Annotated in this window: 45 protein-coding genes and 2 tRNA genes (1 of these 47 running past the window's edge); 24 read left to right on the forward strand and 23 right to left on the reverse strand. The window is 59.1% G+C overall.

Annotated features, from left to right (window positions below; genetic code table 11):
• Both JAB6_RS13885 and gluQRS read left to right on the forward strand, forming a co-directional pair.
• On the forward strand, positions 1–481 hold the 3' portion of the coding sequence (locus tag JAB6_RS13885; RefSeq protein WP_092716215.1) for an outer envelope protein. The gene continues 332 nt to the left of window position 1, outside the view; the window shows 481 of its 813 coding nt (coding positions 333–813); its start codon lies beyond the left edge, outside the window; it ends in the stop codon at positions 479–481.
• A gap of 220 nt (positions 482–701) precedes the next feature.
• Positions 702–1,628: a tRNA glutamyl-Q(34) synthetase GluQRS gene (gene gluQRS / locus JAB6_RS13890; protein WP_070303298.1), complete on the forward strand. Its 927-nt coding sequence runs from the start codon at positions 702–704 to the stop codon at positions 1,626–1,628.
• Between the two features lie 78 nt (positions 1,629–1,706).
• Here the strand turns inward: gluQRS and JAB6_RS13895 are convergent, their stop codons facing one another.
• A complete protein-coding gene (locus JAB6_RS13895; protein WP_070303299.1) occupies positions 1,707–3,938 on the reverse strand; it encodes a TonB-dependent receptor in 2,232 nt (743 codons plus the stop codon).
• Positions 3,939–4,448: 510 nt separating this feature from the next.
• Here JAB6_RS13895 and JAB6_RS13900 point away from each other — a divergent pair.
• Together JAB6_RS13900 and bla are read left to right on the forward strand one after the other, a co-directional pair.
• Positions 4,449–7,124, forward strand: coding sequence for a PAS domain-containing protein (locus JAB6_RS13900; protein WP_139143385.1), 2,676 nt, complete (start codon positions 4,449–4,451; stop codon positions 7,122–7,124).
• Positions 7,117–8,010 carry a class A beta-lactamase gene (bla, locus tag JAB6_RS13905; protein WP_070303301.1) on the forward strand — a complete coding sequence of 298 codons (894 nt, stop codon included), beginning with the start codon at positions 7,117–7,119 and terminating at the stop codon, positions 8,008–8,010. The genes JAB6_RS13900 and bla overlap by 8 nt, the downstream gene beginning before the upstream one ends.
• Here the strand turns inward: bla and JAB6_RS13910 are convergent, their stop codons facing one another.
• From JAB6_RS13910 to JAB6_RS13945, 8 genes are all read right to left on the reverse strand, one after another.
• Positions 8,011–8,445, reverse strand: coding sequence for a DUF695 domain-containing protein (locus tag JAB6_RS13910; RefSeq protein WP_052755885.1), 435 nt, complete (start codon positions 8,443–8,445; stop codon positions 8,011–8,013).
• 39 nt (positions 8,446–8,484) lie between these two features.
• Complete coding sequence (locus JAB6_RS13915; RefSeq protein ID WP_070303302.1) at positions 8,485–9,147, reverse strand: hypothetical protein; 663 nt, start codon at positions 9,145–9,147, stop codon at positions 8,485–8,487.
• Positions 9,148–9,360: 213 nt separating this feature from the next.
• Positions 9,361–10,356 (reverse strand): PHB depolymerase family esterase, encoded by a 996-nt coding sequence (locus tag JAB6_RS13920; protein WP_070303303.1) that lies wholly within the window; start codon positions 10,354–10,356, stop codon positions 9,361–9,363.
• 84 nt (positions 10,357–10,440) lie between these two features.
• Positions 10,441–12,645 (reverse strand): TonB-dependent receptor, encoded by a 2,205-nt coding sequence (locus JAB6_RS13925; RefSeq protein WP_139143386.1) that lies wholly within the window; start codon positions 12,643–12,645, stop codon positions 10,441–10,443.
• A 148-nt stretch (positions 12,646–12,793) separates the two neighbouring features.
• Positions 12,794–13,609 (reverse strand): alpha/beta fold hydrolase, encoded by an 816-nt coding sequence (locus JAB6_RS13930; RefSeq protein WP_083292718.1) that lies wholly within the window; start codon positions 13,607–13,609, stop codon positions 12,794–12,796.
• Positions 13,610–13,725: 116 nt separating this feature from the next.
• Complete coding sequence (locus JAB6_RS13935; protein ID WP_070303305.1) at positions 13,726–14,364, reverse strand: TetR/AcrR family transcriptional regulator; 639 nt, start codon at positions 14,362–14,364, stop codon at positions 13,726–13,728.
• A gap of 85 nt (positions 14,365–14,449) precedes the next feature.
• Positions 14,450–15,415, reverse strand: a complete 966-nt coding sequence (locus tag JAB6_RS13940) for a bifunctional helix-turn-helix transcriptional regulator/GNAT family N-acetyltransferase (RefSeq protein ID WP_070303306.1) — start codon at positions 15,413–15,415, stop codon at positions 14,450–14,452.
• A gap of 70 nt (positions 15,416–15,485) precedes the next feature.
• Positions 15,486–15,908: a hypothetical protein gene (locus tag JAB6_RS13945; RefSeq protein ID WP_070303307.1), complete on the reverse strand. Its 423-nt coding sequence runs from the start codon at positions 15,906–15,908 to the stop codon at positions 15,486–15,488.
• A gap of 133 nt (positions 15,909–16,041) precedes the next feature.
• On the opposite strand from JAB6_RS13945, the gene JAB6_RS13950 reads away from it, so the two are divergent.
• The gene (locus JAB6_RS13950) at positions 16,042–16,320 is read left to right on the forward strand and encodes a DUF1993 family protein (RefSeq protein WP_070303308.1); all 279 of its coding nucleotides are present in this window, start codon (positions 16,042–16,044) and stop codon (positions 16,318–16,320) included.
• A gap of 3 nt (positions 16,321–16,323) precedes the next feature.
• Here the strand turns inward: JAB6_RS13950 and JAB6_RS13955 are convergent, their stop codons facing one another.
• The gene (locus tag JAB6_RS13955; RefSeq protein ID WP_070303309.1) at positions 16,324–17,040 is read right to left on the reverse strand and encodes an SDR family oxidoreductase; all 717 of its coding nucleotides are present in this window, start codon (positions 17,038–17,040) and stop codon (positions 16,324–16,326) included.
• A 152-nt stretch (positions 17,041–17,192) separates the two neighbouring features.
• On the opposite strand from JAB6_RS13955, the gene JAB6_RS13960 reads away from it, so the two are divergent.
• From JAB6_RS13960 to JAB6_RS29700, 12 genes are all read left to right on the forward strand, one after another.
• Positions 17,193–18,497, forward strand: coding sequence for an MFS transporter (locus JAB6_RS13960; RefSeq protein ID WP_034760055.1), 1,305 nt, complete (start codon positions 17,193–17,195; stop codon positions 18,495–18,497).
• An 83-nt stretch (positions 18,498–18,580) separates the two neighbouring features.
• Positions 18,581–19,144, forward strand: coding sequence for a cysteine hydrolase family protein (locus JAB6_RS13965; RefSeq protein ID WP_070303310.1), 564 nt, complete (start codon positions 18,581–18,583; stop codon positions 19,142–19,144).
• Positions 19,145–19,569: 425 nt separating this feature from the next.
• Positions 19,570–21,150, forward strand: coding sequence for an isocitrate lyase (locus JAB6_RS13970; protein ID WP_070303311.1), 1,581 nt, complete (start codon positions 19,570–19,572; stop codon positions 21,148–21,150).
• 710 nt (positions 21,151–21,860) lie between these two features.
• Positions 21,861–22,598, forward strand: a complete 738-nt coding sequence (locus JAB6_RS13975) for a LemA family protein (RefSeq protein ID WP_046685382.1) — start codon at positions 21,861–21,863, stop codon at positions 22,596–22,598.
• Positions 22,595–24,328: an MAG1210 family protein gene (locus tag JAB6_RS13980; RefSeq protein WP_070303312.1), complete on the forward strand. Its 1,734-nt coding sequence runs from the start codon at positions 22,595–22,597 to the stop codon at positions 24,326–24,328. Before JAB6_RS13975 ends, JAB6_RS13980 begins: the two co-directional genes overlap by 4 nt.
• A gap of 950 nt (positions 24,329–25,278) precedes the next feature.
• Entirely contained in the window at positions 25,279–26,721 is a 1,443-nt protein-coding gene (locus tag JAB6_RS28445) for a restriction endonuclease (RefSeq protein ID WP_083292719.1), read from the forward strand.
• 553 nt (positions 26,722–27,274) lie between these two features.
• A complete protein-coding gene (locus JAB6_RS13985; protein ID WP_070303313.1) occupies positions 27,275–28,054 on the forward strand; it encodes an RNA polymerase sigma factor in 780 nt (259 codons plus the stop codon).
• The gene (locus JAB6_RS13990) at positions 28,051–28,617 is read left to right on the forward strand and encodes a hypothetical protein (protein ID WP_070303314.1); all 567 of its coding nucleotides are present in this window, start codon (positions 28,051–28,053) and stop codon (positions 28,615–28,617) included. Before JAB6_RS13985 ends, JAB6_RS13990 begins: the two co-directional genes overlap by 4 nt.
• A gap of 2 nt (positions 28,618–28,619) precedes the next feature.
• The gene (locus tag JAB6_RS13995) at positions 28,620–32,006 is read left to right on the forward strand and encodes a UvrD-helicase domain-containing protein (protein ID WP_070303315.1); all 3,387 of its coding nucleotides are present in this window, start codon (positions 28,620–28,622) and stop codon (positions 32,004–32,006) included.
• 84 nt (positions 32,007–32,090) lie between these two features.
• Positions 32,091–32,840: a multiubiquitin domain-containing protein gene (locus JAB6_RS14000; RefSeq protein WP_070303316.1), complete on the forward strand. Its 750-nt coding sequence runs from the start codon at positions 32,091–32,093 to the stop codon at positions 32,838–32,840.
• Entirely contained in the window at positions 32,815–33,996 is a 1,182-nt protein-coding gene (locus JAB6_RS14005; protein WP_070303317.1) for a ThiF family adenylyltransferase, read from the forward strand. Before JAB6_RS14000 ends, JAB6_RS14005 begins: the two co-directional genes overlap by 26 nt.
• 77 nt (positions 33,997–34,073) lie before the next feature.
• Positions 34,074–34,463 (forward strand): DUF6527 family protein, encoded by a 390-nt coding sequence (locus JAB6_RS29700; RefSeq protein WP_254671630.1) that lies wholly within the window; start codon positions 34,074–34,076, stop codon positions 34,461–34,463.
• Between the two features lie 490 nt (positions 34,464–34,953).
• Here JAB6_RS29700 and JAB6_RS14015 read toward each other — a convergent pair whose 3' ends face one another.
• The 5 genes from JAB6_RS14015 to acs all read right to left on the reverse strand — a co-directional run bounded on the left by JAB6_RS14015 (position 34,954) and on the right by acs (position 41,115).
• A complete protein-coding gene (locus JAB6_RS14015) occupies positions 34,954–35,154 on the reverse strand; it encodes an AlpA family transcriptional regulator (RefSeq protein WP_070291173.1) in 201 nt (66 codons plus the stop codon).
• Positions 35,155–35,290: 136 nt separating this feature from the next.
• Entirely contained in the window at positions 35,291–36,157 is an 867-nt protein-coding gene (locus JAB6_RS14020; RefSeq protein WP_070303319.1) for a phage integrase N-terminal domain-containing protein, read from the reverse strand.
• 1,115 nt (positions 36,158–37,272) lie between these two features.
• Positions 37,273–38,583: an integrase arm-type DNA-binding domain-containing protein gene (locus tag JAB6_RS14025; protein ID WP_070303320.1), complete on the reverse strand. Its 1,311-nt coding sequence runs from the start codon at positions 38,581–38,583 to the stop codon at positions 37,273–37,275.
• A gap of 231 nt (positions 38,584–38,814) precedes the next feature.
• Positions 38,815–38,905: transfer RNA gene (locus JAB6_RS14030), tRNA-Ser, on the reverse strand.
• Between the two features lie 203 nt (positions 38,906–39,108).
• Positions 39,109–41,115 (reverse strand): acetate--CoA ligase, encoded by a 2,007-nt coding sequence (acs, locus tag JAB6_RS14035; protein ID WP_070303321.1) that lies wholly within the window; start codon positions 41,113–41,115, stop codon positions 39,109–39,111.
• 307 nt (positions 41,116–41,422) lie between these two features.
• On the opposite strand from acs, the gene JAB6_RS14040 reads away from it, so the two are divergent.
• The 5 genes from JAB6_RS14040 (at position 41,423) to JAB6_RS14060 (ending at position 46,313) form a co-directional block, all read left to right on the forward strand.
• Entirely contained in the window at positions 41,423–42,040 is a 618-nt protein-coding gene (locus tag JAB6_RS14040) for a YqhA family protein (protein WP_070303322.1), read from the forward strand.
• A 71-nt stretch (positions 42,041–42,111) separates the two neighbouring features.
• Positions 42,112–43,653 (forward strand): fumarate hydratase, encoded by a 1,542-nt coding sequence (locus JAB6_RS14045; protein WP_070303323.1) that lies wholly within the window; start codon positions 42,112–42,114, stop codon positions 43,651–43,653.
• 65 nt (positions 43,654–43,718) lie between these two features.
• A complete protein-coding gene (gene murI / locus JAB6_RS14050; RefSeq protein ID WP_070303324.1) occupies positions 43,719–44,564 on the forward strand; it encodes a glutamate racemase in 846 nt (281 codons plus the stop codon).
• Positions 44,565–44,697: 133 nt separating this feature from the next.
• A tRNA-His gene (locus JAB6_RS14055) sits at positions 44,698–44,773 on the forward strand.
• Between the two features lie 181 nt (positions 44,774–44,954).
• Positions 44,955–46,313 carry a family 43 glycosylhydrolase gene (locus tag JAB6_RS14060; protein ID WP_070303325.1) on the forward strand — a complete coding sequence of 453 codons (1,359 nt, stop codon included), beginning with the start codon at positions 44,955–44,957 and terminating at the stop codon, positions 46,311–46,313.
• A 9-nt stretch (positions 46,314–46,322) separates the two neighbouring features.
• Here the strand turns inward: JAB6_RS14060 and JAB6_RS14065 are convergent, their stop codons facing one another.
• Positions 46,323–46,769 carry a response regulator gene (locus JAB6_RS14065; RefSeq protein ID WP_081368151.1) on the reverse strand — a complete coding sequence of 149 codons (447 nt, stop codon included), beginning with the start codon at positions 46,767–46,769 and terminating at the stop codon, positions 46,323–46,325.
• 288 nt (positions 46,770–47,057) lie between these two features.
• Here JAB6_RS14065 and JAB6_RS14070 point away from each other — a divergent pair, with 288 nt between their 5' ends.
• Together JAB6_RS14070 and JAB6_RS14075 are read left to right on the forward strand one after the other, a co-directional pair.
• A complete protein-coding gene (locus JAB6_RS14070; RefSeq protein ID WP_070303326.1) occupies positions 47,058–49,169 on the forward strand; it encodes a TonB-dependent siderophore receptor in 2,112 nt (703 codons plus the stop codon).
• Positions 49,170–49,451: 282 nt separating this feature from the next.
• Positions 49,452–49,901, forward strand: a complete 450-nt coding sequence (locus JAB6_RS14075) for a hypothetical protein (RefSeq protein WP_034760117.1) — start codon at positions 49,452–49,454, stop codon at positions 49,899–49,901.
• A gap of 319 nt (positions 49,902–50,220) precedes the next feature.
• On the opposite strand, the gene JAB6_RS14080 is transcribed toward JAB6_RS14075, so the two are convergent.
• From JAB6_RS14080 to typA, 7 genes are all read right to left on the reverse strand, one after another.
• On the reverse strand, positions 50,221–50,604 hold the full coding sequence (locus JAB6_RS14080) for a hypothetical protein (protein WP_034782540.1): 384 nt from the start codon (positions 50,602–50,604) through the stop codon (positions 50,221–50,223).
• A 149-nt stretch (positions 50,605–50,753) separates the two neighbouring features.
• Complete coding sequence (locus JAB6_RS14085; protein WP_070303327.1) at positions 50,754–51,326, reverse strand: hypothetical protein; 573 nt, start codon at positions 51,324–51,326, stop codon at positions 50,754–50,756.
• Positions 51,327–51,494: 168 nt separating this feature from the next.
• Complete coding sequence (locus JAB6_RS14090) at positions 51,495–51,842, reverse strand: energy transducer TonB (protein WP_034760455.1); 348 nt, start codon at positions 51,840–51,842, stop codon at positions 51,495–51,497.
• A gap of 63 nt (positions 51,843–51,905) precedes the next feature.
• Positions 51,906–53,657: a methyl-accepting chemotaxis protein gene (locus JAB6_RS14095; RefSeq protein ID WP_254671619.1), complete on the reverse strand. Its 1,752-nt coding sequence runs from the start codon at positions 53,655–53,657 to the stop codon at positions 51,906–51,908.
• A gap of 520 nt (positions 53,658–54,177) precedes the next feature.
• On the reverse strand, positions 54,178–54,639 hold the full coding sequence (locus JAB6_RS14100; protein WP_070303329.1) for a hypothetical protein: 462 nt from the start codon (positions 54,637–54,639) through the stop codon (positions 54,178–54,180).
• On the reverse strand, positions 54,639–55,634 hold the full coding sequence (gene dusA, locus JAB6_RS14105) for a tRNA dihydrouridine(20/20a) synthase DusA (RefSeq protein ID WP_070303330.1): 996 nt from the start codon (positions 55,632–55,634) through the stop codon (positions 54,639–54,641). The genes JAB6_RS14100 and dusA overlap by 1 nt, the downstream gene beginning before the upstream one ends.
• 119 nt (positions 55,635–55,753) lie before the next feature.
• Positions 55,754–57,586, reverse strand: coding sequence for a translational GTPase TypA (typA, locus tag JAB6_RS14110; protein WP_034760139.1), 1,833 nt, complete (start codon positions 57,584–57,586; stop codon positions 55,754–55,756).
• Positions 57,587–57,671: the final 85 nt, after the last annotated feature.

Below are 57,671 nucleotides of genomic sequence, written 5' to 3' on the forward strand. Positions count from 1 at the left end.
CACCAAGAACGACGTCGGCTACAACTCGCGCAAGCGCATGCTGGTGGCCGGCCCCACCCTGATGTGGGACGTGCCCGGCTTCTTCAACACCAGCCTGCTGTTGCTGCGCGAAAGCAACGCCCCCAGCGGCGCCTTCCCGCCCATCTCACAAGTGACGGGCCGCTACACGTATAAAACGCACGCCATGCTGACGGGCGCCTGGGGCATCCCCCTGTCGCCGCTGTTCTCGTTCGAAGGCTTCTTTAACCTCATCGATTCGAAAGGCAAGGATGAAGTAGGCCGTGATACGGCGGTGGAAACGAACATCGACATGCAGGTGATGTTCGACGTGGGCGCGGCCCTGGGCAGCGCCAAGAACACCTTCCGCGTGGGCCTGGAATACCAGTACTGGAAGAACAAGTTCGGCAACTCGCCCGCCACCACGGGCAACGTGGGACAGACGGCGAAGACGCCGATGATACGCGCGGAGTATCATTTCTAATTGCAGCAATCAATACCCACGAACGTAGCGAATGCCGGCATGGAAACTTTGTGCTGGAGAGACTACGTTCGTGGACAGCCACTACAGTATGACAAAGGCAAACGGAGCTGATTGCACACGCCCGTGCGCTTTCCGCATTTGACACGTCTGATTCCCTCCACGATACTTGACGCTTGCTCCACTCCGGTTAACAAGCGCCGTCGCCGCTTTGCCAGCACGCATGAACAGTCTTCTCTCCTCCTCCCCCTACATCGGCCGCTTCGCCCCCTCCCCCTCCGGTCCCTTGCACATGGGCTCGCTCGTCGCCGCCATGGCCAGTTATCTTGATGCGAAGGCGCATCGGGGTACATGGCTGTTGCGTATCGAGGACCTGGACTATGACCGCAATGTCGAGGGCGCCGACGCCGGCATTCTGGCCAGCCTGCAGCGCTGCGGCATGCATTGGGATGGCGAGGCGACGTGGCAGAGCCGGCGGCTGCCGCTGTACGAGGCGGCGCTGAAGCAGTTGCAGGACGATGCGCTCGTGTATGCGTGCGGCTGTTCGCGCAAGGAAATCCAGGATTCGAATTTGCAGGCCGGCGCGCCGAAAAATGGGGCCGCCGTGTATCCGGGCACGTGCCGCCACGGTTTGGCGCCGGGCAAGGCGGCGCGGGCCTTGCGGCTGCGGGTGCCGCAGGGAGCCGATGCGGTGTACGCGTTTGCCGACCGCTGGGCGGGTCCGCAGCGGCAGGACCTGGCCAGCGAGGTGGGCGACTTCATCGTGCTGCGCGGCGATGGCTACTGGGCGTATCAGCTGGCCGTCGTGGTCGACGATGGCGCGCAGGGCATCACGCAGGTGGTGCGTGGCGCGGACTTGCTCGACTCCACGCCGCGCCAGCTGTATCTGCAGGACGTGCTGGGCTTGCCCCATCCCGGCTTCCTGCACGTGCCTGTCGTCACGAACGACAGCGGTGAAAAGCTGTCCAAGCAGACGGGTGCCCTCGCCTTCGATACAGGAACACAAGCCAGCGAACTGCTGACGTCGGCGCTGCTGCCGGCCGCCCGCTTCCTCGGTCTCGACGTGCGCACAGGCAACGTGGAAGATTTCTGGCGGCAAGCCATTCCCGCCTGGGCGCAGCGGCTGGCGCAACTTCCCGAGCGCACATAAAAAAACCCGCCGCAGCGCGAACCGGGCGGGTAGCAATGCAGGCGCCAGCCGCTAGGGCCGGCGCCTGGTATTGGGCAATTAGAAGTTGCCCTTGAACTGCACCCCAAACTGACGTGGCTCATTGATGAAGCCCGTGCGGTTGTTGAAGTCGATGGCGCCCGTGATGCGCTGGGTGTCCGTGATGTTGCGGCCAAAAACGGCCATTTCATACTTGCCAGCATCCCAGGTGTAGCCCACGCGCAAGCCGCCTTCGACCATTGCCTTGCCGGTGAACTCGGTCGCTTCATACAGGAAGAAGTTGATCTTGCTGCGGTAAGCCCAGTCCGTGAAGACGAAGAATTCGCCGTTTTCCATCGGGATCGAATAACGGCCCGTGGCAGTGATCGTCCACTTCGGCGCTTGCGGCAATGGATTGCCGTCGATGATGGCACGGTTGCCGGTGGTCAGCGAATCGGTCACGGTACAACGCGTTTGGGCGCAGGTAGCGATCGACAGGCTTGGATCCTTGATTTCCGTGAAGTTGTAGCTGCCGCCCAGGGACATCTTCAGGCTCGGCGTGACAAAACCTTCCAGTTCCAATTCCGCGCCACGGCCGTTCGTCTTAGCTGCATTGATCAAACGCGTCACGTTCGAGGTGCCGCCCACGACCGTCAATTGCTGGTTCTTCACCTGATAGTTGTACAGGCTGAAGGCCACGCGGGCGCGGCGCTCGAACAGGTCGGCCTTGATACCGGCTTCGAACGAGGTGATCGTTTCCGCATCGGCCACGGTGACAGGCACGCTGGTGCTGGCCGGGGCGATACTTGGCGCGCGGAAACCGGTGGCGACACGGCCGTAGAAGTTCACGTCCTTGTTGTATTTATAGGTACCGCTCAAGTCCCAGTTGACCTTGGCTTTGCTGACATCGGCGCTGGTCGGGCTGACCTGCACGATGTTGGTCGCTTCCACCGTGTTGAAATCCTTCTTGTCCTTGGTGTAGCGCAAGCCGGCGCGCAGCATGAAGTCATCGTTGACGGCGTAGTTGACGGAACCAAACGTTGCCCAGGCCGAGTTCTTCTGGCGGCTGGCCAGGTGCGTGGTCAGCGCATGCGTGTTGCTATCGAAGTTGTCGGTGAAACCGTTGGCATCTTCGTTGAAGTAGTACACGCCAGCCTGCCAGTTGAGCGGACCGGCATTCTTCGATTCGGCGCGGAATTCTTGCGAGTATTGCTTCACGCTGGTGATGCCGCCGGCCGTTTCAACTTGGAAAGGAATGAAGCCAGGACCCGTTGGCGTGCCGCCATCGATGTCGCCATGCGACACGTAATTGCCGACCTGTTCAAAGCCGGTGACCGAGTACAGTTTAATACCGTCCAGGTCCCAGCTCAGGCGGGCGCTGGCGCCGTTGGTGCGCAAGCGTTGGAAATTCGGTGCATTCGTGAACGACTTGTTCGGGTCGAAACCGTCAACGATATCGTTCGTGCCCTGCTTGATCATGTTGGCGTAGAAGATGCGCGCGCTACCCGTGGTGCTGCGCTGGTGCACATTGAACAGGGCGTTGAACATGGTGTTCGGCGCGTACAGCAGTTGCACGCGTTCGGCGTGTTCGTCGTAGCCGTCCAGTGCGTTTTTCTGGCCCGTAAACGTGTTGTCGACGTAATCGTCGCGGTGCTGGCGCAGGGTCGAGAAGCGCAGCGCCCATTCTTTGCTCAGCGGCACGTTGACGGCGCCGTCGAAGTTGGTCGTGTTGTGCGTGGCGGCGGAAACGTTGTAATAGCCTTCAACCTTGTCCAGGTTCGGCTTGACGGATTCGAACTTGACCACGCCGGCAGGCGTATTGCGGCCGAACAATGTACCTTGCGGGCCGCGCAATACTTCCACGCCAGCCACGTCGAAAATCGGATAGCCCTTGAGGATAGGATTTTCTTGCACGACATCGTCGTAAATCAGGGAAACAGGTTGCGATGCAAAGATGTTGAAGTCGGTGTTGCCGTAGCCGCGGATGTAGAAGCGGGGGAAGGTGCGGCCGTTCGACGATTCCACGTTCAGGCTCGGCACTTTGCCAGCCAGCACGCGGATATCCTGACCGCCGGAGACCAGCACGTCGAGCTTTTCATCGCGCAGCAGCGACACGGAGACGGGCACGTCGCGGATATTTTCCTTGCGGCGCTGCGCCGTCACGGTCACGGTTTCCAGCTGGCTGGCGGCGGGCGCCGTATCAGCAGCGACTTCATCTGCATAAGCCGAGCCGATAGGCAGGGCAGCGGACAGTGCCAGCATGGCGGCGCTTTTGGCGCACAACCGCTTGTGCATCTTGGACATCTTGATCATGTTGTTTCCCAGAAGTTTAAAAAAAGAATTGCGAAACCTGTCTCCGGCTTATGTACGGCGCTGGATGATCGTGTGCACCATCACGGTGCAGCAGCGCGAGCGGATGTCTCTCCGCTCCTGGTGTCACTGGCTCTGCCCTGGCTGTCGTGCTAGCTGACAGCGGTAGCGGCCGCATCTCCGGGATGTCTGATGAACACCAACTTTTGAGTAAGGCGCCAATTTAATTCAAGCGCCTTATGCGCTGCAAGAATATTGTTATGTAAAATATTCATTCATCAACATAAAGGGCCGACTAGTGGTTATTCAGCCACAATAACGCCCTTGCCTTGCTATTTGGCCTGATGACTTGCCGTATGGCATGCCTTTTTCGCCAGGCCAGACGAAAGCGAAATTGGCATCCTGCAAGACAGCCCCGACGGTAAAAATAGTTGTAATATCGCCAGACTTGCGCTGCCATGCCGCCCCATTCCAGTGCGGCCGCGGCCCCCTGCACCATCGTTGATCGCCGCCATGCCAGAACCCAGCCTGCCTAGCAATGCCGTCCCGTCCTCCACCGTCGCCGCCCAGGCGGCGCATTTACTGCTGAGCGCCCATTGCGACATCGTCTGGAGCACGAAAACCTTCGGCCAGTTCGATGCCGACCAGCCCACCTGGCGCGCCTTCACGGGTCAGACCGAGGCCGAACTGCTGGGCCGCGGCTGGGTCAATGCCCTGCATCCGGACGACCGCAACTTGCCTTACGTCGTGCCGTCGCATCTGACCAGCGTGTTCGAAGCGGAATACCGGCTGCGCCACGTCAGCGGCGCCTACCGCAATATGCTCGTGCGCATGCTGCCGGTATTGGCGCCCGATGGCAGCATCGTTGAATGGCTCGGTTCGCATTGCGACGTGACGCAGCAACGCCAGACGGAACAGCGGCTGCGCCTGGCCATGCAAGGTGGCCGCATGGGTACGTGGGAGATCGACCTGGGCAGCGGCAGCATGGCCGGCTCCGACGCCTTCAAGGCCAATCTGGGCTTGCCGCCTGACAGCCACATCGATTACGCGCAGCTGACGGGCGCCATGCTCGACGGCGACCTGCAGCACTGGCAAGCGGTCGTGCACGCGGCCATCGCCAGCGCCGGCGATTTCGAAATCGACATCCGCGTGCGCTGGCCCGATGGTTCGTTGCACTGGGCGCACATGCGTGGCACCTGCGCCAGCGACGGCGCCGGCAACGTGATCGCCCTGTCCGGTATCTCGCTCGACCTGACTGCCAGCAAGCAGAACGAGGAAACCCTGCGCCTGACCCTGGCGGCGGGCGAAGTGGCCACCTGGAACTGGGACATCGTTGCCGACCGGGTCACAGCCGACAGCAATATGGCGCGTTTGTTCCCCGTCAATGCCGATACGGCCACGGCGGCGCCACTGGCGCGCTACATGGACATCATCCATCCCGATGACCGAGAACAAGTCAGCGCGCAGATTACCGAGGCGCTGCACGCACACACGCCGTTCGAGGCCAGCTACCGCGTCGGCGCCGGCGATGGCCAGTACCGCTCGGTCATCGCGCGGGGCCGCGCGGAATACGCGCCCGATGGAACGCCCCTGCAATTGCCCGGCGTCCTGCTCGACATCACGCGCCAGAAGCAGGTGGAAGATGCGCTGCGCCGCAGCGAGGAACGCTACCGCACCCTGATCGAACTGATGGACCAAGCCTTTTGCGTCATCGAAATGCTGTACGACGAGCAAGGCCGTCCCGTCGATTTCCGCTACCTCGAAGGCAATCCCACATTCGCCAAGCAGTCGGGACTGGAAAACGCCATCGGCAAGACCATCCGCAGCTTCGTGCCCGACCACGACCAGCACTGGTTCGACCTGTACGACCAGGTCGTCAAGACGGGCGAGCCCGTGCGCTATGAAAACGAAGCCGTGGCCATGGAGCGCTGGTTCGAAGTCTTCGCCGCGCGCCTGGGCGGCCCCGGCAGCCGCCTGCTGACGGTGCTGTTCAGCGACATCAGCGAGCGCAAGCGCTCGGAGCAGCAATTGCGCCAGCTGGCCGACAACCTGTCCGAAATGGACCGGCGCAAGACGGAATTCCTCGCTACCCTGGCGCACGAACTGCGCAACCCGCTCGCGCCCATCCGCAACGGCTTGCAGATCATGCGCCTGGCCGCCGACAAGCCCGCCACCGTGGCGCGCGTGCGCGACGTGATGGAGCGGCAGGTCAATCAAATGGTGCATCTGGTCAATGATTTACTCGACGTGGCCCGCATCACGCGGGGCCAGATCGAACTCAAGCTCGAACGCACGGACTTGAAAGCCATCATCGCTTGCGCCGTGGAGACGAGCATGCCACTGATCGAAGCGGGCCGCCACCAGTTGCGTGTAGAACTCGACGAGCAGGCGCTGCCGCTCGAGGCCGACCCCACGCGCCTGGCGCAAGTGCTGGGCAATTTGCTCAACAATGCCGCCAAGTACACGCCGGCCGGCGGCCACATCGCCTTGCGCGCGCGGCGCGACGGCAACGCGGCGCTGATCGAGGTGGAAGACAGCGGCGTGGGCATACCCGCTGAATCGATTACGACCGTGTTTGACATGTTCACGCAAGTGGGGCAAAACATGGGAAGGGCTCAGGGCGGCCTGGGCATCGGCCTGTCGCTCGTGCGTCGCCTGGCCGAGTTGCATGGCGGCAGCGCCGCGGTGGCCAGTCCCGGCGCCGGTCTGGGCAGTACCTTCAGCGTACGCTTGCCGCTGCTGGCGGCGGCGCCAGCAACACCCGCATCGCCCGCCGCGCCCGCCATTACCGCCAGCGGACCGCAGTTCCGCGTGCTGGTGGTCGACGACAATGTCGACGCGGCCGTTACCCTCGCCGCCGTGCTCGACATGATGGGCCATGCCACGCAAGTGGCCCATGATGGCGCGCAAGCCCTGGCCGTGGCGCCGCAGTTCTTACCGGACGTCATCTTCCTCGACATCGGCCTGCCCGGGATGAACGGCTACGAAGTGGCGCGCGCGCTGCGCCGGATACCGGCCGGCACCAACGTCGTGCTCGTTGCATTGACGGGCTGGGGCGCAGAAAACGACCGTAGCCAATCGAGCGCGGCCGGCTTCGACCACCATCTGACCAAACCGGCCAACCTGCTCGCCATCGGCGAACTGCTGGCAACTCTTTCCACTCCAAAAACACTGACAGACCATGACTGAATCCCTGAACCACGTCCGCCGCAACCTCCTGCTGGCCGGCGGCGCTACCCTGCTGTGCCCGGCACCGCTGCTGTTTGCCGCGCCCGCCACCAGCATCGCCACGGCCCAGACGCAACTGGCCGCGCTGGAACAAGCCGCAGGCGGACGCCTCGGCGTTGCTGCCTGGCGCCAGGGCAGCGAGCTGCGCGTTGCCTATCGCGCCGACGAACGCTTTCCCCTAGCCAGCACTTTCAAGGCCATGCTGGCGGGTGCCGTACTGGCCCGCAGCGTCAGCCAGCCGGGCTTGCTGGACCAGCATGTGCGTTACGAGAAAAAAGAACTGGTCACCTACTCGCCCATCACGGAAAAGCATCTGGCCGACGGCATGAGCGTGGCCGATCTGTGCGCCGCCACCTTGCAATACAGCGACAATAGCGCAGCCAATTTCTTGATGACATTATTAGGCGGGCCGCAAGCCGTGACGGCGTTTGCGCGCAGCATCGGCAATACGGTGTTCCAGCTGGAACGCTGGGAAACGGAATTGAATAGCGCCATCCCCGGCGAAGTGCGCGACACGGCCAGCCCCGCGTCGATGGCGCACAGCTTGCAGCAATTATTATTGGGAAATAGCTTGCCGGCACCGCAGCGCCAGCAACTCGATACCTGGATGCGCGGCAACACGACGGGAGACAAACGCATCCGCGCCGGCGTGCCTGCCGGCTGGCAAGTGGCCGATAAAACGGGCTCGGGCGCCTATGGCAGCGTCAACGACATCGGCGTCGCCTACCCGGCCAGCGGCGCACCGCTGGTCATCGCCGTGTATTACACGCGCGAACAGAAAAAAGCGGACACGAATCAGGACATCATCACGGCCGCCACACGCATCGTGACGGCCGCATTGGTGTAATTACTTCGGTAACGCCGCCATAAACCCCGCATACGTGGACCATGCGGGGTCGGCGGCGCTGCGGATTTCGATCGGGAACTTTGGACGCGGCGCCAGCGCCGTGTTCAGGCGATTGAAAAACTCTTCGCCCGACTGCGTGTAATAAATCCATTCGCGCAAGTTTTCGCCCGTGGACACCAGCGCCAGGGTGGCGAAGCCGTCTTCTTCCACCACGGGCGCCAGCGCCGCTTCCAGTTCCTCCATGTGCTCGCGCTCGTTCGGCGCGGGCATGCCCGTTTCGTCCTCATAACGCCAGGCAATGATGATGCGGTCCGGCTGCGACGACAAGTCCCAGTCATCATGGAAAGTATCTACATAGCGATAGATGATGGCCATCTCGTCGCTATGCGTGACGATGGTGCCCCAGCTGCGGGCGGAAGTGGAATTTTCGTTCATGGTTGCAACAGTCAAAAAAATAAATCGAGGGTGCGCAGCTTACAGCACTGGCGGGCAAGTCACATTCCATGCGTCATACTGGGCACCGCTCTTGCGCAGCCAGACACGGGCGTAGCTGTCGCGGTCGCTCTTGAACACGAGCGCATAGCGCTCTTCCGCACGCGGTGCGGCGGCGCCCACGTCGACGGCCGCCAGCGAAAACTTCAGCGCCCGCAACGGGGCGCAAGCCGTATTGCCAGCCATCAGCAAGCGCGCCCGTTCCAGCAGCGACTTTTGATAAAGCAACACACCTTCCAGTTCCCCATCAGGGACACGCTGCAGCATGCGCACGGGTTCGGCCACCGCGCGGCAGGTGCCACGGTCGAGCCAGGCGTAATACTCCATCCCCGCCTCCTGCCAGCGCGCCTGCTTGCCCTCGCCGTGCAGCACGAACTTGGTGCGCTGCGTCCGGCACAGCGCACCATGGCCACGATACGGCGACGTTTCCACGCTGCCCACCACTTCGCTGCCGCGTCCGCCCACCACGGGAACGCTCTCGAACACGGTGCGCGCTGCGGGCTCGCCCGGATATTGCTGCGCATAAAATTCCAGCAAAGACGCGCGCTGCTGCGCATCGACCGCCACCGCCTCGGCGGCACTGGCAGAGAGGCACAGAGCCGACACGACACACAGCGCCAAGGGGCGCACGAAATAAGCTGGCATGTATCCTGGCATGGCATTCCTTCAATCGACGTTCAAGGGCGGGTATCGCCCAAGCGCAGATTATATAGTTAGCAGGAAATACCGGGAGAAGCGCGCGTCAGGACGTGTGCAAGCTGACGTCCTCGGGCGCGACGGGGCACAGCGTACGTTCCAGTATAAAAATGGGGCGCAATCGCTGCGCCCCACTATCCAAGCTGCAACTTCCTCACGCCATCAGCGCTGGTAATTCTTGAAGAAATTCCAGCTGATCACGGTGGCGTCCGGGCCCAGTTCATCGCTGAAGGGCCAGCCGGGAGGGCCGCCGCTCCACGCGTGATTCATGCCCTCGACCGTGTATTTTTGCGCGATGACGGCGCCGTTGCGCAGATAGGTGTCGATGGAGTAGCTGCGGCCGTACGGCACGGTCTGGCGCAAGATGCTGTCGGCACGGTAGCGCACGCTGTCATTGTCGAGGCCATCGTCGCCGTAGTCGCTGGTCTGCAGGAATTGCTCGATGGTTTGCTCGCCGTTGACGGGATTGACGACGATGTCGGACGTGCCGTGGAATACCATCGTCGGCATCAACCGGCGCGGCGAGCCGGAGCAGCGCCACGCATCCTTGCCCCGTACTTTCGGATCGAACGAGCTGCCGTTGAACAGCGAGTCGGCGGCCGTGACCAGGCCGATGGCGCCCTTGTACATACCGCCCGAATGCACCATCACGGCGGCGAACACGTCCGAGTAACAGGCGGCCATGATGGACGCCATGGCGCCGCCCGCCGAGATACCCGTCACATACACGCGGCTATCCTGCACCGCATATTGGTTCTTGACCTTGTTCAAGATGCCCATCAGCACGGCCGGCTCGCCCGTGCCCCGCTCCTGGTTCAGCGGCAACATGAAGTTCCAGCAGCGCATGGGATTGGCCGTGACGTTCTGGCGCGGATAAACGACGATGAAGTTTTCACTGTCCGCCAGCTGGTTATAGCGGCTGACGGCGGCCATGCTGTTGGGCTCGGAACCGCAGCCGTGCAGCATCAGCACCATGGGCAGCGGCGTGTTCGGATTGTAGTTGCTCGGTAGCCAGACTTGGTATTCGCGCGAACCCCACAGGCTCGCGTACAGGCCGAAGTCCCACTGCCCGGCGGCAGCCGGCAACGCGGCCAGCAAGCCGCAGGCGGCGATGAGTGCGGATACGAAGTGACGTAGTTGGTGATGCAGATGTGCCATGCCAGTCTCCTGATTGTTATTAAGGACGAAAACAGCGACAACAAACCAGCCTGGCGCTAACCAGGCTGGCACTTCAACAACCTTTTAGAACTTGTAACCAACCTTGGCGATGATCTGGCGCGGCGGACCGTAGAAACCGTCAAGGATGAACACGGCCGGAATGTTGTAGCCATCCGTGCGGTAACGTTTGTTGCCCAGGTTGCTGCCGTGCAGGCTGAAGGTCCAGTTCTTCGGCGCTTCCCACACGACGCCAGCCGTCCAGATGCTGTAGCCGCCCTGCGCCAGCGTTTCGCTCAAGTCCGTGGTCGGGTAGACCTTGCTGCGGTAGCCATAGCCGACCATGCTGCGCAAGGCGCCGCCGAAGACGTCGCGGTCCGTGCGCGTCAGATTCAAGCCCACTTGCCGGGCTGGCGTATTGCTGAACTTTTGCGTATCCGCGATGTTCTTGCCGCCGCTCATGAACTCGTCATAGCTGGCGTTCAGCAGGGCGAGGAAACCGTTGACTTCCCACTGGCGGTTCGGCCGCCACGAAAATTCGAACTCGGCGCCTTTCACGGTCGCCTTGCCCGCATTCGTGAAGTCGCCATAGAAGCCCGGCACGCCGCCCGGCTGCACATAGCTGGTAAACACGGACAACTGGATATCCTTGTAGCGGTTGTAAAACAGGGCCACGTTGGCGTCGAACGTGTCGTCCGGCGCCGCGTATTTCATGCCCACTTCCAGCGCGTCGAGTTTTTCATCCTTGTACGGCCGCGCCGAGTCCGGCACCACCAGGTTGTTGGCGCGCACGTTATAGCCGCCCGACTTGAAACCGCGCGACAGGTTGCTGTAGAAATTCGTCGTCTTCGACGCTTCGTAGCGCACGGACAGTTTCGGCGAAGTATTGCTGACGGAGAGTGATTTATCGAAATCGGCCGCCGTCTGGATGGGCCGCGTAAAGCCCACGTCGGCAAAAGCGCGGTTGAGGACGATGGCGCGCTTTTCCTCGCGCGTGTGGCGCAAGCCCGCATTGATGCTCCACACCTTGCCCAGCGGCCAGGTCCAGTCCGTGTACAGCGCCGTGCTGTCCGTCTCGACCGTGCTGACGGCGGCCGTGAACTGGCGTCCCAGGAAATTGTTGTAGATGCCGCCGCCGGCCGTGCCTTCGAAGCGGTACAGGCCGATCACGCCGGCGCCGTAATCCCCGCTGTACGAGGCCTGCAACTCCAGGCTCTTTTGCTCGTCGCGCGAGTCGCCGAACACGTCGGCAATCGGCTGCGGCAGGCCGTCGAAGTCGATGGTTTGCTCGGACGTGCTGCGCCGCTTGGCGCCGATCACTTTGACGGACCAGTCGTTCGACAAGGTGTAGTTGGCCACCAGCGAGCCGCCCCGGTTATGCGTGAAGTTGTTGCCAGGCATGCCGCTCTGGATGTCATACGCATCCGTGCTGGCCGGCCGCTTGAGCGGATCGAAAGCGCTCACGCCCATGCGCTGGAAGCCGCGCACGCCGGACTTGTCATCTGTGGCGTCCAGGCTCAGCACGACCGTCAAAGGGATGTCTTGCGGAAAATAGCCGACGGACAGGCGCGCGGCCGTGCTGTCCTGGTCGCTGACCTGCTCGCCATTGAAAGTGTTGCGGCCGAAACCGTCGCGGTCCAGCTTGGCAGCCGCCAGGCGCGCGCGCCAGGTGCCGCTCTCGTTGGCCAGATTGAAGGCGGCCTTGAAGTTGCGCTGGTTGTAGTTGCCGATACCCACTTCCGCCGATGCGCCTTTTTCCTTCGCCAGCGGACGCGAGATGTACTTGATGGCGCCGCCGATGGTGTTCTTGCCGTACAGCGTGCCTTGCGGGCCGCGCAGCACTTCGATGCGCTGCACGTCGAACACATCTAGCAAGGCGCCTTGCGGACGTGCCATGTAGACGTCGTCAAAATATATGCCCACGCCCGGGTCCACGCCCCAGACGGGATCGGCCTGGCCCACACCGCGGATAAACGCCGTCAAGGTGGTATTCGTGCCGCGCGACGCGTACACGGTCAAGTTCGGCACGCGCTCCTGCAAGTCGGCCAGGTTCTGGATATTCGCCCGTTCCAGCGCCTTGGCGGAAAACGCCGTAACGGCCAGCGGCACGTCCTGCAGGCGTTCTTCGCGGCGGCGGGCGGAGACCGTCACGGTTTCCATGCGTTCTTTCGCGTCGCTGGCTTCCTGGGTGGTGGTGGCAGTAGCCGGGCTGGCTTCCTGCGCCTGGGCCTGGGTGGCAAAGGCGCCTGCAACGGCGAGGGCGGCGGGCATCAATTTCAAAGCAAGTTTCATAGCGTCTCCAATGTCAGGCTTGCTTACCACCAGGGAAGACGGCCGGATGCCAGGATTGCAAGACGTAACGGTACCCGCGCGCGCAATGCGAGCACCTGCCCTGCGATGACTGTTTCCCGGCCCTCGGCCCGTGCGGCGAGTGGCCTGTTTATTTTGAATTTATAGTAAGGAAGGACTGCAACAAGGTATTCACACGCTGCGCCTGGTCCAGAGGCGTGGCGTGGCGCGAGTTCGCGATGATCTCGATCTCGCACTGCTGAAACTGTGCGGCAAAGGCCCGCTTGCTGGCGACGGGCGTGTAATCCTGGTCGGCCGCCATGATGAAGACGGGCATGGCCAGGGCCTGGAAGTGAGGATCGATATCCCAGTGGAAAATGGCGTCCAGTGCGGCCAGGTAGGCGCGCTTGTCCATGCCAGCCATCTGCGTGGCGAAGCGCTCGACGAGTGCGTGCTGGGCAGGATCGGGAAACAGCTTCTTGCCGATGATCTTGCCCATGGTTTTCAGGCCAAACGTGGCGATCACCGTGCGGCGCAGCCAGTAGGCAAACAGCAGCGCGGCAGGTTTTCTGCCTTGGAACGGTTGAGAATTGATCAGGCACAAACTGGCCACCCTGCCCGGCGCACGGTTGGCCATTTCCAGGCCCACCATGCCACCCAGGGAAAAGCCGACGATGTGCGCGCGCGGCACGTCGAGCTGGTCCATCAGGTTGAAGAGGTCATTGGCGAAGTCGCCGATCTGCCAGTCGCCGTTGGGCGCGGGACTGCGGCCGTGGCCGCGCAGGTCGGGCACGATCAAACGAAAAGTGCTGCCGAGCGCATCGATTTGCGGACGCCAGTCTTCGGCGCAGGAACCGAGACCGTGCAACAGGAAAACGGGCTCTGACTGCGCGGGCTCGCCCTGCCCCGTGCCGAGACCCAGGTCGAGGTAATGCAATGGAACATCGGATGTCGTGTGACGCCGCATTCTGTCTCCTTGCTGTTGAACATGCTTTGTGTTCAGGTGCAGGAATATGTTTTCCCGCTGTTGGAAAACATAATACGGAATCCGAATTCCGATTTCAAGTTAAATCGCTAAATAGTTCAAGTCAGGTAATTTAAAGCAACACGCACCAGTTCATCCTCGAGCGCCGCACCCGACAAAAAGGACAGCGAGCCCGTCAGGGTGTGCTGGTTGAGGATGCCCAGCAGCACGGGCGGCACCACCATCATCGCCTGTGTCGGATTCGGGTGGCCGATGCTCGATGACTTGCTGGCCAGCACGGCTACAGTGCGTTGCGAGATCAGATGATTGATCTGGTGCACCCTGTCGCGAAATTGCGCATCCTGCGACGCGCGCGTGATCAAGGCCCGCAGCACGCCGCTGCGTCCGCCATTCACGGCCACAAACATGGCCACCATGGCGCGGATGAATTCTTCCAGGCTGCGCCCTTCCCACTGGCGCAGCTCCGTCAGGGTTTCGACCTTTTCCACCATGTCGGAAAAAAAGCGTTGCAGCAGCAAACGGCTCAGGGTGTCCTTGTCGCCCAACAGACGGTAAAACGTGCCCACCGAGGTTTCCGCCAGTTTCGCCAGGTCGGCCACGCCGATTTCATCGAAACGGTTTTCCGCCAGTAACTGTTCACCGACCTGTAGCAGGCGCTCGAACGCCTGCTTGCTGCGCGCCTGGGTGGGCTCGGGGGGAACGATCATTTGCGGGAAGGGCATCGGAAAGGAAGGCATGCGGCGTCGGCGTCTCTCGATAGTGGAACCGTGGTTCCGTTATGGGTGCGCGTATTGTAACGCGGGAGGCGGCCGATGGGTGCGTTCAAATGTGCTGCCTGCCCTGCCACTCCATGTAGACGTCGGCGCGCTGGTAATGGGCGTCGCCGGCCGGCCGCGCCACGTGGGTAAAACCGCTGCTTTCGTACAGGCGGATGGCCGGCGCCAGCTTGCTGTTCGACTCCAGGAACAGCAGTTGCGCGCCGCTGGCCTCGAAGGCATCGAAGGCCCGTTCGATCAGCCGGCGCGCGATGCCCAGGCCCTGGCATTCGGGTGTGACAGCCATCTTCGACAATTCGATGCTGGCGTCGCCAGCGCGGATCAGGGCGCAAGTGCCGACGATCTTGCCATCGAGGCGCGCGAGGAAAATCTGCCCGCCAGCGTCAAGGATCGAACTCTGCGGATCGGACAGCACCTTGTCATCCAGTTCCTCGACATAGAAATAGCGTTCCAGCCATGCGATATTCAAACGCTTGAAGTCGGCCGCATAGTGCGCGGCGTAATCGATGATCTCCACGGCGGCCTGCTCGCGCTGGCGCCGGCAGGCGGCGATGGTCTCGCCGAAACCTTGCGCCTGCAAGCGCGCTTCCGCCCGGTCCAGGCTGGCCATCAGCTGCGGCGTACTGTGTTCGAACACGGTGTCGACGGCCGCGCGCACGTCGTCCCACAGGGGCGCCATCTCGCGCAGCAAGGCTAGCCCGGCGTCGGACAGCGCCAGCAGGCGGCGCCGCTCGTCCTTGGCGTCCGGCAGCTCCGCCACCACGCCGGCATCGAGCAGCTTGCGTCCCAGCTGCACCACCACCGGATGCGTCTGCCCGATCTGCGCGGCCAGGGCCGTGATCGATGTTGGGCCGTTGTCGCGCAGCAGCAATAACAAAGGGAAACAGCGCGACGTCAGTTCGACGCCAGCGGCCACATAACTGGTATCGACACCGGCATACAGTTGATCGGAAAGACGGCGCAGGCGGCTGGCCAGCATCAGGGAGCCGTAGGTTTGCAGGGTGGAGGACATGTTGAACAGAATATATGTAAGTAGTTACGTATACCCTAACGTAAACCAGCTTTACCGGTCAAGCGCAGGCTTACTCCTCTTCCATTGCCTCTTGAAGTCTGGTCTGGAATACCGCCTCGACCATCTCCCCCAGTCCCGGCCACACCTGCATCAGCCAGCGCTTGCCCTCCTCGCTCGGCGCTACATACGGCGCGTCGCGCGTGGCGCAGGCCAGGCCGATTTCGATGACTTGTTCCGCATCGTCCAGGCCGCCGGCGATCATGGCGGCAATGGGCAAGGCGATCAGCTCGGCGGTCAAATGCGGACGCAGCAGGCAGGCGGGCGCGATGATGGCGAACGACGCTTCCACATAATTCCAGCAGTTGGTGGGCCAGTGGGCGGCTTTCACGGTGTCCAGGAAGACAGCGTCACTGAGCGTTTCAGGATGGGCTTGCGCCTGCGCATAAAAGGCGGCCAGGGCGACGAGTTGGGGTGGGGAAGTCCAAGTGGGCATAGCGCATGATCCAGAGGGCGCCGCTCCAGCTTGGCGGCAAAGGCGGACTGTAGCATGTTCAACCGGCACGCCGAAACACGGCTGGGCCGGGCATACTGCCGGCATCGCTCTCGCCCCTTTAATGAGGAAATCCATGTCGGTCTACGCCATCACCGTCCCCTGCTTTGCACAGATGTTGCGCTCCCTGACGACGCTGTTAGCTAAAGGTGAAGAACGCGCCCAGGCGCTGGGTTTCGATCCGCAAAACCTGCTCGACGCGCGGCTGGCGCCCGACATCCACACCCTGGCGCGGCAGGTGGAATTCACGTGTACCCAGGCGCAGGAAGCCGTGTGTCGGCTGACGCGGCAAGCGCTGCCCCAGCTCGCCGCACCGGCCAACATGCGGCAAGCCAGGGCGCTGTTTCCGGCGTAAAACCTAAAAGCGCTCGTCGCGCAGCGCCGGCATCACCAGTTCGCGCACGAACGAGGCATTCGACAGGCTCAGCAGCATACGCACGACGGCAACGACGTCATGCACGGGGATCAGCTCGCCTTCGCCCCGCGCGGCAGCGTCCGCCAGCGGCACGGCCAAGCCATCGTAGGTATTCAGGTAGCCCAGCTGCAGCGCCGTCACGGCCAGTCCCTGTTCGCGGAAACCTTCGCGCAAGGCGTCGGCGATGCCGTTCAGGGCGAATTTCGACGCGCTGAACGTCACTTCCGGGCGGCCGCTCTGGCGCAAGCCGGACGTCGACCCCGTGAGTATCAGCTGCGGCTTGCTGCTGGCCAGCAAGCGGGGCACGAGGCGCTTGAGCAGCAATATCGTCGCCGTGATGTTGGTATTGACCATGTCGACGATGGCGTCGTCCGCATCGCCGAGAAAAGCGTAGTCATCGCTGAACGCCTTTTCTTCCCACACACCGAGGTTGTAGATCACCGCGTCCAGCGCGGCAGGCGCTTTGCGCGCAATGCGCTCGACCGCCTCGGCAGGGGCTGCCAGGTCCGCCGCGATCCATTGCAGCTGCGTGCCCTGGCCGGCGGGCAAGTCGGCAGGTTGCTGGCGCGATACGCCGATGACGGCATGCCCGTCAGCGAGCAAACCGTCGACCAGCGCGCGTCCCAGACCCCGGCTGGCGCCCACGATCATGATGTTCATGCAGTATCCTTTCCAATGAAGTCAACGCTGATGATAGCGGCGTTGTATTAAGCACAGCTGAGGCTGCTCCCCATACGCACCGCGTTTACTCATGCGGCGGAAATGCGTATGCTAGCTCTGGCAATCTCCGATAACACACAAGAACGAGACACATGCCTACTTCCAACACCGCCGCAATCAACGCCGCAAGCCGTCCCCTCACCCAGCAAGACTACAAAACCCTGTCGCTGGCCGCCCTCGGCGGCGCGCTAGAATTCTACGATTTCATCATCTTCGTCTTCTTTGCCAACGCCATCGGCCAGTTGTTCTTCCCGCCGGAAATGCCGGAATGGCTGCGTCTGCTGCAAACCTTCGGCATCTTTGCCGCCGGCTACGTCGTGCGTCCGCTGGGCGGCATCGTCATGGCCCACTTCGGCGACTTGCTCGGCCGCAAGCGCATGTTTACTCTCTCCATCCTGATGATGGCCGTGCCGACACTGCTGATCGGCCTGCTGCCGACGTATGCCACCATTGGCCTGGCCGCCCCGCTGCTGCTACTCTTGATGCGCATCTTCCAGGGCGCGGCCGTGGGTGGCGAAGTGCCGGGCGCCTGGGTGTTTGTGTCCGAACACGTACCGAGCCGTTTCACGGGCTTTGCCTGCGGCGTGCTGACGGCGGGCCTGACGGTCGGCATCCTGCTCGGTTCGCTCGTCGCGACGGGCTTGAACACCGTCTACACGCCGGCAGAAATCACCGATGGCGCCTGGCGCTATCCATTCCTGCTGGGCGGCATCTTCGGTTTCGGCGCCATGTATCTGCGCCGCTGGCTGCATGAAACGCCCGTCTTTGCGGAAATGCAGCAACGCAAGGCGCTGGCCACGGAAATGCCCTTGAAATCCGTGCTGCGCAGCCACCGCGGCGCCGTCGTCGTGTCCATGCTACTGACGTGGATGCTGTCGGCCGGCATCGTCGTTGTCATCCTGATGACGCCTGCCCTGCTGCAAAAAATCCACCACATCGCGCCGCGCACCACCCTGGTCGCCAATACCGTGGCGACACTGTGCCTGGCCTTTGGCTGCATCATTGCCGGCATGCTGGCCGACCGCCTGGGCGGCAAGCGCGTGATCTTCGTCGGCTCCGTGCTGCTGGCCATCAGTACATATATCTTCTACACCACCGTCGGCAGCCGCCCCGACCTGCTGCTGCCCCTGTACGCGATGACGGGCCTGTTCGTCGGCGTCGTCGGCGCCGTGCCCTACGTGCTGGTGCAAGCGTTCCCGGCCCAGGTGCGCTTCTCGGGACTGTCGTTCTCCTACAATTTGTCGTACGCGATTTTCGGCGGCCTGACGCCCGTGGTCGTGACCCTGATGCTGAAGAACAACGTGCTGGGCCCCGCCTATTATGTGATCGGCGTGTGCGTGGTGGGCATGCTGACGGCGCTGTTCATCAAGGATCAGCGGCAGACCGTGGGACGCTAGACCCGCTACCCTCCGCCAATCACTCCGGCACTATTCCCCAGGCAGGCGCCAAGTGCGCCTGCCATCCATTCCAGGCTACCAACATGCATGCCCACCATCCCGCACTGATCATCATCGACATGCAACAAGGCATGGCCAGCCCCGCTGCCGGAAGCCACAACAATCCCGCTGCGGAACACCAGATTGCCGCCCTGCTGCAAGCCTGGCGCGCGGCAGACGCCACCGTCGTGCACGTGCGCCACATTTCCAGAACGCCAGGCTCTCCCTTCTGGCCGGGCCAACCCGGCGTGGAATTTCAGGCAGCGCTGGCGCCTTTGCCGGAGGAGCATGTCGTGGAGAAAAATGTGCCCGATGCCTTCATCCACTCGGGACTGGAACGCTGGCTGCGCGTACGCAGCATCAGCAAGCTTGTCATCGTGGGCGTCAGCACCAACAATTCCGTGGAGTCGAGCGCACGCACGGCGGGCAATCTGGGCTTTGCCACGCAAGTTGTCGCCGATGCGTGTTTTGCATTTGCGCAAGTCGATTATGCGGGCACGCCGAGAACGGCGGACGAGGTGCATGCGATGGCGCTGGCCAATTTGCATGGCGAGTATGCGCACGTGGTGGCAGCTGCGGACGTAATCGATGCACTGTCCCGCCCCTGACCTGCGCCGGCGCACCATCGTGCCCGCCAGGCTGTTGCCAGCACACGACAGTCACGCTGGAACAGCCTTCCCCGCAAGGCCTCCCGCCCATTCCCTGCAGACATGCAGAAGCTTGCGCCACCTTCGGGTGGCTTTTTTTCGTCCCGATTTGTCGCGCTGCACCAAAATCTGAAAAGACGTTTCACATCGCGAAATTTCAAGTGACGGACTCAGCAATTATTTCTCTCACTTTTTGAAAATTCATTTCATATCATGAAAAATAATAATTAATACCATTAAAAACAAAGACTTAATTTAAGTTATATGTCTTATATAAGACTTGAAAATCAATACGGATAAGCCTACTATTTAGTCATGCAGTTCGCATCGACAAAGCGGCGCACTCGACGATTTTCTCAAACTTAGTTTTTCTTTAGGAGATACACATGTCCCAATATCAAGACGACATCAAGGCTGTTGCCGGTTTGAAAGACCAACAAGGTAGCGCCTGGAACGCCATCAATCCCGAGTCCGCCGCCCGCATGCGCGCCCAGAACAAGTTCAAGACGGGCCTGGACATCGCCAGGTACACGGCGAAGATCATGCGCAACGACATGGCCGCCTACGATGCGGACCCATCCAAGTACACCCAGTCGCTCGGCTGCTGGCACGGTTTCATCGGTCAACAGAAGATGATCTCGATCAAGAAGCACTTCAACAGCACCGACCGCCGCTACCTCTACCTGTCCGGCTGGATGGTCGCCGCCCTGCGCTCCGAGTTCGGCCCGTTGCCAGACCAGTCGATGCATGAAAAAACCGCCGTCACCAGCTTGATCCGCGAGCTGTACACCTTCCTGCGCCAAGCCGATGCCCGCGAACTGGGCGGCCTGTTCCGCCAGCTGGACGCTGCACAAGGTGCTGAGAAGCAAGCCATCCAGGCCAAGATCGACGGCCACGTCACCCACGTCGTGCCCATCATTGCCGACATCGACGCCGGTTTCGGCAATGCAGAAGCGACCTATCTGCTGGCGAAACAGTTCATCGAAGCGGGCGCCTGCTGCATCCAGATCGAGAACCAGGTGTCCGACGAAAAACAATGCGGCCACCAGGACGGTAAAGTCACGGTGCCACACGAAGACTTCCTGGCCAAGATCCGCGCCATCCGCTACGCCTTCCTGGAACTGGGCGTGGACGACGGCATCATCGTCGCCCGTACCGATTCGCTGGGCGCCGGCCTGACCAAGCAGATCGCCGTCACCAATGAACCAGGCGACCTGGGCGACCAGTACAACTCCTTCCTCGACTGCGAAGAAGTGTCGGCCGACGCGCTGGGCAATGGCGACGTCATCATCAAGCGCGAAGGCAAGCTGCTGCGTCCTAAACGCCTGCCAAGCAACCTGTTCCAGTTCCGCGCCGGTTCCGGCGAAGAGCGTTGCGTGCTCGACTGCATCACCTCCTTGCAAAACGGCGCCGACCTGCTGTGGATCGAAACGGAAAAACCGCATATCGCGCAAATCGGCGGCATGGTCAGTGAAATCCGCAAGGTCATCCCGAACGCCAAGCTGGTGTACAACAACAGCCCGTCGTTCAACTGGACCCTGAACTTCCGCCAGCAAATCTTTGACGGCATGAAAGCGGCAGGCAAGGACGTGTCCGCCTATGACCGCGCCCAGCTGATGAGCGTGGAATACGACCAGACGGAACTGGCGATCGCCGCCGACGAGAAGATCCGCACCTTCCAAGCCGACTCGGCCCGCGAAGCCGGCATCTTCCACCACCTGATCACCCTGCCGACCTACCACACGGCAGCCTTGTCGACGGACAACCTGGCCAAGGAATACTTCGGCGACCAAGGCATGCTGGGCTACGTGGCCGGCGTGCAGCGCAAGGAAATCCGCCAGGGCATCGCCTGCGTGAAACATCAAAACATGTCCGGCTCGGACATCGGCGACGATCACAAGGATTACTTCAGCGGCGAAGCGGCACTGAAGGCGGCTGGCAAAGACAACACGATGAACCAGTTCTGAGCTTTTGGATTGGCTGTAAAGTGAAAAACCCGCTTCGGCGGGTTTTTTTCGTTAACCGAACGGCAATCCCGCTTGCTGATGGATGTTAATGCTTGATAGGCATAGCGCGAATCGATAGCGCCGATGCTAACGGCAATCGATATCGTTCTACCCGGCCGTGCTGCCATTCCTGTCATTAAATTCGTAAAAATTAATTAATACTGTCGTTCATCCAGCTCGACAGTGTTACTTCACCGTTGTATTGCAGCCGCTTCCTGCATTTCCTCTATTTGCCGATGGCAAAGCCCTAAAAAATTCTTGATCATTTATTTCTCCGCAAAGTCTGGGCTGGAGCAGCCGAAGATACGGTGGAGGGCGGGGATTGCCTGCCGGCCCAGAAGGAGTTGATTGGAACGCCATGGCCGGCTGGAAGCGGGTATCCCTTATCCAGTGCCCCGCCTCGCTGCCGCCGGGTTTATGCAAGCGGCTGTCTGAAATTGGCCACACCGGAAAGTATGGAGGATTTCCCCCGAAACTTTATGTGAAATATCGGCTTGACCGCCCTTGATAGGGTCTCATCCTTCAAGATATGATGACAAAAAAATTGATTTTGGGAAATATACACAATACACCGACATTTCGCTCCCGCACTTAAAAAGCTAAAGCGAAATATTTTGTAACCGAGCGATAGTCGCTCAATAAGAAACACTCAATACAAAGGATTTTCAAGCATGGCAAATGATTTGGACGAAGTAACTGGCCCGATAAATGAGCAGGGGCGCGACATCAACGTCATCAGCAAGCAGATTTCCGTCCAAGTCGGCACCGGGTCGCTCATATTTGAAATCGCCCTGTGGACCGTCCTTCCGCTGATCGGAGGCTTGGCGCTGCTGACCGGTGCGTTGCCGCAAACGTACAGCTTGGCACTCCTGGTGCTGGGGGCACTGCCAGGCCTGGTCTTCCTGTTCATGAAGATCTCCGCCCTGGCGTATCTGCGCAAACTGCAGCAGAAAATCCAGGCCGATGCTTCACAGATCGACAATTACCTGGAACAGCGCGTCGTCGTCCTGAACAACGTGGTTGGCCTGGTCGCAAAAGCGATCGACCTCGACAAGGACGTGATGAAGTCGGTAGCGGCTTACCGGAGTGGACAAAACCCCGATGCCGAACGCAATCAGGCATCCCAGAAAATCGACGGGATTTTTTCCCGCATCAGCCTGGCGTGCGAAGCCTATCCCGATCTGAAGGCACAAGCCGTCATCGCCGATGCCATGCGCCAAAACAGTTATCTGCAAAAGGAAGTGACCGCCGCGCGCACGCTGTATAACGATACCGTTGGCATGTGGAACCAGGACGTCTTTGCCTGGCCGACCAAGCAGATCGTTGCGGCGCGACAAGGTTATACCACGCGCATTCCTTTCACTGCCTCCGCCGAAACCAAGGCTGCCGCCCGGAGCGTCTTCTTTTGATCAGCGACGTCCATGAACCATTGGAGCAGTATTCCTTCCATTTCAAAAATGCTCACGCCAGCAATACGTCGGACTTTTTCGAAGACCTCGTGCGCCAGTCCGGCGTGGACGAGAACACCAACATCACGACGGTGCAAGAACTACGCGTGCTCGAAAAGCAGGCCGCGGGCGCCGGTTCCAGCAACAAATGGTGGCGTATTCTGCGCGGCGCCAGCATCGTGGCCGCGTTACTGGCGGCGCTCTATATCTACGCCTATCACGCATGGCCATGGCTCATGGTCCCGGCGATTGCGCTTGCCGCTGCGATTCATACGCTCAACCGCATCATCAACGATTCCGACGCGCAGTTAAAGCGGCTGCAGGATGCCTGCGACGAAAAGCGTGCCGTGGCCTGGGGCCAGATGGTGCCGCTGAACCGCCTGTACGACTGGGATATCGTGGCGAAGCTGATGCAACAAACAGTGCCTCGCATCGCATTCGACCCGTATTTCAGCAACGGCCGCATGGAAGAGCTGCGCAACAGTTTTGGCTGGTATGGCAATCTTGGTGAGAACCACTCGATCGAGTTCTCGCACAGCGGCGTACTGAACGGCAACCCGTTCATTCTTGCACGCACCTTGTCACACTCGATGGGCAGCAAGACATACCATGGCTCGCTGGCTATCAGCTGGACGGAACAGTACCGCAATTCGCAAGGCAAATCGGAAACCAGAACCCGTCACGAAACTCTGCGGGCATCGATCGAGCGTCCGATGCCCGAGTACGAAAACCAGACATTTATCGTCTACGGCAACGAAGCGGCGCCGGATCTCGTGTTCAGCCGCCACCCTTCAAAACTCTCCCGCCTAGAGGACGGCTTCCTCGACAAATGGAGGAAGAATCGCGCCATCAAGAAGCTGGAAGAAAAGTCCCGCGATGTCGACGAGGGGCATACTTTTACGGTGATGGCCAACCGCGAATTCGACGCCTTGTTCGATGCCACGGACCGCAACCATGAAGTCCAGTTCCGGCTGTTGTTCACGCCATTGGCGCAACAGGAAATGCTCAAGCTGCTCAAGGATAGTCAAACAGGTTTTGGCGACACCTTCGTATTCGAAAAAACCCGCATGATCAACGTCCTGGAATCGGGACACATGCGCGCTACCGATATCAGCGGCGCACCGGAGAAATTTCTTGCCTACGAACTCGCCCAGGCGCGCATGTTTTTCAACGCCTATCACAACGATTTCTTCAAGTCATTCTACTTCGGGATCGCCCCGCTGCTTGCCATCCCCTTGTACCAACAGCATCGACCGCACTCGGACATCTATAAAGACACGTATTCGCACAAACCCTGTTTCTGGGAGCATGAAGCGATTGCCAATTACCACGGCGAGGCGATGTTCAAGCATCCCGAGTGCGTCACGCGAAGTATCCTGAAGACATCCATGCAACAGGAGGCCGACGGATCGCAGAAAGTGCAGGTAACGGCCAGCGGCTTCCGCAGCATCGCGCGAACCCACTACGTCTCGGTGAGAGGCGGAGATGGCCGCTCCCATCAAGTTCCAGTGCATTGGGACGAGTACTTCGAGGTCGAGAATAGCGCCAACATGCTGGTAAAGGAAACGGCTTCGCCAGGCAACATTGCTCCGGATGAAGTCGCGTTGCCGCCGGCGTTTTCACAGCGTGGCATCGATGCCGGGAAGACCGTACTTCGCCGCTCGATTGTTTCGGCGGTTTTGGCTGGTTAGGGCAGCTTCGCGGATTGCAGTGGCAGAAGTTAGCCGCTTTAGTATGAAATCATAAAGCTGTGTGCCGGCATAGACGCGGGATAAGGTCCACCATTTGGACACGAACTGTTGCGCTAGGCGCCGTAAAAGCATGCTCATTCATAAAGCTGATTAGAACCACGAACGCGCGCCACAGGCGCGCGGGGCTGCCGCGCAGCGGTAGCAGTTGGTCGATTCGGAAAGGGCCGGTAGGCCCGATCCTTCAAATCTCCCGCGCAGAGCGCGCAGGGCGAAACAGAGAATTCGCAGAGCATCGCCCTGCGCCTGCGGAACGAAGTGCTTCTCTCCGCGTACAGATGAAAAAAAAAGCTACCCGAGGGTAGCTTTATGTTTTTTCGAGAGGGGGATTCCTATCCTTCACTGGAGGCCGCAACATCTCCGAGCTTTGAACTTCGAACACTTAGCTATGCCCCTCAACATGCCCCTAGCATGACCAAGACCCGAATATCGCACCGCCTTACCGGTTCAACTTGACGACTCTTGTCATCGTCATCAGAAGAACGTTGCTCCTTTGAACGCTTGCCGGAATCGAATTTCGCATACGGCCTTTAGGTTCAATGCGTATTGTATATGAGCATAAAAAAATACCGACAAAAGTGCCGACAAAATGCAAAATGCAAAATGGAAACGGTAGGATTCCACAATCTTGCTCAACGAAACTTGTGCCCAATAACCACTTGTCTTCCCCGTCCTTCTTAGCGAGATTTTACGAAGCTAATTGCGGCTCCCTCCCATAGCGGGCATTGTAAAACATGGAGATGCAAGCCTCAAGACAGGTCACGTGACCCAAGCGCCTAGCATAGGAGCTGTAAATCCAAAATCAGATAGATCATCGACGACATCTACATCTTTCCCTGTGCTATATTCAGAATATCTTGGATTCCTTTCATCCCATCTAAAATATTATACATATGCTTGATTTTAAAGAATTAAATAAAGACGGAAAAGACTTTGAGCTATTAATTCGAGAGCTACTATTTTCTAAAGGATTTAGCGTGTACTGGAGCGGTGTCGGACCGGACGGTGGCCGAGATCTTATTTGCATTGAGGAACGGGACAGCTTTTTTGCGCCTGATAAAAAACGCTGGTTGATCCAATGTAAACATAATGCACACAGCGGAAAATCCGTGGGCATCGATGACTTAGATGATATTGTTGACTCCTGTGTGCAGCACGAGGCTACGGGTTTTATTTTGGTGTGCTCGACCCAACCTTCGTCTAGCGTGGTTAATCGACTAGAGGCAATTACAAAGAATCCTAAAAATGAAATAGTTGCCATCTATTGGGATTACGTCTTTATTGAGCGGGCACTTTCTTGCGCGAATCTTTGGCACGTTGCTCAGCGGTTCTTCCCAATATCTGCAGAGTCTACAACTTGGAAAGTTTATGCAACTGAGCGACCAAATCATTGGGTGGTTAACTACAAGGGATATTACTTCCACTTATCAAATCGGGTCGGTTCCCACCATGAATATCATTTTGAAAGTATAGTGCGTCGAGTTTCTTCTATCGAAGCAATAGAATTCCCCAAAAAGCATTTCATAAGAGTAAGGTCCGTTTATTTCGACGATAAAAATGGAAACTATACGTGGTACTTAGACTATATGTATCCAAATAACGAATCGCCAACACAGAGTTCTGCAGAGATTAAGCACGCGCTGGGGGATGGTTGGGCGCTGGAGGATGGTCAAGTCTATTCATTTGACGTAAAGCTTCAACAATATTCACAATTCAGTGATCACTACGACCCTGATCACTATGGTTACTATATGTCGAACATGCAGTCTTATCTGAATGGTTCTAGTCGGGAGCTTGGATGGAAAGCTACGGAGGAAGCATATACGTCCAATGAAAATTTAAAACAAAAGCTCGAAAATGAAAGAGTTTCGGTGTTTAATAATTTCGTTTCTCAGCTTGCTGATGTAGATTGCCTAAGGGTTATGCGCTCAGTAAATTCTTGTGTGGAAGATTTGGATAAATTCCATATGAGACGTGATTGGGCTGAATTAATAGGCGAGCTAGAGATTGAGGAAGACAGATTTTTCTCCTGTTGGTTCATGTTCGAAGTCAGTGACGTAAAGGAATTTCTGAGATTAATAACATACTTTCCGCAAGGATATAAGTGTACTTACAGGCTGACGCGGGTTTATGTTTGCGTACCCGATGATGGCTCTGGTAGCGCTGTCGAATTTGATGAAGACGAATACCTTTTTGAGTTGACAATTTCTGCAAACCCCACCTTATCTCCCAATAGATTTATCGCAAGGGAAGAGTTAAATAAATTCATGGAAATAGGAATAAAAGGCATTAAATTATTTAAATCGACTTGCAATCCTACAATTAGTGGAGAATAGGTTCTTGGAAAAGAAAAACGACGGGCTACATCGAGGCGGAATCCTTAAGACGCCGTTGTTCGCTAGTTGTGTCCATCGTGCCAACATAGAGTGCACCACGTCCACAAGTTTACCCATGCATAAATTTTCGGATTCATGCTTTCACGTTGGAAGCGACCGACCACTGATGCCAAGCTTGGGGAAGTTTTTTTTAAGTTTGCTGTAGTAGGAATTATTAGATTGGATAGTTGGAATTTATGCGTTTTCCTGCTTGTGATTAATGAGAGTAGATGGAAATGATTTTTTGATAAAAAGTGATGATGGCTATGGATGAGATGCGAAATTTAATGTTAACACTTCTTGTTCATTCAAACGAGGATTGGTTCTTCGCAACGTCGGGTCGTGATTCTTGTTTTATTCCATATTGTTGTTGCAAATTGGATATTTTTTCTGTTATATTTCCCCATAGAAAATAACCGTTTCAGGAAACCTCGCTTAGACGCATACTGAGAGACCTGGAAACCCTTTCATTAATAGTCATGCTCTGAAAAGGGCGACACTTGGAGCAATAGCTGTGGTACGTACCCTCAGGAAGGCCCGGCTGCATGGCTCGCTCTATTACAGGCGCGAAGTCGTGGAAGCCGAGATTCGCGAGATCGCAAACATCGGCGACGCCGAACTGGAACGTCGCGCGGCTCTTTGGCCAAGCACAGTTCCAGAGTTCATTTCGCCGGAAGCCTTGGTGTACTTAGTCCGCAATTTGCCGTCTGGTGTTCATCGTGACAACATAACTGGCCAATTGCTTAAGCGCGTGCGTCGCCGCTTACCGCCGGCCTCCAATGCTGGGGGCAAGACGGAATCCCTCACCAAAATGAACATTCGGGACGATGTGTTTCACCGCTTCGTCGATCTATTGTTGAGCGACCGTGCAGAGTACGACGACCGTTTGGATTACTATGAGGTAAACTTTTACCATGCGATAGCGATGGCTCGGCTTGACGCTAGCACTCGGCATTGGACACATGAGAACCGGAGTGAGGTGCTGGGTTCGGATGAAGAGGAGGTCTCGGAGCGGGTGGAAGCTGCGGCAGGAAACTACGATCCCTTTGACGCCGACGAACTTGATAAAAAAGATTACCGGCTGATGCTCGATGATGCGATTGACAGTCTACCAGAGTTACAACGGAGGATTGTCGAAATGTGGCGCCAAGAAATTCCCATCGAGTCAAAGAATCCTTTGGTCGACTCTATCAGCAAAGTGTTGGGTAAAACCGAGAAGACCATCCGCACGCATCGCGACAAGGCGTTCGCTTCCTTGCGGATGTACCTGGAACGTAAGGGGAAGTTTCGATGACTGAACATTCAACTCACACACGAGAAGACATCTTAAACGAATTTGCTATGGACTTCGAGCCAGGAGCGGGGGTACTTCAGCGATATCTTTCGCGGTACCCCGAGTATTCACTTCAGTTGGTGGACCTTGCCAGAGAGTTGTCTCGAGAGTTCGATGACGACACTCCGTTGAGTACTGATGATCTTGCTGCTGTGGACGCTGGAATGAGCAGACTCCAGAAGGCTTGGATATCTTTGCAAGCTTTGCAGGCAGCGCCAGCAAAGACGTTCACTGATGCGGTCAAAAAGTTGGGATTACCGATTCAAGTTGGTCTAGCTCTTCGCGAACGCAGGATCGAGGCGTCAACCGTATCATCACGAGCTCTCGCGAAACTAGCTCAGGCACTAGATGCACCAGTAGATGTTCTTCTCGCTCATATGGCCTTGCCGCCGCAGAAATCTCAACTTCGCGCAAGCAAGTCGAGCACCAAGCCGGTGGCAGCTGAAAAGGTATCGTTGGAAAGAATTCTAAGAGAGGCTGGGTATGACGAAGATGCCTTGTCGAAGTTTCTTAACGACGAGTAGCCATGGACGCTGTAGAGCTCGCGCGACAACACGCCAAACGGTTGCATGATCAAGCGGTTGAGCGTGGTGGCGACCCGTGGACGCCTTATGAATTCGTGGTCGGTATCGCGAACGCCCTTGGGATTACCGTGGAGCCATGTATCCCCGGTGCTTCTCTCCTGGATGGTACACACGCAGGCTTTGATGCTGAGATTCCTCTCATCGTTCACGAGAATGTAGGAAGCCCTTTCGAACAGGCCTTTCTGGTGGCGCACGAAATAGGTCATGCGGAGCTAGGAGATGGCGACGACGATGACGGGACTGCTGTACAAATTGATCCGACTCGAATATCAGAGGCGAGTCCGGTGGGGATGGACCGGGTTGCAGACTACAGCCGACGACAACGACGGGAGGTACAAATGGACCTCTTCGCCAGAGAGCTCCTTTTACCGAGACCTTTTGTGATCGAGCTTCACGTCGGGCAAGGTCAGACCTGTTCCGGGATTGCCGGCCGACTAGGGGCACCGTTCGAAGTCGTCGCACAGCAGATGCTTGATGCGCTTCTGCTTCCACCTGTTCCTAACGATGTTGCTGCGGTACCTATTGAGATTCCGCTAAATGATAAGCAAAAAGAGGCAGCGGGCCATCGCGGCAAAGCGTTTCTTCTGCAGGCCGGTCCCGGAACTGGGAAAACACGTACGCTGGTGGCCCGAGTTGAAAGTCTCCTGGACGAGGGCGTCGACCCAAGGCGCATCCTTCTCCTGACGTTTTCGAATAAGGCCGTGATTGAGATGGCCGAGCGCATCGCGTTGAAGCGGCCAACGGAAGCGGCAGCACTCTGCATCGGCACCTTCCATAGTTTTGGTCTGGACATCCTGCGTAGATTCAATGACCGGTGTGGCCTGCCGGCCGATCCCCGACTTATGGACCGAACCGAAGCGGTAGAGCTCCTTGAGAACGAGTTCCCGCGGCTCGGCCTAATCCACTACAGGAATCTCTACGACCCATCGCAGATCGTTGCTGAAATCTTGACTGCTGTGTCGCGAGCAAAGGATGAAGTCGTTGATGTCGCGGGTTATCAGGCGCTGGCATCCTTGATGCGCGCTACAGCGTCAGACGAAAGCGATGTGCTTGCCGCTGAAAAGGTAGCAGAGGTTGCTAAGGTCTACGCGCGTTATGAGGAGCTGAAAGCAGCCGCGCAATGTGTTGATTTCGGTGACTTAGTCATGCGCCCGGTGCTGTTACTGGAAACGGATGAAGGAGTTAGAGCCCAGCTTCAGGGCGCCTATGACCACATCCTGGTTGATGAGTATCAAGACGTAAATCGCAGCAGCGTGCGGCTCCTCACGGCTTTGAAGCCTACCGGTGCGAATCTGTGGGTGGTTGGGGACGCCAAACAATCTATCTACAGGTTCCGCGGAGCTTCGTCGTTCAACATATCCCGCTTTGGGCGGGAGGATTTTCCTGGCGCGATACGCGACAGCCTGGAAGTCAACTACCGGTCCACTTCGGAAGTGGTCGATGCCTTTTGTACCTTTGCGACGGATATGTCCGCTGCCAACGGTGAGCACGCTCTTGAAGCGGATAGGGGGCCAAGCGACGAGCTTCCCGAGGTTATCAAGGTGGGCAGCACACCACTGCTGACATCTGCTATCTCAGATCACATTGAAGAGCTGCGTGCCAAGGGATATCGGTATCGCGACCAAGCAGTTCTGTGCCGCGGAAATGACCGGCTGTCTGATATCGGACGCGACCTGGAGCGCGCCGGTATTCCGGTACTCTTCTTGGGAAGCCTTTTTGAGCGCCCAGAAGTGAAGGACCTTGTAGCGTTGCTTACACTCCTCATTGACCGACGTGCCATGGGCCTGATCCGAGCCGCTTGCTTGCCAGAGTTTGCGATAGGCTTGGAGGACGTGGTCCGCGTCTTTGAGTATTTGCGTGAAAACAATGCTGAGGCTGGGGCTTGGCAGGTTGGCGCGCCAGATGAAGTGTCTGCCGCAGGAAAGGTCGCACTTTCTACCCTCCAATCAGCCTTTGCCGGATTCGGCGCAACATCACAGCCCTGGGCCGTTCTGACGACCCTTCTTTTAGACCGGACGAGGATAGCAGCTCGAATTGCTGCGTCGACCAGGGTGTCCGAGCAGGCTCAGGGTATCGCAATATGGCAGTTTATGAACTTTGTCCGCGTTCAGCCGAACGGACAAGGACTTCCGATTCAACGGCTTTCGGACCGCATCAGAAGGCTCTTGCGTTTGCGGGATGATAGGGACCTGAGGCAACTTCCTGCTGCAGCCCAAGGTATCGACGCTGTGCGCCTGATGACGATCCACGGGTCAAAGGGGCTGGAGTTTCAAGCAGTGCACATTGCAGGCGTAAATCAAGACTCGATCCCGGGATCGTTCAGGTCATCGAAGTGCCCTCCGCCGGCGGGCCTTGTAGTTGGTGGGCAAGGAAGTGCTGAGGAGATTGGCCGTGCGGCGCACAATGAAGAGCAGGAGTGCCTTTTCTATGTCGCGATGTCGCGCGCAAGGAACCACTTAGCGTTTTATGTTGCAACTGCAGCAGCGAATGGCCGGTCTAGGCCGCTATCGCCGTTCCTGGATCGCATCGGAACTGTCATGGAGCGAGCGGTAACGCCAATTACGGTGATGCCTCCTGCTCCTGACGATGTGTCCATCGCTGTTGCACTCTCTGGCACACCACGCTTCAGCTCTGATGCAGTGGCACTTTACGAGTCATGCGCTCGACGTTTTCTTTATACCCATCTGCTTCAGGTAGGTGGCCGTCGCCGGATGAGTTCCTTCATGCAGATGCATGAGGCAATCCGTGAAGTTTACCGCGCAGTCGTGGCGCAGGGTAGCGCACCAGCTGGTGAACTGGATGATTTGCTTTCTAAAGCTTTTGTCGCCCATGGCCTGCATGACCATGGTTACGTGGATGACTATCGGGCGATGGCGACCACGATGCTCCAGTATTTTTTGGATTCGAGAGCCGGCGCGCAGGTCGAAGCGCCAACGGCGCTGCATATTTCGTTCGACGACTTTGAGGTGGAGGTCAGACCGGATGAAATTCTAGTACGAAATGGTATTCGTACCTTACGCCGGGTGAAGACTGGACATGCGCCCAGCAAAGACGGAAAGGATGTGGGGGCCGCTGCGTTCTTGCTGGCAACCCGTGCTGCCTTCCCCGATGCACACGTCGAGCTGGTGTATCTAGCGGATTCCGAATCGAAGCCACTAACACTCTCCCCCAAAGAGTTAAGCAACCGGCAAGGAAAGCTGGGCGATATCTTCCGCGGTATTCGGGATGGTGAATTCAAGACAAATCCATCGGACACTACTTGCCCGAGCTGCCCGGCGTTCTTTGTGTGTGGCGGGGTACCCTCAGGCACACTCTCCAAAAATTTCTGAAAAAATTTACCGGTTGAGGCCGGTGGGTTCGATTAAAGGGATGTAGGCGAGAAAAATCTCACCACATCAACCTTAAGGAACCCCATGAAACATCCTGACTTTGACGACGTTGGCGACGCGATCCGTGAGGATCGCCCTCTACGGGAGGCAGCCACTTACCGCATCCGCTTCGCGCTGGATGACCTTACCTTCCGCCACATCGACCTGCCGGACCCGGTCCCGACGGGACGGCAGATTCTCGATTGCGCCGGCCTCGACCGTCGCAACGACTACCTGCTGTTCGCGCTGTTGGCATCCGGCGACTTCGAAGACATCCGGCTCGACGAAACGGTGGACCTGCGCGGGAAAGGTGCCGAGCGCTTCATCGCGTTCAAATCCGACCGCGATTTCAAATTCGCCCTGAACGACCGCCAGATGGCTTGGGGCCGGGCGGAGTTACTGGGCAGCGTTCTGTACGACCTCGCTGACCCGGCACCAGAAGAAGCCATCTTCCTGGAGGTCCGGGGCGGTGAGGATCGTCTCATTGAGCCGAACGACCGGATCAATCTCGATGCACCAGGTATTGAACGGTTCATCGTAGCTCCACGGCCGACCAAGGGCTATGTCATTCTGGTCAACGCTGTCGAGGAGACGGTGCCGGACAAACACGTTACCTTCGAACAGGTCGTGAAGCTGTCGCATCCCGACGCGCCGCCGGAAACCAACGTCAAGTTCTCTATGACGTACCGCAATGCGGCCTCACTCCCCCACGCCGGTGAGCTCGGCGAAGGCGGGTCTGTTGAAGTGAAAAAGCATGGGAGTATCTTCAATGTCACACGAACTGTTCAATCGTAACCCCGACCTGGCACGCCTGCGAGCTGAGGGATACTTCGTCCGCATCGAAGGCAGCCTCTTGGTAATGCGGGAGGTACCTTATGTGGATTCCCAGCGTCGAGTGCGAACTGGTACGCTAGTTTCCACACTCGACTTGGCTGGCGACCAGACGCGCAAGCCAGAAACGCATGTGATCCATTGGGATGGTGAATTCCCGTGCAACGCGGACGGGACGCTCTTGCCAGCGATTTCTCACCAATCGCCAAACACCGACCTTGGTCATGGGCTCACAGCGCGCCACAGCTTCTCCAGCAAGCCTAACCAGGATGGCTACCCGGACTACTACGCCAAGATGTCCACCTACGCAACCATATTGGCCGGCCCGGCGGCCGTCCTGCAGCCCGGCATCAGCCCGCGGTTGATCCGTGGCACCGATGAGGAAGACGAACACAGCGTTTTCAACTATCTTGATACCGCGTCGAGTCGAGTCGGTCTGGGGGCGCTTGCCAGCAAGCTGGATAATGAGGTGTTGGGAATTTTGGGCACTGGTGGCACGGGTGGCTACATCCTTGACTTGGTTGCGAAGACGCCAGTGAAGGAGATTCGGCTGTTCGATGATGACGATTTCCTGTCGCACAATGCATTCCGCGCCCCGGGGGCGCCATCGCTGGATCAGTTGCGAGACGCCCCGAAGAAGGTGCAATACCTGAAGGGCATCTACGAACGTATGCATCGAGGCATCGTAGCGCATCCCGTGAAGATGAGCGCCGACACGCTGGGACTGCTTGACGGCATCACATTTGCATTCATCAGCATGGACGCAGGCGAAGAGAAACGCGCAGTGGTCGCTAAGCTGGAGGCGCTCGGCGTTGCATTCATCGACGTTGGGATGGGGCTGGAGCTTTCTAACGGCAGCCTCGGTGGCATCTTGCGGGTGACAACGAGCACACCATCGAAGCGCGATCATATCCACTCCGGACGTATCTCCTTCGCGGGCGGCGGCGGTCAAGACATATATGCCTCCAATATCCAGGTGGCGGACCTGAACGCCCTAAACGCTTGTTTGGCGGTCGTGAAGTGGAAGAAGCTCCGCGGCTTCTATCGCGACTTAGAAAACGAGCATCACAGCACGTACACGACCGACGGGAGCATGTTGCTCAACGGAGATCAGTCGTGATCCGCCATCAGACGCTTGCGCATTGTTTTGTCCGAAACTGTCCGCGCGAGCTAGAAGCTGGTGTGCTTTACGTCTCGATGGACTACGCAACCGCAGTGCACTCGTGCTGCTGCGGTTGCGGCGACCGGGTTGTGACGCCATTTACTCCGACTGACTGGCGCATGACTTTCGATGGAGAATCCATTTCACTCCATCCCTCAGTGGGCAACTGGAACCAGAAGTGCCGGTCACATTACGTGATCCAGCGGAATAACGTGCTTGAGGCCGGGGTTTGGTCGACCGCTCAGATAGAAGCGGAACGTCGTCGAGATAAAAAGGCTAAAGCTCGGCATTACGGTCAGCTTAATGACGATAAATCCGGCACCGTCGTTATTGCGGAGGGAGACGTCTCTAGTGCAGTTAGTCAGAAAAAGGCTCGACCGTCAGAAAGCATCTGGTCGCGCTTTAAGTTATGGCGGAACGGTTGACCCAATGGCGGGGGCTGCTTGAAAGTCACCGGAGAAGGAGGGCTCTATAGAGCCCCACGCCGGCAAAGTTCTACGCTGGCGGCTTCCGCCCCATTGTTGCCGCTCAGCCTAAGGTCGAACGCCCAATTTAACCTGCGGGGCTACGGGAGGTGGCCCATCGGAGTGAATGCCTTGTTGGACACGCATTGCTCGAATACGATTATTGAAAAGATGGATCCATGCCTCGTGCTCCTCTTGTAACTTCTCAACGACCTTGAACACAAAGGCGTCGTCAATGGCTTGCACCGCCAGGGTCAGGTCCGCCATTCGGACACAGACTGATGCATTGGACGCCGTAAAAGCATACTCAGTAGATACCTAATTAGAACCACGAACGCGCGGTGCTGCCGCGCAGCGGTAGCAGTTGGACGATTCGGGGAGGGCCGGTAGGCCCACCCCGTGACGTTTTACGAGGTGGGGCGCTTCTAATCCAGCCACTATTAACTCCCACTCAAGCAACTCCCCGCCTAGCGTCAATACAGCGCTGTTGCCATTGAGCGATCTCCTCTGCGTCCCAGGCGATGGACTTGGGGCCGATGGGAATTGGTGCTGGCAAGATGCCTGCCTTCACCTTGCGCCAGATTGTGGCGCGGGACCAGCCGGTGGCCTCGATTACAGCAGGCAAGCGGAGGAATTTTTTGGTCGTGGTCATAAGATTCTCCTTCGATTGATGAACAGCAAACAATGGAGAGTCATGCCGACTCTCCGCGATCATTCCGGCAGCGCCAGGGCTGCCCCTTCTGCATCTCGTCTATTCCATGCGCTGCGCCCCTGATACAAGTGGGCGGTCATCTGCCCAGATAGATGGAAGTGACCTGCTCACGTCCATGCCCCATCTCCACCGAAATCTTCATCCGTGCAGCGTGATCTGCGAGTTTTTGTGAAGCATCCAGCTGTCTGGACGTCGCCCCGCCACAAGCTGGACAAGATCGGCCAGTCAGCTCGTCATAGCGCCGCTGCGCGTACTCATGGCGTAGCCCATGCACACCATGAATGCCAGCCTTGTCGCACTGCGCCCGAAAGCGGTTCAACTGGTCCCGATACCGCAACTGCGCCGGAATCAAGCTGCCTTTGCCCGCTAGCGCCTTAGCCGCTTCCAGCACGGCGCGCTGCTGCATGGTGGCAATCGGCACCTCCCGGTATTTGCCGCCCTTGGTCCAGCTATCCTGAAGCCTCAGGATGTTCCCGCCATCGGCCCATCCCGGCTTGATCTTGATACTCTCTTCCCGCCTCAGTCCGAACGCCGCCTGCAACTGCAAGGACATACGTGTATACGGATCGTTCACGCGGGCCAGCGTGTCGGGGTCCAGCACCTTCGCCTTGGAGATATTGGTGACAAACACCCGCTCCGCGATGCCGTATTCGCCGTTGGTGCGCGCAATGATGTTTTCCTTACCGATCTTCTCGGCCCACCAGCGCAAGGCGCTCATGCGATTCTTGATCGTCCCGGTACTGACGCCATCCTGCTTCCACTTGTCGAGCAGCGCCGCCACATGCTTTGGCTTTAGACTGTCTACGCTCATATGCTGGAAGCCCCGTTCCGCCAGGTCGTTGGCGCACAGGTTTAATAGGCGCTCGCGGTCGGCCTGCGTCGCAAAACTGCCATCCCGGTTGCGGTGACACAATTGCTTGAGCTGGTAGTTCAAGTCGCGCATGGCAAAGTCATCCTTCCGATCATTGGTTTTCACATCGATGCCGCGTGGTGTAATCCTGTCAGGTAAGTGTTTCTGGCCACCCTCACTGCCTCGGCAGAAAAGGTTGAATCAAGGGCCTCGGGACACCACTCCCGTGTATGCGGTTGCTGTTACTGCCTGCCCGCGCCGCATGCGCGTGTGGCACCGCTGCGCGCTCCCGGAGGAAGCTGCCGCAGCGGGGACCAATCACCCAGGGTCCATGGAGTGCACATCGTGCACGGATCGACTTCTATTAATCAGCCCGTAGCGGGCAAAGGACATCGCAGGGCTTGCCTGCGATGCGGGGCGCCTGGCCCCATCACTGAACAACATCACGCGGTGGAATTCCGCTTGCCGCCTGGACCTATGCCGTCGGCGGCGCGTCGTCACTGGCAGCACGCCGCCAGTAACGACGCGCGCACGCAGCCATGGCATGTGACGGCATACATGCCAGCATCGCACTCGCGGTGACGATACTGGCGACTCTGAAGCACATGCGCTGGCGGCAGCCGCGATGGCATCGCATCGCTGGCATTTCTGCTGACGGTGCGGCTTGCGGCAAAGCCATGCTGTGCTTCATACGGTGCGCTACCTCGCGGGGCATGCGAACCAATCGAGGCAGGAGTCTTGCTCCTGTTTGAGGAAGCGCCCATCGGACGCAATCATCCAGGCAATCCGTCTTGCGGACTGTGGGATATGTAGGCGCTGAAGGCAGCGCTTTATCGTGCCGAGATGTGCATGCTTCTGCATGGCCCGGCGATATATCTAGCAGAAACTGCTATGTATCATGGTGGCGGGTAACGACCGCAACGCCTATGCCGCTAAGCATAGGGACATGCTCGAAGCATGCCCTCGTGGGAGCGATTCCCACATAAGAGAGCTTCATTCTATGCCTGATATCGACGTTTGCAAGTGGTTCGTTTCGTCAAGTGCGCTTTTCGTAGTACGCAGAATTGCGACCGGCGCGGGATGGGCCGGTGCTACGGGCATTGACCGGCACCGTTACAGCCCGGACAAAGACTCCGATAGCTAGTCAATATAATTTGTCCTCGGGAGCAGCTTGCTTGATAAGCGCATCCGTGAGGCGCAGTACATACTTAGACATGGTGCCCTCCTGTTCCGCCATCCCGGCTGGATTCGCCGCTCACCAGCGTTAATCTTGGCGTCTGCGGCGGCGCTCCCTTGCCGCTGACGGCATCGATGTAGTCGGCCCAATCCTGCATCATCTTGCGCCGTTCCGCCAGGAACTGCGCCCGGTCATAGGCACTGGCCACCTTGTCCTTCGGCGCATGTGCCAGCTGGCGGTCCACGACTTCATGCCGGTAGCCCAGGCGCTCCTTGATGGTGCTCATGGCCAGCGCCCGGAAGCCATGGCCGGTCATCTTGCCCTTGTATCCCATGCGTCCAAGCGCCACCAGTATCGTGTTATTGCTGATCGGCTTTTCGTGGTCGCGCTGATTCGGGAACAGGTACTTGCTGCGGCCCGTGATCGCGTGCAGTTCGCGCAGCAGCTCCAGCGCCTGGCGCGACAGGCATACGTGATGGTTGGTCATATCCGGATTGACGGTCAGCTTGCCGCGCTTCATGCGCTGCCATGGAATGATCCACTCGCCGCGCTCCAGGTCAATTTCACTCCAGGGCGTTTCAATCAACTCGCTGGTACGCACAAAGCACAGCAGCATCAGCCGCAGCGCAATGCGGGTCGGCGCGAACATACGTGCTTCGTTGCGGTCCAGAATGGCCAGGAACTGCGGTAGCTCGTCGGCGTTGATGGCGGCGAAGTGTCCGGCGCGGACGGTCTTCAGCACATCCTTCATATCGGTGACCAGATTGCGCTCTGTGAATCCGCACTGAATCGCGTAGCTGAAAATTGACGCACATACCGCTCTCTGGCGATGGGCGACCTCGCTTGCGCCGCGCTCCTCGATCTTGCGCAGTGCGGCAATCAAATCGCGGTGCTTTATCTCATCGATCGGCATGCGGCCGATGGCTGGAAAGATGTCCGCTTGCAGGCGCTGGATGGTGTTCTTGGCTGTGCGTTCGCTCCACGTTGGCACTTTGTTGCCGTGCCACTCGCGCGCGATTTTTTCGAACGTGTTGGACGCCTTATCCTTTGCCAGGCGTTTGGCGTCGTCTCGATGCTTGGCGGGGTCGATTCCTTGCAGCAGCAGGCGGCGTGTCGCCAGACGCTTTTCTCGTGCATCCTGCAAGGTAATTTCCGGGTAAGGGCCGAACGTCAGCGTATTCTCTTTGCCGTTGGCCTGCCGGAACTTGAAACGCCAGATGCGGGAACCGGTTGGCGCGACGACGAGGTACATGCCGTCACCATCGAACATTTTGTATGGCCGCTCGCGTGGCTTGGCGTTGCGGATGAGTATATCTGTCAGCGGAGCAATGATCTTTGGCATGGCAAACCTCCTGCGCGGCATGCTGTAAAGATCAATATAGTCGTTTTTTTGAATTTTTGGGGCAAGCGGCAATGGCTGAGTGCGAGGTGCCCCCAAACTTGCGCCTACTTGAGGTTGATGTCTTGGGACGCTGTGCAACGTCCAGAAACGAAAAAACCGCTTAGAATCAAGGCTCTAAGCGGTTTTTGAGGGACTTCCTGAGACGTCCTGATCTTACTTAATTACTATCCGTGGCGGAGAGAGGGGGATTCGAACCCCCGATAGGCTATGAACCTATACACGCTTTCCAGGCGTGCGACTTCAACCACTCATCCACCTCTCCTGCAGGCAATGTGTCTTACTTACATTGCGTACTATTTCTCGCTTGTCGCGAAGCCGCAGATTATAGCAAAGAATCTACGGACTGCCAAAGTTATTTACCGTGGGGTAAAAGTTGCGCTTCTACAGTAACCTAGTAAAGGCTGGGGTCGGACCCGGCGGGTCCGACCCCGGATGTTGGTTTGGGTTTTGGCTACCCAAGCAACATCAGGACGCTTCCTTCAACTGATCCAAGATGGCCGGGTTTTCCAGGGTCGACACATCCTGCGTAATCGTCTCGCCCTTGGCCAGCACGCGCAGCAGGCGGCGCATGATTTTGCCGGAGCGGGTTTTGGGCAGGTTGTCGCCGAAACGGATTTCCTTCGGTTTCGCGATCGGGCCAATTTCCTTGCCGACCCAGTTGCGCAGCTCCAGGGCCAGCTTCTTGGCTTCCTCGCCGGTCGGGCGCGCTTGCTTGAGCACCACGAAGGCGCAGATCGATTCGCCTGTCGTGTCGTCCGGACGGCCCACCACGGCGGCTTCGGCCACCAGCGGGTTGGCGACCAGGGCCGATTCGATTTCCATCGTGCCCATGCGGTGGCCCGACACGTTCAAGACGTCATCGATGCGGCCCGTGATCGTGAAGTAGCCGGTGTCCTTGTTGCGGATGGCGCCGTCGCCTGCCAGGTACATCTTGCCGCCCAGCTCTTCCGGGAAATAGCTGGACTTGAAACGCTCCGGGTTGTTCCAGATCGTGCGGATCATCGATGGCCATGGGCGCTTCACGACCAGAATGCCGCCCTGGCCGTTCGGCACATCCTGGCCCGCTTCGTCGACGATGGCGGCCATGATGCCGGGCAATGGCAGGGTGCAGGAACCGGGGACCATCGGCGTCGCGCCAGGCAGCGGGGTGATCATGTGGCCGCCCGTTTCCGTTTGCCAGAAGGTATCGACGATCGGGCATTTCTCGCCGCCGATGTTTTTGTAGTACCACATCCACGCTTCCGGATTGATCGGTTCGCCGACCGTGCCCAGCAGGCGCAAGCTCGTCAGGTCGTAGTTGCCTGGATGGACTTTCGGGTCCACGTCGGCCGCCTTGATCAGCGAACGGATGGCCGTGGGGGCTGTGTAGAAAATGCTGACGTTGTGTTTTTTGATGGTTTCCCAGAAACGGCCCGCGTTCGGGTAGGTCGGGATGCCTTCGAACACCACTTGCGTGGCGCCCACGGCCATCGGGCCATACGCGATGTAGCTGTGGCCCGTCACCCAGCCGATGTCGGCCGTGCACCAAAACACGTCGTCGGGCTTGATGTCGAAGCTCCACTTCATCGTCAGCGCGGCCCACAGCAGGTAGCCGCCGCTCGAATGCTGCACGCCCTTCGGCGTGCCCGTCGAACCGGAAGTGTAGAGAATAAACAATGGATGCTCGGCATCGACCCATTCCGGTTCGCATTGCGCGCTCTGGCCTTCGACCAGCTCGTGCAACCACGTGTCGCGGCCGGCCACCATCGGCAGGTCGCTGCCCGTGCGCTTATACACAATGACGTTTTTGACGCAGTCGCAGCCGCCCAGCGCCAGCGCTTCGTCGACGATGGATTTCAATGGCAGCTTCTTGCCGCCGCGCAATTGCTCATCGCCCGTGATGACGGCCACGGCGCCTGCGTCGATGATGCGTTCCTGCAAGGATTTGGCCGAGAAGCCGCCGAAGACGACGGAGTGGGTGGCGCCGATGCGCGCGCACGCTTGCATGGCGGCCACGCCTTCGACGGACATCGACATATAGATGATGACGCGGTCGCCCTTGGCGATACCCTTGGATTTCAGGCCGTTGGCGAACTTGCAGACTTTTTCGTGCAGTTCTTTATAGCTTGCCTTGGTGACGGTGCCGTCGTCCGCTTCGAAGATGATGGCCGTCTTGTCGCCCAGGCCATTTTCGATGTTGCGGTCCAGGCAGTTGTACGACACGTTCAACTGGCCGTCTTCGAACCATTTGTAGAATGGGGCGTTGTCTTCGTTCAGGGTGCGGGTGAACGGCTTTTTCCAGCTCAGGTTCTCGCGCGCCAGTTTGGCCCAGAAGCCTTCGTAGTCGCGTTCGGCCTCGGCCACCATGGCGCGGTAAGCGTCCATGCCGGAAATCGTTGCCTGTGCGGCAAATGCTGCCGACGGGTCAAATACGCGTGACTCTTCTGGTCCCTGCTGCTGTGTGCCCTGCCCTTGGTTCTCTGTAGCGCTCATGCTTGTCTCCAGTGTAGTAATTGTTTGCTAACACGATAGGCCCCATGTCTTACGGACGCCTTACATGTCGCGTTTATGCAGCGTTTACCCCTATCAAGGCTAACCATAAGCGCCTTCAGCAATAGGAGTCAAGGGGACGCCGTACAGTATTTTCGCTGGGAAAATGCGCGGTGCACCGAAGGTTCAATACCACTTTGTGTTTCATCAAACCTAATAATCAGAAGCAAGGCCATGCGCAGTAATCAACAGCAAGTGTAAAATGTCGGGCATGCCAAAAATTGGTATTTACTCCCCCAGGAAACCCCACATGATCGACCACCTACCACCGACTACCAAGCATACCAAGCTGCATCCGCTGTCCGCCTTCATCTTCATGTCGCGCTGGCTGCAGTTGCCGCTGTACCTGGGCCTGATCCTCGCACAATGCGTGTATGTATTTCATTTCTGGGTGGAATTATCCGACCTGATCGGCGCCGTGTTCGGCAATGATGCGGCCCTGCAGCATGTCCTGACGGCCGTTGCCGTACCGGGCGGCACCCTGCCGACCAAGCTCAACGAAGCGACCATCATGCTGGTGGTATTAGGCCTGATCGATGTGGTGATGATTTCGAACCTGCTGATCATGGTCATTATCGGCGGCTACGAAACCTTCGTTTCGCGCATGCACCTCGATGACCACCCAGACCAGCCGGAATGGTTGTCGCACGTCAATGCTTCCGTGCTGAAGACGAAATTGGCGATGGCCATCATCGGCATCTCGTCCATCCACCTGCTGAAGACCTTTATCAACGCCAACTCGTACAAGATCGAAGTGATCATCGCGCAAACGGTGATCCACATGGTCTTCATCCTGTCGGCGATGGCGATTGCCTACACGGACCGCATCATGACGGTGACCCAGAACCAAGCCAGGGCGCCCCACTAAGTTCCTGCGCTCCTATACTGATTAGCAAACAGCATCAAAGTCCTACCCTTCTTATCCACCGCGAGAACACCATGACTGTCATAAAGCAAGAAGACCTGATCGAATCCGTCGCCGCAGCGTTGCAGTACATTAGCTACTACCACCCTGCTGATTACATCGAGCACCTGGCGCGCGCCTACGCGGCCGAGCAAAGCCCGGCGGCAAAAGATGCGATCGCGCAAATCCTGACCAACTCGCGCATGTGCGCGGAAGGCAAGCGTCCTATTTGCCAGGACACAGGTATCGTCAACGTCTTCCTGAAAATCGGCATGGGCGTGCGCTTCGAAGGCTTCTCCGGCACCGTCACCGACGCCGTCAACGAAGGCGTGCGCCGCGCGTACAACTTCGACGACAACAAGCTGCGCGCCTCCATCGTGGCCGACCCGCATTTCGACCGCAAGAACACCAAGGACAACACGCCAGCCGTCGTGCACATGGAACTGGTCGAAGGCAATACCGTCGACGTGAAAGTGGCTGCCAAGGGCGGCGGCTCGGAAAACAAATCCAAGATGATCATGATGAACCCGTCCGACTCGCTGGTGGACTGGGTCATGAAGACCGTGCCGACCATGGGCGCCGGCTGGTGCCCGCCTGGCATGCTGGGCATCGGCATCGGCGGCACGGCCGAAAAAGCCATGCTGATGGCAAAAGAAGTGTTGATGGAAGACATCGACATGTTTGAGCTGAAACAACGCGGCCCACAGAACAAGCTGGAAGAACTGCGTATCGAGCTGTGCGACAAGATCAACTCGCTGGGCATCGGCGCGCAGGGCCTGGGCGGCTTGACGACCGTGCTCGACGTGAAAATCATGATGCACCCGACGCACGCCGCGTCGAAGCCCGTCGCCATGATCCCGAACTGCGCCGCCACGCGCCACGGCCACTTCGTGCTGGACGGCTCGGGTCCTGCCTACATGACGCCGCCATCGCTGTCGTCGTGGCCGGAAGTGCACTGGACGCCGGACACGGAAAAGTCCAAGCGCGTCGACCTGAACACCCTGACGAAAGAAGAAGTCGCTTCGTGGACGCCGGGCCAGACCTTGCTGCTGAACGGCAAGATGCTGACGGGCCGCGACGCCGCGCACAAGCGCATCCAGGACATGCTGGCCAAGGGCGAAGAATTGCCGGTCGACTTCAAGAACCGCGTGATCTACTACGTCGGCCCGGTCGACCCGGTACGCGACGAAGCCGTCGGCCCGGCCGGTCCGACGACCGCCACGCGCATGGACAAATTCACCGACATGATGCTGGAAAAAACGGGCCTGATCGCCATGATCGGCAAGGCCGAGCGTGGCCCCATCGCCATCGAATCGATCCAGAAGCACCAGTCGGCCTATCTGATGGCCGTGGGCGGCGCCGCCTACCTGGTGTCGAAAGCCATCAAGCACGCCAAGGTGCTGGGCTTTGCCGACATGGGCATGGAAGCGATCTACGAATTCGACGTGGTCGACATGCCGGTCACGGTGGCCGTGGACGCGAAAGGCACCTCGGTACACAACACGGGGCCGAAGGAATGGCAGGCGAAGATCGAGCAACTCAATAGCGTGAGCAAGATTCCCGTGACGGTTGCTTAAACAAGCTCTACCATTAACGCCGCGCAGCAATCAGCGCGGCGTTTTTTTATCTACTCCGGTTTCCCATGACTTCTATTGCAAGCAATGCCCACCCTGACGCGCCCATCGGCATTTTTGACTCCGGCGTGGGCGGCCTGTCGGTGCTGCGCCATATCCGCGCGCAGCTGCCGCAGGAAGACCTGATTTACTTTGCCGATTCCGGCCATGCGCCGTATGGCGACAAGACGGAGCAGCAAGTGATCGACCGTTCACTGGCAGTGGCCAGCTACCTGCTGCTGCAGGGCGCGAAAGCACTGGTCGTCGCCTGCAACACGGCCACTATTGCCGCCATCAAGGCGCTGCGCGCGCGCTACCCGGACCTGCCCATCGTCGGCGTCGAACCTGGCCTGAAACCGGCAGCCGCCATCAGCCGCAACGGCAAGATCGGCGTGCTGGCCACCGAGCGCACCTTGCGCGGCGACAAGCTGCTGGCCTTGCGCGAACAGGTGAGCAACGCGACGGGCGCCACGTTCATCTTGCAGCCCTGCGTCGGCCTGGTCGAACGCATCGAACAGTCCGCGATGGGCAGCGACCCGCTCGACGCCACCAGCGCCATGCTCGACCGCTATATCGCGCCCCTGTTGGCGCAAGGCGTCGATACCCTCGTGCTCGGCTGCACCCATTACCCTTTCGTGCAGGACGCCATCGCACGTACGGTACGCGCACATACGCAAGAACAGATTACCCTGGTCGACACCGGGGAAGCCGTGGCGCGCCAGCTGGCCCGCTTGCTCGACGCTGCCAACCTGCGCCGTACCAGCAACGACGCGCCACAGCTGCAGGGCTACACGACGGCCAAGGTCGAAGCCCTGGCGCAAGCCTTCGCCGGTTTGCTGGACTTGCAACCGCCCGTCGAACACCTGTCCGTATGAGGGAAAACAGACGTTTTCATGCAATCTTTCGATTCTTTAAAAAAGACTGCATTTAGATTTGCCACTTTGCCGAGTTCTTTGTATAATTCGGCACCTGTTCAGCAAAACAGCTAAACAGGTAAGTAAGACAGTGGTGGCTGTAGCTCAGTTGGTAGAGTCCAGGATTGTGATTCCTGTTGTCGTGGGTTCGAGCCCCATCAGCCACCCCACAGAATAAAGAAGAGCCCGGTTTTCGAACCGGGCTTTTTCTATTCCAGCGCCGCTTTTATTTCTTCAGCGATACCCGCCCCGGTATCGCTTCCTGTAAAAAATTCATTAGTGCAAATTTGACCATCGCCCTACTCTGGGGTGCGGCCTGGACCGCCCCATAAAAACAGTACGGAGACAACGATGAAGCAAATCCTGGCAGCACTGTGCCTGATGTTCTGCGCCCATGCGCAAGCGATCAACCTGACGGGCGTGCCCAACGCGCACGACCCCGGCACTCTCACGCGCGACGGCGACACGTATTTCAATTTCACGACGGGCGACGGCATCTGGTATTCCACCTCGACGGACCTGCTGAAATGGTCAGCCGGCCCCGCGCCCGTGTTCAGTACGCCGCCGGCCTGGATCGCCAATAAAATCCCCAACTTCAGCGGCTCGTACTGGGCGCCGGACGTGATCCACATGAACGGCTACTATTATCTGTATTACTCGGTCTCCACCTTCGGCACGTCCGTGTCGGCCATCGGCGTGGCCCGTTCCGCCTCGCTGAAAAATCCCAGCTGGACGGACTTGGGCATCGTCGTGCAATCGTATGGGGGCGGCGCGGAAATCAATGCCATCGACCCGGCCCTGTTCCGCGATTATGACGGCAAGGTCTACATGTCGTATGGCTCGTTTTTCGGCGGCATCGGCGTGACGGAAATCAACCAGACCACGGGCAAGACGAGCGGCAACGTGACGACCATCCTCGGTGGCGGCGGCAAGGATATCGAAGCGCCCTACATCACGCGCGATGGCGAGTATTACTATCTGTTCGCCAACCGCGGCAAATGCTGCCAGGGCGCCGCCAGCACGTATTACGTGGAAGTGCAGCGCGCCAGCAGCGTGACGGGGCCGTACAGCGGCACGCGCACGGTGCTGCCCAACCTCGACGGCAAGTACAAGGGCCCGGGCCATATCGGCGTACTCAAGCAGGATGGCTGCAACTACACGTCGATCCACTACTACGACGTCAACGACAATGGCGCGGCCAAGCTCGATATTTTAAAGATGACGTATGAGGGCGGCTGGCCCAGCCTGACGCGCAATTTCTCCATCGCCAGCTGCGGCGGCATCTCGGATGGTCCCACGGTACTGCGCTCGCGCCTGAGCGGCAAGGCGCTGGCCGTGGCGGGCGCCGGCACGGCGAATGGCGCACTGGTGCAGCAGCAAACGTATACGGGAGCAAAACACCAGCAATGGTATGTGGTGGGACACGGCGATGGCTACTACAGCCTGATCAATGCGAACAGCCTGCTGGGTCTGGACGACTACAACAACTCGACCACGGCCGGCACGAATATCGCGCAATGGAGCTACTGGGGCGGACTGGGCCAGCAATGGCGCTTCGCCAGCCCCGCTGCCGGCTACCAGACGATCAGCAACCGCTACAGCAACCTGACCCTGGACGTCTTAAATCTGAGCACGGCGGAAAACGCGCAGATCATCCAGTGGAATCTGACCAATGCAAACAATCAGCAGTGGTCGCTGAGCCGGCCGTAGGTCAGCGAACTACCCCGCCAGCACCGACTGCACCGTCGTCGCCAGGTCTTCCAGGCGCACGGGTTTGACGAGGAAGTGGCGGAAGCCGACGGCCAGCGCGTCGTCCATGTACATGGGCAGGCTGTGGCCGGTGACGGCGATCAGCACGGCGTTGGCCGTCTCGGGATTGTGGTGCAGGCGGCGGCCGATTTCGATGCCGCTGATGCCGGGCATTTCGATGTCGAGGTAGACGGCGTCGGGCACGCACAGCTTGACTTGCTCGACGGCCATCTGCCAGTTGCGTACTACCACCGCATGGTGGCCCAGCGCTTCGAGCAGCATGGCCAGCGATTCGCCCACTTCCTGGTTGTCGTCGACCACAAGCAGATTCAATTTGCGCGCAGCACTTGCCGGCTGGTCGCCCTGGCGGCGCTCCACGGAGGAAATGCCTGGTGTCGTTTCAGTTGTCTGGCTCATTGTACGTTCACGTCTGACGGCTGCAAAAGCGGGAGTATACAAGAAGCGCCCGCAATGCCTCCGCACCCGAGCAATGGTGCCAAGCGGCAATCCAAACCGCCCACCGTACCGCGCCAGCAACACTTCCCCATCACACAGGCAGGCATATAGCCACTACGCAACATTCGCAATTGACGGATAAAATGAGAATCATTATCATTCTTATCCCCTTGCGCCGGATGTCCACGCCACGATGTTGTCGCGCCGCCCGATTGCCCGCGCAAACATTGTCACTACGGAGATCCATGCATGGCCGCCACATTTTCCACACTGCCCTTTTCGCTGCGCCCGTGCGCGCTGGCCATCGCCCTCGCTTGCCTGAACGCGCCCATCGCCGCGCAGGCACAGCAAGCCAATACGGCCGATAACGCCGGCCCCATCCTGGAATCGATCCAGGTCAGCAGCAACCTGCTGGGCACCAGCATGGCCGCCAGCACGAAGAATTTCGCGGGCGCCCGCACCGTGGTGCAAAAGGACGACATCGAGAACTCGGGCGCAACCAGCCTCAGCGACGTAATGCGCCGCATTCCCGGTGTGCAGATCAGCGACAACTCGGGCAGCGCCGGCAGCGCCATCTCCCTGAATATCGGCGTGCGCGGCCTGGCCGGGCGCTATTCGCCGCGTAGCACAGTCTTGCTGGACGGCATCCCGATGTCGGTGGCGCCGTATGGCCAGCCGCAACTGTCTTTCGCGCCCGTCAGCCTGGCCAATGTCGAGACGGTCGACGTGGTGCGCGGCGGCGGCGCCGTGCGCTTCGGCCCGCAAAACGTGGGCGGCATCATCAACTTCAAGACGCGCCGTGTGCCCACCACGCCAGGCATCACGGGCGACGCCACCGTGCGCTACAACTCGTACAGCGAAGTGGGCCACAACACGCAGGCCAGCGTCTTTGCCGGCACCCAGCTCGACAGCGGCCTGGGACTGGCCGTGCTGTATTCGGGCATTCGCGGCAGCGACTGGCGCGTGGGCAGCGATGAAAAGGTCAACGACTTCGCCCTGAAATTCCGCTACGACCTGAGCCCAAGCGCCGAGGTGTACGGCAAACTGTCCTATTACGACGTGACGTCGCGCACGCCGGGCGGCCTGACCGCCGCGCAATACAAAGCCGACCCGTTCCAGAACACGCGCCCGACCGACTTCTGGAGCGGCGAGCGCAAGGCCTTCGACATCGGCTACCTGAATGCCATGTCGAACACGCAGGAATTCGAGGTGCGCGCCTATTACAACAAGAGCTCGCGCGAAAGTACCCTGATCAATGCGAACCGCACCGGCCTGGGCCGTCAGCCGCGCAACTATGAAACGACGGCCATCGAGCCGCGCTACACGCAGCGCTTTACGACCGGCAAGGTATCGCAGGACGTCACCGTCGGCTACCGCTACCTGGCCGAGCGGGCTGACGAAAGCATCTACAACGTCGTCATCGCCACCGGCGTGCAACAAAAGCCGACGCGCTTCGCCGACAACTCGACCGATGCGCAAGCCGTGTATATCGACGACAAGATCGCCATCGACGCGTGGCGCATCACGCCGGGCGTGCGCTACGAGCACATCAAGACGGAACGCTTCAACCACTTGCCGACTGACCAGAAGATCGATCTGCTCAATAACAAGGCCCTGCCCTCGCTGAACGTGGCCTACTTGCTCAACAACAACGTGACCCTGTTCGGCAACTACAACAGCTCGTTTGGCGCCGTGCAAAATACGCAGCTCAATGCGCAATCGAACAAGAACCCGTTGCAGCCGGAGCTGGCGAAAACGGCCGAGCTGGGCGCGCGCTGGAAGAGCGGCCAGCTGTCGGCCGAAGCAACCTTGTTCAACATCAAGTTCGACAACCAGATCCAGTCCATCGGCAGCGGCGAGAACGTCGTCTTCTACAACGTGGGCGCCACGCACCACCGGGGCCTGGAATCGGCCGTCGACTACCACTTCGACAAGTCCGGCCCGCTGGCTGGCTTGAATGCCTACGCCACCTACACCTATACCAAGGCTACCCTGCAGGATGGCGTGAACGCGGGCAACGACGTGCCCTTCTATTCGCGTACCACGGACACCATCGGCGCCCACTACCAGCTGGGCGCCTGGGGCTTCGACCTGTCGAGCAGCCACCAGAGCCGCCAGTTCGCCGACGAAGCCAACACCGTGGCGGAAAACGCGGCCGGCAGCGTGGGCGTGATTCCCGGCTTCCGTACCTGGAACACGCAAGTGAAATGGAAAGTACCGGGCCAGAGTGGCCTGGAGCTGGTTGCCGGCGTCAACAACCTCGCCGACAAGCGCTACTTCACGCGCACCTCGGACGGCAATCTGGGCAAGCTGGTGGGCGCGCCGCGCATGGTTTACCTGCAAGGCCGCCTGACCTTCTGATGCCCGTGCGCAGCTGAGCCCGTCGCAGCGCAGCAGACGTACAAATGCCGCCCGGCCACATGGCCCGGCGGCATTTTTCATGAAAAAAATGGGTGCATTACATCAAGGAATGTTGCCCAAAAGAATTAAACTAGCGCTACAATAGCGGGGTATCAAGCAATGCCAAGCATCGCTCCGCCAGGGCCCCTACCCCGCCCTGATCATCAGCACGCATTTATTGAACAGGAAGGCTGGCACCGCCGGGCCCGATCGCGCTCCCGGCACGGCCACCACACACGCACCATGTCCGCAGAAAAAACCATTACCGAAACAAGTTCCTACGGCAAGGAAACGCCCGTGGGACGTCCCGACATCGATGGCCGCGCCGGTATTTTCGTGCCCACGGCGGAATTCGACATCAGCAACAACACCACCATCCGCAAGGGCGCGGGCATTGTCGGCTTCGGCAATCTCGACGGCACGCTGACCGTGTATTTCGAAGCGAACCGCTTCGACGAAAGCAATCTGCACAAGTGGGAACACAAGGCGCGCAAGGCATATGACCGCATGGTCATGGGCGCGCCCACGGTGTCGAAAGCAAAAATCGATGCGCGCATGCTGGAACAGGTGGGCATCATCGATGGCATGGGCATCAATCTCAAGCACCCGGAACGCCTGACGCACTGGCTGACGATTTCGAACGTGCCGGACACGGCGCCGGAAGAGCCGGTAGTGCGCTGGAAAAACCGCTAAGCGGCTGGAAAGCGAGGCGGGGCGCTAGGCGCGAGGTGTTGTCCTACATCGTGGCGGACATTCATCCGATGCCCAAAGGCATCAACTCATCCTATGATGAAAGCCTGACAACACACCTCATTCCACTCAGGAGTACGACATGTCCCGCCTCATCCCGATCAGCTTTGGCGCCTTGCAAATAGGTCTGGCAGCGGCGGCGATGTACATCCTGTGCTCGGCGGACGTGCTGCACCAGACGGCCGTGTATTTCCACTAATAAAATGAAAAAGCCGGGCAAGCAATGCTTGTCCGGCTTTGTCCTGCCTACGACCGCAATAGACTAGCGGCGGCCGTGGTAGCGGCCATGCCCGCCCCAGCCGCCGCGGTGTCCACCGTAGCGCCCAAAGCCAAACATGAAGTCCAGCCCGATTGTCACGGGCGGATTGTAATAATACGGTTGCGGTGCGTACACGGGCGCCGGCACATACACGGGCTGCTGAACGTAGACAGGCTGTTGCTGCACATACACGGGCTCATTCGTATATTCCACGCGCGGCGCGCTCATCACGCGGCCCGACTGCACCGGCTCGGACGAGACCGTATGCCATTCATAGGGATTGTAGGCCCCCTGCGGCGCGCGCGAACCGTAATACGCAGGACCGGGGGGCGCCACGGCGCAGCCACCCAAGGCGGCCAGCGAAATTACTGCCAACAGGGTTTTCATCGCAATTCTCCTAATGTGTACTACTTAATTAAGCACTATAAGAAATTACGCGGAGCTTTGCTGCGCTTTTACCGATTGTTACACCCCGACGCACGCCGCAACATGAAATGTGGCAATCGCGCCACAAGCGGCCTACATCGCATGTTTCCTCAAATAAATGGAATCGCGCACGTGTCGATGGCCTTGCCGGCCGCATCGTAGCGCTGCACGCACACCTGGTAGCGCACGCCATAGTCGAGCTCGACCTGCTCGACCTTGCCATACTTCAATTTCCAGCTGGGCTGTACCTGTTGCCGCCCTTCCAGCGCGGCCACATTCTGGGGAATCGCCATCGCCGTTTGCGTCTCGCCCTGGCGCGCATCCTGGCGCCGCGCCACGTCGATCGATACATTCACGGCCAGGCCGACGCCGCCGTCCGCATAGCTGAGCGTGGGCGCGCCGCGCTGCGCCCGCATCACGCCCCAGGCGCAAGGCTTGCCGCCGGCCTCGCATTGCTTCAGCTGCGCCAGCGGGAAATACTCAGGAGCAATCTTGCCATTCTTGATGGGCCAGCTCGTGCGCACGCCGTCGCGCTTGCCCGTCAGGGGATTGTCCCAGCTCAGGCTATTGACGACGGCCACGGTCTGCCCCGCCTGCAAGCCCACGGGCGTGCCCAGCGATGCGCAGGCGGAAAGCAGCAAACCGGCGGCGGCCAGGGAGGAAAGTGTCAGGATGCGCTGCATGATAGGCCTCTTGTGGTGGGAGATCCCGAAGATATGTTTCGAGGGTAACAGAATCGGCGGCAACAGTGCCGTTGGCTGACGCACATAACAGTACGGGCGGCACCCTTGCAGGCGCCGCCCGTAGCGGATACGGCCATGCCGGGAGCCTGGCTCCCGGCGATACGTGGATCAGTCCAGCTTCCAGGCGTAATCGACCTTGGTCCAGGTTTGCGCCGCGGCGCCATCCTTGGTGCCCGGCTTGAACTTGCATGCGGACAGGGCCTTGATGGCGGCCTTGTCCAGGTTCTTGAAGCCGCTGCTCTTCTCGACTTTCGAATCGGCAACGCTACCATCGGCATTGACCAGGAAGGACATCGACACGGTGCCCTGCTCTTCGTTCATCAGCGAGGCTTTCGGATAGTCGGCCTTGCAGTTCTTGGCATCGAACGACGCCGGCACCTCGGCCGCGAAGGCGGCGGAAGAAACGGACACCAGCAAGGCTGCTGCAACACTCATCAAACGCTTATTCTCAAACATGTGCTTCCCCATGATTATTATCAAATACGGTAGTTACCATTTCCTGTGCGCTGTTGGCCGCGCTTAAAACTCTTCCCACTCGTCATTGCTGCCCGCGCCTGCCGCCTTGCGTGGCGCTGGAGCCACGGGAGCGGCCGCTTCCGTCTTGCGCGTCAGCGACTTCACCGGGCGCAATGCCGGTGCCGGCTTGCGCACGGCCATTGGTGCGGCGGCCACGGGGGCCGGCACATACGCTGCCGGTTTCTCTTCGCCTTCGACCAGTTTGAAGATGCTGACCACGTGGGCCAGTTCGGCCGCCTGGTCCTGCAAGCTTTGCGCCGCGGCGGCTGCCTGCTCCACCAGGGCCGCATTTTGCTGCGTCATGCCATCCATCTCGATGATCGACAAGTTGACCTGTTCGATGCCGGCGCTTTGTTCCTGGCTGGCACTGGCGATCTCGCTCATGATGTCGGTCACGCGGCGCACGCTGTCGACCACTTCACCCATCGTTACGCCAGCCTGGCCGACCAGACGCGTACCGCGTTCCGTCTTCTCGGCCGAATCGTCGATGAGGATCTTGATTTCCTTCGCGGCGCCGGCGGAACGCTGGGCCAGGTTGCGCACTTCCGACGCCACCACGGCAAAACCGCGGCCTTGCTCGCCGGCACGTGCCGCTTCCACGGCAGCATTCAGCGCCAGGATATTGGTCTGGAAGGCGATGCCATCGATCACGCCGATGATGTCGACAATCTTCTTCGCCGACTCGTTGATCGAGCTCATGGTGTCAACCACTTGCGACACCACGGAACCGCCCTTGATGGCGACATCCGAAGCGGTGGCGGCCAGCTTGTTGGCTTCGCGCGCATTGTCCGCATTCTGTTTCACGGTCGAGGTCAACTCTTCCATGGCCGACGCCGTTTTTTCCAGCGCGCTGGCTTGCATTTCCGTGCGCGACGACAGATCGATATTGCCATCGGCAATTTCACGCGAGGCCGTGCCGATGGTTTCCGTACCGACGCGCACCTGGCCGACGATGCCCACCAGGCTGTTGCGCATCTCCTTCATTTCCGCCAGCAGGCTGGACGTATCGGAAGGCTGCGTGTGGATGCCGATCGACAGGTCGCCATTGGCGATGCTGCCGGCAATCGATGCCGTGTAGTCAGGTTCGCCGCCCAGTTGTTTCAGCAGGCCGCGGGTAATCACCAGTGCTGCCGCCACGCCCATCGCCACGGCCAGTACGCCGAGAATGATCATGAACAGGCGCGCGCTGTCGAAGGCCTTGCGGGCATCCGATTGCATCTGCTCGTTGAGCTTGTCTTCCAGCACGGCCAGCTGCTCCAGCGCTTCCATCCATTTTTTCTGTACCGGACGGATTTCCTTGATCATCACGCGCGTGGCGCCTTCCGCATCGTTGGCCATCCACAATGCGGATGCCTTGGCGATGGCCGGCATGGCGGCCGCTTCGTATTCCTTGATCGAGGTCAGCAGGGCTTTTTCTTCAGGAGTGGACTCGACGGCGAATTTCTCTTCGAGCTTCTTCTGCGTTTCCTGATAGGTGCTCGTCTGCGTCTTGATACGCGCCATCTCCGGCTCCATATCGCCCGCGTCGGTCATCAGGGTCAGGATGCGCAGCGAGGTGATGCGGTCGCTGACGTTGCCACGCATGTCGATCACGAGGCGGGTGACGACGTTGTTGACATTGATCACGTGATCGAGACGCTCCTGGATTTGCGCCATGCGCGCGATGCCGAGGACGGTCACGGCCACCAGCAGAACCAGTACCAGGGCGAAACCCAGGCCCAGGCGGGTACCAACCTTCATTTTTGCTAAATTCATTTCGGCTCTTCGTAAATGAAACTATTGATAAGGATTTTTGCCCGGCACGACAAGACGAAGGCTGCGCAACACCGGTGTCCGCCCTTACCCATTGGTATGCTGGCGGTATCCGGCCGCACGCAGCCCGGGGTACTTCCTGGTCTTTCAGCAGCCCTGGAAACGCCAGTGACTGCGAATGCAAACTTGCTCCGCACGCTGAATTTTTGACACCGTTGATGTGAGATCAACATCAAACATTCATATGAGAAATATTTGTCTATAATCAATTATAGGTGTAAATTTTGCCTCAAAGCAAGCAATATGTACCCGAATAAATGGCTGATTAACTTTCTTCGGGGAAATGGCAACAACGCCGTTTCTTGCCTCTTAGAAATGCCCCACGACAGTGCGGGCATGCGCCGAAACAGCGCATTTACAACACATGGCGTAGCCATATTGCATCGTTTTGGGAGAGGTACTCAGAGGAAGGGGAAGTGCGGACAATACCAGTGCGCAGCGGCACCGGTATAGACAAGTTGGCTCAGCTGTCCCAGCTGCAATGCATCACATAGGTGTGGCACTCTGTGCCGAAGACAAAGACGCTCCAGATGGCGCCCAATTGGCTGGCCAGGCTGCGCTGGCCAGACGATACCAGTTGATACCAGCGGGGTTCGCTGCCCAGCAGTTCGGCCAATTCGCGCTCGAAACCGTCATATAAACGTGCGTCGAGCGGCTGGCGGTCCGCCTCGCTCGTCGGATGGAGGCGCTCGAGCAGCCACTGGCGCGGCGTGCACAAGACGCCGCTGCACACGACCGTTTCGAGCGGCTGCAGGCGCAAGCCGTCGGGCGTCACATCCAGCGCGCGGCACAAGGCATCGAACGATGCCTGCGGCGCGGCGGGTCCCAGATACGTGCAGAGCAAGTCGCTGCCGTCATCCTTGAGCGCGCTGACGGCTTGCAGGTAGCCGTCGATGTGGCGCGCATGGCCGTGGAAATCGCCCATTACGCAGGCAGCGACAAGCGCGCCGCCGCTTCCAGCAGCAACTGCGGGTCGCCCGAGGCCAGCTTCTTGGAATCGGACAGGGTCTGACGGAAGCCGCGCGCGCCGGGCAGGTTTTGCATCAGGCCCAGCATGTGGCGCGTGACGCTGTTCAGTTTTAATCTCCCCGCTTCTTTTTCCAGCTGTGCGCTGATATACGGAATCATCGCTTCGAGCACTTGTTCGCGCGTTCTGACAGGCGACTCGTCGCCGTAATAGCGCTGGTCGAACTGCGCCATCACGTACGGATTGTGATACGCCTCGCGGCCCAGCATCACGCCGTCCAGGTGCTGCAAGTGCAGGTCGATTTCATCGAGCGTCTTGATGCCGCCATTGATGATGAATTCGAACTGGGGAAAGTCGCGCTTCAGGCGGTAGGCATAATCGTATTTCAGGGGCGGCACTTCGCGGTTTTCCTTCGGGCTCAGGCCTTTCAGGATGGCATTGCGCGCATGCACGATAAACGTCTTGCAGCCGGCGTCGGCCACGGTGCCGACGAAGTCGCGCACGAAGTCGTACGACTCGCTGTCATCGATGCCGATGCGGTGCTTCACCGTGACGTCAATGTCGACCACGTCGCGCATGGCTTTCACGCAGTCGGCCACCAGTTGCGGTTCGGCCATCAGGCAGGCGCCGAATGCGCCCTTTTGCACGCGCTCGGACGGACAGCCGCAGTTCAGGTTGACCTCGTCGTAACCCCATTGCTGGCCCAGTTTGGCGCTCGTGGCCAGGTCCCTCGGATCGCTGCCGCCCAGCTGCAGCGCCACAGGATGTTCCTCCTCATTGAAGCGCAAATGGCGCTCCACGTCGCCATAGACCAGCGCGCCGGTCGTCACCATCTCGGTGTACAGCCAGGTGTGGCGCGTGATTTCGCGGTGGAACTTGCGGCAATGGCGGTCGGTCCAGTCCATCATGGGGGCGACAGACAGGCGGCGGGAAGGCAAAGAAGAGGAAGTCATGGTGTCTACAAAAAACAGGAGCTGCAAATGACAAACCCGCTGCGCGCCTCACCGGTGAAGGAAAGGCGGAGCAACGGGCTTGAGCGCGGCATGGCCCGCAGGCCATGCTCTACAACAGATTACGAATCACGCGACGCTTTTTTACGCTCGTGCTCTTTCAGGAAGCGCTTGCGCAGACGGATCGATTTAGGCGTGATTTCCACCAGTTCGTCGTCCTCGATGAATTCGACTGCGTATTCCAGCGACATCTGAATTGGTGGTACCAGGCGCACCGCTTCGTCGGTACCCGACGAACGCACGTTGGTCAGCTGCTTGCCCTTGATCGGGTTGACGACCAGGTCGTTGTCGCGCGAGTGGATACCGATGACCATGCCTTCGTAGACTGGGTCATTGTGCGACACGAACATGCGGCCGCGGTCTTGCAGTTTCCAGATAGCGTAGGCAACAGCAGCGCCGTCATCTTGCGAGATCAGCACGCCGTTACGACGGCCGGCCATTTCGCCACGGGTGTTGTCGACTGGCGCGTATTCATGGAATACATGGCTCATCAAACCGGTGCCGCGGGTCAGGGTCATGAATTCGCCCTGGAAGCCGATCAGGCCACGCGCCGGGATCAGGTACTCGAGGCGCACGCGGCCCTTGCCATCCGATTCCATGTTTTGCAGGTCGCCACGACGACGGCCCAGTTCTTCCATGACGCCGCCCTGGTTGACTTCTTCAACGTCAACGGACAGGTTTTCAAACGGCTCGTGGCGCACGCCATCGACCATTTTGAAGACCACGCGTGGACGCGATACGGCCAGCTCGAAGCCTTCGCGGCGCATGTTTTCGATCAGAATCGTCAGGTGCAGCTCGCCGCGGCCCGATACTTCGAAGATCGTGTCGTCGTCGGTTGGTGCCACGCGCAGAGCAACGTTGGCTTTCAATTCTTTTTCCAGACGGTCACGCAGTTGACGCGAGGTAACGAACTTGCCTTCGCGGCCAGCCAGTGGCGAGTTGTTGACCATGAAGTTCATGGTCAGGGTCGGCTCGTCGACGGTCAGCATCGGCAGCGCTTCAGGCGTGTCCAGTGCGCACAGGGTCGAACCGATGCCGATTTCGTCGATACCGTTGATCAGGCAGATGTCGCCGGCGACGGCTTCGTCAACCAGCACGCGCTCCAGGCCCTTGAAGTTCAGCACCTGGTTGATGCGGCCTTTGATCGGGGTCGCGCCTGGGCCATTGATGACCAGCACGTCCTGGCCGACTTTGACGGTACCGCGGTTGACGCGGCCAATGCCGATCTTGCCGACGTACGACGAGTAGTCCAGCGAGGTGATCTGCATTTGCAGCGGGCCTTCAGGATTGTCGTCGCGTACTGGAACGTGTTCCAGGATAGCATCGAACATCGGCTTCATGTCGCCGCCGCGCACGTCTTCGGTCAGACCGGCATAGCCGTTCAGGCCCGAAGCGTAAATGATAGGGAAATCCAGTTGTTCGTCGGTAGCGCCCAGCTTGTCGAACAGTTCGAACGTCTGGTTGATGGCCCAGTCCGGACGTGCGCCTGGACGGTCGATCTTGTTGACGATAACGATAGGCTTCAGACCCAGTGCCAGCGCTTTACGCGTGACGAAACGGGTTTGCGGCATCGGGCCTTCCTGTGCATCGATCAGCAGCAGAACCGAGTCCACCATCGACAGAACACGTTCCACTTCGCCGCCGAAGTCGGCGTGGCCTGGGGTGTCGACGATGTTGATGTGGGTGCCTTCGTACTCAACGGCGCAGTTCTTCGACAGAATCGTAATGCCGCGCTCCTTTTCCAGGTCGTTCGAGTCCATGACTCGGGTGTCGACCGCTTGGTTTTCACGGAAGGTGCCGGACTGGCGCAGCAGCTGATCCACCAGCGTGGTTTTGCCGTGGTCAACGTGGGCGATAATGGCGATATTACGAATTGCGCGTTTTGTATTTGACATGGTCGTAGTAGTTACTGAAAAACTGCGGAGTGCGTACAAGGTGTACGAGATACCCGAATGCTAATCTATTTCCGGAACCGCGTAG

The sequence above is a fragment of the Janthinobacterium sp. HH104 genome (assembly GCF_001758715.1).
GTDB classification, from domain to species: domain Bacteria; phylum Pseudomonadota; class Gammaproteobacteria; order Burkholderiales; family Burkholderiaceae_D; genus Janthinobacterium; species Janthinobacterium aestuarii.

Coding starts and splice junctions, on each gene's coding strand:
- murI (WP_070303324.1), top strand. CDS start 43,719: ATGACTTCTATTGCAAGCAATGCCCACCCTGACGCGCCCATCGGCATT.
- gluQRS (WP_070303298.1), top strand. CDS start 702: ATGAACAGTCTTCTCTCCTCCTCCCCCTACATCGGCCGCTTCGCCCCC.
- JAB6_RS13990 (WP_070303314.1), top strand. CDS start 28,051: ATGACTGAACATTCAACTCACACACGAGAAGACATCTTAAACGAATTT.
- JAB6_RS13930 (WP_083292718.1), bottom strand. CDS start 13,609: ATGCGGCGTCACACGACATCCGATGTTCCATTGCATTACCTCGACCTG.
- JAB6_RS13950 (WP_070303308.1), top strand. CDS start 16,042: ATGTCGGTCTACGCCATCACCGTCCCCTGCTTTGCACAGATGTTGCGC.
- JAB6_RS13900 (WP_139143385.1), top strand. CDS start 4,449: ATGCCAGAACCCAGCCTGCCTAGCAATGCCGTCCCGTCCTCCACCGTC.
- JAB6_RS14045 (WP_070303323.1), top strand. CDS start 42,112: ATGACTGTCATAAAGCAAGAAGACCTGATCGAATCCGTCGCCGCAGCG.
- JAB6_RS13995 (WP_070303315.1), top strand. CDS start 28,620: ATGGACGCTGTAGAGCTCGCGCGACAACACGCCAAACGGTTGCATGAT.
- JAB6_RS13970 (WP_070303311.1), top strand. CDS start 19,570: ATGTCCCAATATCAAGACGACATCAAGGCTGTTGCCGGTTTGAAAGAC.
- JAB6_RS13895 (WP_070303299.1), bottom strand. CDS start 3,938: ATGATCAAGATGTCCAAGATGCACAAGCGGTTGTGCGCCAAAAGCGCC.
- JAB6_RS13965 (WP_070303310.1), top strand. CDS start 18,581: ATGCATGCCCACCATCCCGCACTGATCATCATCGACATGCAACAAGGC.
- JAB6_RS13920 (WP_070303303.1), bottom strand. CDS start 10,356: ATGGCACATCTGCATCACCAACTACGTCACTTCGTATCCGCACTCATC.
- JAB6_RS13955 (WP_070303309.1), bottom strand. CDS start 17,040: ATGAACATCATGATCGTGGGCGCCAGCCGGGGTCTGGGACGCGCGCTG.
- JAB6_RS13940 (WP_070303306.1), bottom strand. CDS start 15,415: ATGTCCTCCACCCTGCAAACCTACGGCTCCCTGATGCTGGCCAGCCGC.
- JAB6_RS13975 (WP_046685382.1), top strand. CDS start 21,861: ATGGCAAATGATTTGGACGAAGTAACTGGCCCGATAAATGAGCAGGGG.
- JAB6_RS14015 (WP_070291173.1), bottom strand. CDS start 35,154: ATGACCACGACCAAAAAATTCCTCCGCTTGCCTGCTGTAATCGAGGCC.
- JAB6_RS14000 (WP_070303316.1), top strand. CDS start 32,091: ATGAAACATCCTGACTTTGACGACGTTGGCGACGCGATCCGTGAGGAT.
- JAB6_RS14065 (WP_081368151.1), bottom strand. CDS start 46,769: ATGAGCCAGACAACTGAAACGACACCAGGCATTTCCTCCGTGGAGCGC.
- acs (WP_070303321.1), bottom strand. CDS start 41,115: ATGAGCGCTACAGAGAACCAAGGGCAGGGCACACAGCAGCAGGGACCA.
- dusA (WP_070303330.1), bottom strand. CDS start 55,634: ATGACTTCCTCTTCTTTGCCTTCCCGCCGCCTGTCTGTCGCCCCCATG.
- JAB6_RS13945 (WP_070303307.1), bottom strand. CDS start 15,908: ATGCCCACTTGGACTTCCCCACCCCAACTCGTCGCCCTGGCCGCCTTT.
- JAB6_RS13910 (WP_052755885.1), bottom strand. CDS start 8,445: ATGAACGAAAATTCCACTTCCGCCCGCAGCTGGGGCACCATCGTCACG.
- JAB6_RS14090 (WP_034760455.1), bottom strand. CDS start 51,842: ATGTTTGAGAATAAGCGTTTGATGAGTGTTGCAGCAGCCTTGCTGGTG.
- JAB6_RS14020 (WP_070303319.1), bottom strand. CDS start 36,157: ATGCGCGACTTGAACTACCAGCTCAAGCAATTGTGTCACCGCAACCGG.
- JAB6_RS29700 (WP_254671630.1), top strand. CDS start 34,074: ATGGACTACGCAACCGCAGTGCACTCGTGCTGCTGCGGTTGCGGCGAC.
- bla (WP_070303301.1), top strand. CDS start 7,117: ATGACTGAATCCCTGAACCACGTCCGCCGCAACCTCCTGCTGGCCGGC.
- JAB6_RS14100 (WP_070303329.1), bottom strand. CDS start 54,639: ATGGGCGATTTCCACGGCCATGCGCGCCACATCGACGGCTACCTGCAA.
- JAB6_RS13925 (WP_139143386.1), bottom strand. CDS start 12,645: ATGAAACTTGCTTTGAAATTGATGCCCGCCGCCCTCGCCGTTGCAGGC.
- JAB6_RS14085 (WP_070303327.1), bottom strand. CDS start 51,326: ATGCAGCGCATCCTGACACTTTCCTCCCTGGCCGCCGCCGGTTTGCTG.
- JAB6_RS13935 (WP_070303305.1), bottom strand. CDS start 14,364: ATGCCTTCCTTTCCGATGCCCTTCCCGCAAATGATCGTTCCCCCCGAG.
- JAB6_RS14040 (WP_070303322.1), top strand. CDS start 41,423: ATGATCGACCACCTACCACCGACTACCAAGCATACCAAGCTGCATCCG.
- JAB6_RS14070 (WP_070303326.1), top strand. CDS start 47,058: ATGGCCGCCACATTTTCCACACTGCCCTTTTCGCTGCGCCCGTGCGCG.
- JAB6_RS14060 (WP_070303325.1), top strand. CDS start 44,955: ATGAAGCAAATCCTGGCAGCACTGTGCCTGATGTTCTGCGCCCATGCG.
- JAB6_RS14080 (WP_034782540.1), bottom strand. CDS start 50,604: ATGAAAACCCTGTTGGCAGTAATTTCGCTGGCCGCCTTGGGTGGCTGC.
- JAB6_RS13915 (WP_070303302.1), bottom strand. CDS start 9,147: ATGCCAGCTTATTTCGTGCGCCCCTTGGCGCTGTGTGTCGTGTCGGCT.
- JAB6_RS28445 (WP_083292719.1), top strand. CDS start 25,279: ATGCTTGATTTTAAAGAATTAAATAAAGACGGAAAAGACTTTGAGCTA.
- JAB6_RS14025 (WP_070303320.1), bottom strand. CDS start 38,583: ATGCCAAAGATCATTGCTCCGCTGACAGATATACTCATCCGCAACGCC.
- JAB6_RS14095 (WP_254671619.1), bottom strand. CDS start 53,657: ATGAATTTAGCAAAAATGAAGGTTGGTACCCGCCTGGGCCTGGGTTTC.
- JAB6_RS14075 (WP_034760117.1), top strand. CDS start 49,452: ATGTCCGCAGAAAAAACCATTACCGAAACAAGTTCCTACGGCAAGGAA.
- JAB6_RS13960 (WP_034760055.1), top strand. CDS start 17,193: ATGCCTACTTCCAACACCGCCGCAATCAACGCCGCAAGCCGTCCCCTC.
- typA (WP_034760139.1), bottom strand. CDS start 57,586: ATGTCAAATACAAAACGCGCAATTCGTAATATCGCCATTATCGCCCAC.
- JAB6_RS14005 (WP_070303317.1), top strand. CDS start 32,815: ATGTCACACGAACTGTTCAATCGTAACCCCGACCTGGCACGCCTGCGA.